Below are 54,637 nucleotides of genomic sequence, written 5' to 3' on the forward strand. Positions count from 1 at the left end.
CTCTTCATCGTCGCAGCCATCGTGGCTAAGTTCGATCCACATCTCAAAGCGTTCGCTCAAAGGTTGCAACTGGCGGGAAAGCCCAAAATGCTCATCCGCATCGCGCTTGCCAGAAAACTTCTCGTCATCCTCAATGCAAAAGCACGCGACGCGAGAAGTGAGTTCGCAAATGCAACTTGACCCCCCAGATAGTCGCTCTCCCCCACTTTGTGGGGGCGAGGAACCCAAGCATTCGGAGGGCGCGACCTCCGCCATTAGCGTTTCCTCGCCCCCATGAAATGGAGGACAGGTGGCTCGACGAAGTCGAGACGGTGAGGGGGAGCGCCCTGTCCGATTGCCCTGCGTCTTGGGCGAGCAAGGCTTCGCCCAATGCAGCGCTGGCATCAGCCCCTACCTCTCCTCCACAATCCGCAAATACGCCGCCGTGACAAACAGCACGATCAGCCCGAACAGGATCCGCCTTGCCCCCTCCGGCATCTGCAGGATCGTCAGCAGCGTCGTCAGCACGGTCAGGATCAGTGCGCCGATGATGGTGCCGGTGTAGCCGCCGCGGCCGCCGAAGATGGAGGTGCCGCCGATCACGGCGGCGGCGACCGAGGGCAGCACCAGCGGTTCGGCGAGCGACAGCGATGGGGCCTTGATCAGGCCGATATAGAGCAGGCCGGTGATGCCGGCGAGCACGCTGGAGGTGACGTAGAGCGCGGTGATCACCTGCCAGTATTGCACGCCCGACAGGCGGGTCGCGCGTTCATTGTCGCCGACGGCGTAGAGCAGGCGGCCGAAGCCGGTGCGGACGAGCGTGAAGACGATGAGTGCCGCCAGCGGCACGAACAGCAAGAGCGCGTTGGGGAAGCCCCATGTGACGCCGGTGCCGAGCCAGGCGAGGAAGTCGGGGATCTTGGCGCCCGACGCGATCACCGTGCGCTGGTAGACCTGCAGGCAGCCGGTGCCGATCAGGCTGGTGCCCAGCGTCATGATCAGCGGGTGGACGCGGAAGACGCCGACGCCGATGCCGTTGACGAGGCCGATCAGCACCGCCGGCATCATCGCCAAAAGGAATGCCACCGCCGGGTCCTGGTTGACCACTTGCGTGGCCATGATGAAGGCGCTCATCGTCGCCACCGTGCCGACCGAAAGGTCGATGCCGCCGGTCAGCATGGTCATGGTCTGGCATCCCGCCAGGATCGCCAGCGGAATGGCGAATTTGATGGTGTTGGCGATCCAGCGCTCGCTGACGATGCCGGGTCGCAGGATCTGCAGGATCACCACCAGGATGATGAGCAGGATGACCAGTGGGATGAGAGGGCGGTCGGCCATGAAGCGTTTCAGGCGGCGGCCGAAGGGGACGGGCGGAGGTGTGATCGCGGTGGTGCTCATGACGCTGCCCTTGCTCGCGATGAAGTTTGCCAGGTGCGGTAGGCGGGCGAGGATGGTGCTCTACGGCGCCCCCCTCTGGCCTGCCGGCCATCTCCCCCACAAGGGGGGAGATCAGACGGCACGACGGCCTTCGCCAATCTCCAATGTTGCAAGAAAGAGCGGGGCGCCAAAACCGCTGATCTCCCCCCTTGTGGGGGAGATGTCCGGCAGGACAGAGGGGGGCGCGAAGGAACGCCGACATCTCTCTGTGACAGCACCACGATCACTGCCGCCCCCGCATGGTGATAAACGCGCCGAACATCACCACCGCCACCATGATTGCGCCCTCGATGATGGCGGTGACGTTCGGGTCTATGGCGAGCAGCGTCAAATCCGTGCGAACCAGCCTCAGCACGAAGACGGCGACGATGGGGCCGAGCAGGCCGCCCTTGCCGCCGCCGAGCGCGACGCCGCCCAGCACAACCGCCGCGACGCTGGCGAGCAGATAGGGGCCGGGGATGGGGGCGCCGATGCCGGTGCTCATGGTCAGCGCCAGGCCGCCAAAGGCGGCGAGCAGGCCCGACAGCGCATAGGCGATGATGCGGGTGCGCTTCACCGGCACGCCTGAGCGGAACGCCGCCAGCTCGCTCGAGCCGATGGCGTAGATGGAAAGGCCGAGGCGCGAGCGCCTGAGCGGTATCCAGATGATGCAGAGGCAGACGATCAGCACCAGCAGCGCCTTCGGGACCCAGGCGTCGATGGCGTCGGGCAGGCCGGGGATCGGTACGGTGCCGGAGATCAGCGCCTTCAGCCATTCGGCGATGCCGCCGCCCGGCGCGTCGAGCACCAATAGCGCCGCGCCCTGCAGCACGAACAGCATGGCGAGCGTGACGACAATATCGGGCACGCGGGTCACGACGATGAGCAGGCCGTTGAGCGCGCCGAGCGCAAAACCCATGGCGAGCACGAAGGGCACGACGAACAGCGCGTATTCTTCCGACGCGCCATTCATCATCGAAGCGGCGGTGACGCTGGTCAGCGCCATCATGGCGGCGACCGAGAGGTCAATACCGCCGGCGATGACGACCACCGTCTGCGCGGCGACGGCAAAGGCGTAGGGCAGGACGGCACGGGCGAGCGAGCCGAAATCGTTGCTGCCATAGGCCGGCTGGATGATCCGGGTGGCGATGAACAGCACGATGAGCAGGGCGAAGAGGCCGACGACCCAGCCCTGGCGGCGCAGGAAGTGGCTCATGGCGACGCCTCCGGGGCATCGGAGGCATGGGCGGTGGGATCGGCCAGGATACCGATATCGGCCTTGGCGCCGCGCGGCAGGCCGTAGGCGGCGCGCATCAGCGCCGGCTCGTCGGCCTCCTCGACCGGGAAGATGTCGACGAGGCGGCCGCCGAAGATGACGATGACGCGGTCGCAGACGCGCTGCACCTCTTCCAGTTCCGAGGTGTAGAACAGCACCGACTTGCCGTTGCCGGCGAGCTCGCGCAGCAGCTTGTAGATCTCCTGCTTGGTGCCGACATCGATGCCGCGCGTCGGGTCGAAGCACAGGATGGTGCGGGCGTCGGCCGCGATCCAGCGGGCGATGGTCACCTTCTGCTGGTTGCCGCCGGACAGGCGCTGCACCTCGCCTTGCGCGCGGGTGTCGATCTGCAGCCGCTCGATGGCACTGAGCACGGTCGCGCGCTCGCGGCGCATGTTGATCGGCCCCCAGTTGCGGAGCGCCGCGCTGAAGGGCAGCGCGATGTTTTCACGCACCGATCGTTGCATGGCGAGCGCCTCGGACCGGTCGCCCGGCACATAGGCGATCCCTGCACGGATGGCGTCGATCGGGTGCGAAAATTTCACGGGGGAGCCGTCGACCTCGATGGTGCCGCCGGATGGCCGGATCGAGCCGGCGAGGGCGGCGAACAACTCGTCCTGGCCCTGGCCTTCGAGCGCGACGACGCCGGCGACCTCGCCATCGGCGAGATCGAAGGAGACGTCGCTGAGCTTGGTGCCGACGCGCAGGTTGTGCACCGAAATGCGCGGCTGGATTGCGGTCGGCGCTGCCTTCTCGGCGGCGCTGCGGGCGGCGACATGGGTCTTGACGATGCGGGTGCCGAGCATCAGCTCGACGATCTTTTCCTCGACGCCGGGCACGATGCCGACGACACCGACAGTCTCGCCGTCGCGCAGCACGGTGGCGCGGTCGCACAGCGCCGAGATCTCGACGAAGCGGTGCGAGATGAAGATCACGGCCCGGCCCGAGTCACCCTGGCGGCGCACCACTTCCAGGACTTTTTCGGCGAGGTTGGCGGGAAGTGCTGCCGTCATCTCATCGAGCAGCAGCACGTCGGGTTCAACGGCGAGCGCCCGGGCAAGGTCGAGCACGCGCAGCACGGCCAGCGGAATGTCGCGCGCGGTGTCGCGCAAATCGAGGTCGGCAATGCCGAGTTCGCGCACCCAGGCGCGGAACGGCTCGACCGGCGTGCCGGTGAGCCTGAGATTGGATAAGACGTCGAGATCGGGGATCAGCGACGGTTCCTGGTAGACCGGCAGCAGCCCGGCGCGGCGCGCGGCGGCGGGCGAGCGTATGTCGCGCGCCTCGCCGCGGATCAGGATGCGCCCGGCATTCGCAGGAATGGCGCCGGTCAGGATCTTCACCAGCGTCGACTTGCCAGCACCGTTGGCGCCCATCAGAGCGTGGACCTCGCCCGGCAGGACGGAGAGCGACGCGTTGCGCAGCGCTGCAACCGCGCCGTAGTTCTTGGCGACACCGGTGGCGTCGAGGAGGGGGCTGGTGGTCAAATGGTTTGGGTCTCGGTTTTTTGGTCTGTTTAAAACAACAGTACGCCAGGCTTGTGCGCGGCGTACTGCTGAAAGGCTCCCCCTTCTCCCCTTGTGGGAGAAGGTGTCGCCGAAGGCGACGGATGAGGGGTGTTCCAGCGGAGTGAGGCGTTGGTGTTCCCTGAAACACCCCTCATCCGTCTCGGCGCTAACGCGCCGATCCACCTTCTCCCACAAGGGGAGAAGGCAGAGGCGCAGTGCTCACTCCCCCGGCCCCTTGCACGCGATGATCTGCTCCTTGGTGTACGTCGTCCACTCCGGGATCGAGATCGAGACCGGCCATTCCGGGCTCAGCGACGGGTCGGCAGCGGCTTTCAGCTTGGCCTTGCCTTCGTCGGTGGCGTTGTCCCACAGCTGCGGGTCGACCAGCACGGTCTGCTGTGCCGGCTTCTTGCCGTCGAGGATCTGCAGCGCCAGCGTCACGCCGGCACCGCCGATCGAGCCGGGGTTGGTGACGGCAGCGCCAACCAGACCCTTGACCGAGCTCAGCTGGCCGACGAAACCGGCATTGTCGGCGCCGACCACCGGCACCAGCGGCGCCTGCGATTCGACCAGCGCGTCGACGATGACGTTGTCGATGCCCGAGGTCCAGATGCCGTTGATCGGCGTGCCCGTGGCGAGGAACGACAGCATCTGCTGCTTGGCCTGGTCCTGCTGCCAGCCGGTGAAGACCTCCTGCGCGACCTTCACGTCGGGGTTTTCGGCCAGCGCCTTCTTGAAGCCTTTGTCGCGATCGGAGTCCGCCGAAGCGCCGGCGGCGCCGCGCATGTAGAACACCTCGCCCTTGCCGCCCATCTGCTGGAACAGCCATTTGGCGCCGAGATAGGCGTACTGTTCCTGGTTGTTGGAGATGATGTAGGCCGACGGCTCGGTGACCGCCTGGTCGACAGCGACGACGACGATGCCGGCCTTGGTGGCTTCCTCGAGGCCCGCCTTGATGCCGGCGGGATCAGCGGGGTTGACGACGATGGCGTCGACCTTGGCGCTGATCAGGTTGCGGATGTCTTCGAGCTGGCCGGCGGCATCGGTGTTGCGGTGGGCGATGTTGAGTTTCGTCACTTCGCCCGAAGCCAGCGCCTGCGCCTTCATGGCGCAGACCATCTCCTCGCGCCAGCCATTGCCCTGCACGGTGTTGGAAATGCCGATCGTGTATTTGCCTTCGGCCGACGAGACGCCCATCGACGCCAGCAAGGCAGCACCCGCAAGCAGCGGGACCATGGTCGGTATTTTCTTCATGTCAGTACTCCTCCACATTGTTTTTCAGTTTCTGGGTTTTGCTCCCGATCGGATCAAAACCAAGCTATTCACCTCGTCATTTGACGAAGGGGCGCAGCACGTCGCGGGCAAGCAGGAAACCGCGCTTGACCTGGTCGTCGCTACCTTCAAATCGCCTGTCCTCATGTTCGATGATGACCGAGCCGTCATAGCCGGCACGGTAGAGGCCGGAGAAGAAGCCGCTCCAGTCGACATCGCCCAAGCCCGGCATGCGCGGCACCTGCCAGCCTATCCCGGCCGAAAGAATCCCGCGCTCATAAAGTCCATCATGATCAATCATCAGGTCCTTGGCGTGGACATGCAGCATGTAGGGGCCGAACTCCCTGATGAAGCGGGCCTGGTCGATCATCTGCCAGACCAGATGCGAGGGATCGAAATTCATGCCGACCTCGCCGCCCCACGCCTCCAGGATGCGGCGCCAGATCTGCGGCGAATAGGCGATGTTGTGCCCGCCCGGCCACTCGTCATAGCTGAAGATCATCGGGCAATTCTCGAAGGCAAGCTTGACGCCATGGTCGCGCGCATAGGCGACGATCTCGGGCCAGACTTTCAGCGCGTCCTGCCAGTTGACGTCGACGGTCTTCGAGGCATCGCCGCCGCAGAACGTGTTGACCACCGGCACGCCCATATTGGCCGCCAGCGCGATGACCTTCTTCAGATGACTGATGACGGCCTCGCGATGCGCGGCGTCGGGATGCAGCGGGTTGGGATAGTAGCCGAGGCCGGAGACCGTCAGCTTCTTCTCCGTCAGCGACGCAACGATCTCCTTGGCCTGCGCAGGCGAGGTGGAAGCGGCGTCAATATGGCTGGTGCCGGCATAACGTCGCGTCGCGTCGGACGTTTTCGGCCAGCAGGCAATCTCCAGCGCCTCGAAGTCGGCCGCGTTTGCCCAATCGGCGACTTCGGCAAGTGGCGTCGCCGCGAACGGTGCCGTCAGCAGTCCAAGTTTCATAGTGCCTCCCCTGGTCGTGGCTTCACGACCGGTACCTATAATGCCGATTGTTTGGATCGCTTCAACCTCGCGGCCTCATCTTGTTCAAGACTGTGCTGGACGGCCGCCATCGGAACGTCCGAAAGCAGGTCGCCAAGTGCTGACGTGACGGCCGCACGGAACGTCTCGTCAGCGGCGAGGCTGTGGTCGAATATCCCGTCGATGGCGAGGATGGCGGACGCCAGCGCCTGCGCATCATGGCCGGTCGTGTCGGCGATCTCGGCGACCTTGCCGGCATAGGGATCCGACACCGGCCAGCGTTTGCCGAAGCGTGCGGAAGCCTGGATGAGATAGGCCATCCAGCCGGCAACCGGCACCGATAAAAGGCCGATGCTGGCGCCCTGGCTCAGCCGGTCGCGGATCGGGTTGAGCAGGCGCTGGACGATCTTCTGCGAACCGTCGGTGGCGACCTGGTGGTTGCGGTGGCGGATCGCGGTGTTCTTCAACCGGGCAAGGCTCTGCTCGACATAGGCGAGCGGCAGGATGCCGGGCACCGGTATCAGCGTCGGCACAGTCTCTTCGACCAGCATGCGTCGGATGAAGTCCGCCAGCAGCGGGTCGGCGACGGCATCCGATGTGTGTTCGAGCCCGGCCAGCACGCCAAGTGTGGCGAGCGTCGTCTGGGCGCCGTTCAGCACCCGCATTTTCAGATGCTCGAACGGCGTCACATCGTCGACAAAGGTGGCGCCGACCAGATCCCAGCGCGGCATGCGGCCGGCGAATTTTTCCTCGATCACCCATTGCCGGAACGGCTCGCCGACGGCGACAGCGCCGTCGCGATAACCGAACCATTGCTCGACACTGTCGAGGTCGGCCTGCGTCACCGCCGGCGCGATGCGGTCGACCATGGCTGAGGGGAAAGCGACATTGGCCGCGATCCAATCGGCCAGGCCATTGCCGAGCCCTTCGGCAAAGCTGCGCACGACATTGCCGAGGATGACGCCATTGGTCGGAATGTTGTCGCAGGAGAGCAGCGTCAGCGGCCGCCCATGCGTGGCCATGCGCAGCTCCAGCGCCTGCACCAGCAGGCCGGGCACGCTGCGCGGCGTCTCGGGGTTGGCGAGATCGTGGACGATGTCGGGATGGCCAAGGTCGAGCTCGCCGCTCGACGGGATGTGGCAATAGCCTTTTTCGGTCACCGTCATCGTCACCAATTCGACGTCGGGCGAGACCAGCACGCCGAGCGCCGGTGCCGCACTCTCCTGGCTGTCGACCACCCGGACGATGCTGCCGATGACGCGTGCCTCGATATGGCTGTTTTCGCGGATCAGCCTTGTATAGAGCCCGCTCTGCCGTCCCAACGTGTCGGCGAGGCTTGGCGGGCGGATGTTGATGCCGACAATGCCCCAGCGGTCGAAGCGCAGCGAGATGAGATCGTCGGTGTATTCGGCCTGGTGGCAGCGGTGGAAAGCGCCGACGCCGAGATGCGCCATGCCGGGCGCCAGCATCGTGCGGTCGTAGGACGGTGTCTGTACCGATGCCGGCAAACGGTCGAGCAGCGCCGGCCCGAGTGTCTCGGTGGAAGCGCTCACCGGTTCGCCCCGATCACCGCTTGCTCCTGGTCGATCACGGCGCCGGTCATCGGGCCGGCCGCGTCGGAGAGCAGGAAGACGGCGAGGCTGGCGATATCGTTCGGCGTCAGCAGCCGGCCGAAGGGCTGCGCGGCATTGGCCTTGTCGAGCCAGCCGGGGCCGTTGCCCAAAGTCTCGGCCTGCATGATGCGTTCGGCCGGCGTGTCGGTCCAGCCGACATTGATGCCGTTGACGCGGATGCGGTCGAAACGGTGGGCGTTGGCGGCGTTCTTGGTCAGTGTCGCCAGCGCACCCTTGGTGGCGGAATAGACGGCAAGCTCCGGCGAGCCGCAATGGGCGTTGATCGACAGGATGTTGAGAATAGCGCCGCCCTGGCGCCGCTCCTTCATGTCGGCAATGGCCGCCTGCATCAGGAAGAACGGCGCGCGCGCGTTGACGGCAAACAGCGCCGCCCAGTCGTCGAGGCTGGCGTCGAGGAAAGAGGCGCGGTCGGTCAAGCCGGCAGCGTTGACGAGGGCATCGATGCGGCCGAAGCGCTCGATGCAGGTCTGCGCCAGAAGGGCAGGGGTTGCCGGGTCGGCAAGATCGGCGGCGACGAAGATGGTCGGCGGGCCCAATTGCGAAAGCTCGGCCGCCACCGCGTCGCCGCGCGTCTTCTCACGCCCGGTGACCACAAGCCCGGCGGCGCCGGAACGCGCCAGCGTCTCGGCAATGGCGCGGCCAATGCCTTGCGTCGACCCGGTGACCAAGGCCACCTTGCCGTCCAGCCGGATCTCCATTCCTCCTCCCGGAACAAAGTTTCTATTTTTCTAGATATGGAATGGTAATTCCCGATAGTCAATTGTGCCAGTTGTGCTCCGTGAGAAGCCAACGCCTGAAGTCAGCGCTGCCCCTCATTGCCCTGCCGGGCATTTCTCCCCGTATAGTGACGGGGAGAAATGGCTGGCCGCAACCTTGGCGCTTTTCTACCTTGGAAATTGGCGAAACCGGCGGTGACAGCGCCCCTCTCCCCGTCACTATACGGGGAGAGGATGCCGGCAGGCAGGTGAGGGGCGGCGCCGGCGCGATTGCCCCACAGCACTCATTCGCCGCGTCGCGCCGCCACCCCGTGGACCAGCGCCATCCCCACAGCGAGCGATGCCGCCAGCGAGCGGAAGCCGGCAAAGTCGGATTCCACTACTTCGAGCCAGCTGTCCGACAGCGGGATCAGCGGGCTGAAGGTGCTGTCGGTGACGGTGACGATGCGCGCCTTGCGCTCATGCGCCACCGCGACGAGGTCGGGTGTGATCGAATTGTAGGGGCTGAAGGAGACGGCCAGCACCGCATCCTTTGTGCCGATGCAGCCGATCTGGTCGAGCGCCGAGGAGCCGACATTGTCGACCAGCACGTTGCGCACGCCTTGCTGCGACAGGGTCAGCGACAGATAGGCGGTGACCGGGAAGGCGCGCTTTGAGCCGATGACATAGATCAGCTCGGCGTCCGCCAGCAGCGCCACCATCTTGTCGAAACTCGCGACGTCGAAGCCCGCCTCGATGCGGCCGAGCGAGGCCTGCGACGCGCCAACCATGCCGTGCAGGAAATGCAGGTTGGGCTCGGTCTCGGTGCGCGGCTCGCCACGCCCTTCCGGCCATGATCCCTTGATGTGTTCCTTGAACAGGCCCTGGAAATCGGAAAAGCCGGAATAGCCGAAGATCTGCGCAAAGCGCACCAGCGTCGAGGGCTGCACGCCGGCCTGTGCCGCCACCTGCGCGATGGTGCCGAGCGCGACGTCGCTCGGATGCTGCCACAGGAAGATCGCCACCTGGCGCAGCCGCTTGGGGAAATGCACCGTGCCCGACGACAGCACGGCGCGCAGCTCCTCATAAGTTTGCGGCTGGATATAACCCAGTGCTGCCAGAGAGCGTCCCCGCTTGCGTGTCGCCGCCTCGTCGGCGATCGATCGTCCTGACTTCCTTGCCCCACTCATGATTTCAGGCTAGCGCGATACGATCGTTTTACAATATGAAAATTGGAAATCGTGTTCGAAAGCGAGAACGGATGCGATCGGTCAAAAGTGGCGCTCTACGGCGCCCCCCTCTGTCCTGCCAGACATCTCCCCCACGGGTGGGGAGATCAGCAGTTTCGCCTTCGGCGCCCTTCCTGCAACGCTCGAAGTTGGCGAAGGCCGGCGTGGCCGCTGATCTCCCCCCTTGTGGGGGAGATGTCCGGTAGGACAGAGGGGGGCGCGACAGAACTCGACGGCAACAACAGTCTTCCCAGGAGGAAACATGGTCTACGCAACATCGGACGGATCGGCCGGCAAGCGGCTGAGGGTCGGCATGGTCGGCGGCGGCCGCAATGCCTTCATCGGCGCCGTGCATCGGCTCGCCATGCGTCTCGACGACCAGATCGTTCTGGTCGCCGGCGCGCTGTCGTCCGACCCGGAAAACGCCGCCGCTTCGGCGGCCGAGATCGGCATCGCGCCGGAACGCAGCTATGCCGATTATCGCGCCATGGCGCAAGCCGAAGCCGCGCGGCCGGATGGTATCGAGGCGGTCGTCATCGTCACGCCAAATTATCTGCACGCCCCGATCGCCACGGCCTTTCTCGAAGCCGGCATCGACGTGATCTGCGACAAGCCGCTGTCGACGACGCTCAGCGACGCCGAGGCATTGGTAGCGCTCGCCAAGGCGAAAAAGCGCCGTTTCGTCGTTACGCTCAACAACACCGGCTACGCCATGGTGCGCCAGGCGCGCGAGATGGTGGCGGCGGGCGAACTTGGCCGCATCGTCTCCGTGCACGGCGCCTATATCCAGGACTGGCTGACGAAGCCGATCGATGCTGAGGGCCAGAAGCAGGCGGAGTGGCGCACCGACCCGGCCCGCGCCGGGCAATCGGCGGTGCTGGCCGATATCGGCGTGCATGCGTTCAACCTGGCAAGCTATATCTCCGGCTGCGAGGCCGAGGCGGTGTCGGCCGATCTGTTCACCGCCGTGCCGGGGCGCCGGCTCGACGACAATGCGCACGTGCTGATGCGCTGGACCGGCGGGGCGCGCGGCACGATCCTGGCCAGCCAGACCTCGCCCGGCCATTACAATGATCTCTCCGTGCGCATCTATGGCGACAGAGCCGGGCTCGAATGGTCGGGCGGCCGGCCGGAGGAATTGCGCTTCTCCGTTTATGGTGAGGAAACCCGCACGCTGGTGCGCGGCGGTCATGGTTCGACGGCGGAAGCCCAGCGTGTGTCGCGCATGCCGGCGGCGCACCCGGAAGGCTATATCGAGGCCTTCGCCAATTTCTACCGCGACGCCGCTGACATTATTCGCGCGCATCGCTCCGGTGGGGTGGTGGATGCGGCGCGTGCGGCTCAGGTGCCTGATGTGGTCGATGGAGCGCGCGGCGTGAAGTTTGTCGCGGCGGCGGTGGAGTCAAATGCGGCCGGTGGGGCTTGGACGGCGGCACGGTTTGGGTGAGGGCCAGGGGCGGTGGCTGCTGTGGTTTAGCGGCAGTGGCAATCACCTACGGCAGTCCCCCACTCCGTCTCGGCTTCGCCGAGCCACCTCTACCCCCACATTGGTGGGGAGAGGAAACGCTAATCGCCGTGGTGGCGGCCTAAAAAAGAAGTTTCCTCGGCTTCCTGAATTCTCTTCTGGGATGCTTTAGCCGCTCAACGCCGCTTTAGGCGACCGCCCGGCGATTTGTTCCCGCGCGGGCCGCTCTGAACCGGCGTGTTGCCCTGGTTTTCCTCGGATAGTTTGCGCCAGCGGGCCAGGCGCTCGGGATCGAGCGTACCGGCCTTCAAGGCAGCCTGCACCGCGCAGCCCGGTTCGTGGACATGGGTGCAGTCGCGAAACTTGCACAGTGGGGCGAGCTCGGTGATTTCGGCAAACAGTGTGTCGATGCCGTAGGCGACGTCGCTGACATGCAGCGTGCGCATGCCCGGCGTGTCGATCACCCAGCCGCCGCCGGCAATGGCGTGCAGCGATCTGGCTGTGGTGGTGTGGCGGCCCTTGGCATCGTGCTCCCGGATGCCGGCGGTCTGTTGCGGCGCTTGCTGCGCCGATCCGGCCAGCGTGTTGACCAGCGTCGATTTGCCGACGCCGGAGGAGCCGACCAGCGCCACCGTCTGGCCCGCGCCGCACCAGGCGGCGAGCGCGGTTGCGGCATCCGCTATGCGTGGGTTCAGCATCACCACGGCCAGCCCGCGCTGCAGGGCGGCAGCCTGGCGTCGGTATGCCTCGGCGTCGTCGGCGGTATCGCCCTTGGTCAGCAGGATCACCGGCGTCGTTCCGGCCTCGTTGGCCAGCGCCAGATAGCGCTCGAGCCGGGCGATGTTGAAATCGGCATTGCAGGAGGTGACGATGAACAGCGTATCGACATTAGCCGCGGCCAGCTGTGGCACCCTGGCACCCTGTGTGCGGCGCTCCAGCACCGTCTTGCGGGTCAGGCGGCGCCGCAGCAGATGCGTATGGGGCTCGACAAGCACCCAGTCGCCGACGGCGTAGTCGCCGGTGTTCGCATTCGCCGGCAGCGTCAGATCGGTTTGCCCATACTGGGACAGGCCGGCCAGGCGGTCGCGGTGCACCGAGGCAATGCGTGTCGGAACGAGGCTGGCCTCATCACGCTCAAGCTGATCGCCGAAGAAATCCGTCCATCCGAGGCTGGCGAGGGATTCTGTCAAAGCCTTGACCAAGGGGACGGTGTCGCAGGCATCGAGGGTATCCTTGGCAAATGGGCGCGGACAACAGCCTTTCGGAGCAGGGCGGTAATCCGAGCCGTTCTATGGGCGGCGCGGCGATGTTTGGCAAGCCGGGTCCCGCGCGGGCGAGCAGAGCAAATGGCTGGAGCTCGACACAACCGGCGCGTGGATCGGACCGAATTTCAAGAAGAACAATCGCCGGCAGCTGTTCTTCCCCGAGGCAGATGTCGGGACGTGGAGCGATCAGGCGGCCGCCGATCCCGATCCGTTTGCGGACGAAAAGGAACGCGCCGCGGCCAAGAAAAAAAACAAACCGCCGCAGGCGTGAACGAAGTTCGCGATCGCCTGGGCGCGCTGTCTTTTCTTGCGAGGGGGAGGGGATGGCCGGCGCCACAGGGGGCGGGGGGTTGGGATGGGGTTGCCTGAAGCACCGGCCAAAGCGGGACAAGTCCCACGCCCAACAAGCTAGCAGAGGTTGGATCGGTTCATATGGTGTGATCGCGGAACTGGCGCAAAAGCGCTTTCGCATCGTCGCTTCGGTGCCGCCAAAGACCACGCAACCGGGGGTTTTCCGGTGGGTTGCATGGGTTGCGCAAGCGCCGGTTGAAGCCCGGTGAGCAGCTGTCGTTTTGAGTGTTGGTTCCGGCGTCGCGCAACGGATTGTATGATCGGTCACTAATCCTCAGCGCAGCTTGTTATTGTGCAGTGCAGCAACGATATTGCTGCGAGTGCGTTGTGCACGACTGCCATTCCGGCGCGCAAGGATAACGATTTGCGAAATATATCCGATACGATCGCTCGGCTGAGCGCGATGCGCGGCCGGCCGGTTGGCTCCGGGCAGAGCAAGGACGATCATCTCTCAGACATGACAGGCTTCGGGTCCAATCCCGGCGCCTTGCGGGCGCGGCTCTATCTTCCGGAGAATCTTCCAAAACAGGCGCCGCTGGTCGTCGTGCTGCATGGCTGCACCCAGACTGCCGCCGGCTACGATCACGGTTCCGGCTGGACCGAGCTCGCAGCGGAGCAGGGTTTTGCCGTGCTGCTCCCGGAGCAGCAGCGCGCCAACAACGCCAATCTTTGCTTCAACTGGTTTGTGCCCGGCGATATCAGCCGCGACAGCGGCGAGGCGCTGTCCATCCGCCAAATGATCGAGGCGGCTGTCGTCACGCATGGCCTTGACCGCAAGCGGATCTTCGTCACCGGCCTGTCCGCCGGCGGCGCCATGGCGGCGGCGATGCTGGCGGCATATCCCGAAGTGTTTGCCGGCGGCGCGATCATCGCCGGGCTTGCCTATGGCAGCGCCTCGACCATCCCCGAAGCCTTCGACCGCATGCGCGGCCATGGCGGCCCGTCCAGGACCGAGCTGCAGCGTCTGTTGCGGCAAGCCTCGCCGCACAAGGGGCCGTGGCCGCTGATTTCGGTGTGGCAAGGCTCGGCCGACACCACCGTCGTGCCGGCCAATGCGGACGCGGTGCTGGCGCAATGGCAGGGTGTGCACGGCGTTGGCGAGAGGCCGACACGCACGGAAAAGGTCGACGGTCAGACGCGGAAGGTCTGGTCGGACGGCGATGGACGCGACGTCTTGGAGACATACACCGTTGCCGGCATGGGCCATGGCACGCCGTTGAAGACGACTGGCGAGGATGGCCTGGGCAAAGCAGGGCCGTTCATGCTGGATGTCGGGATTTCCTCGACGCGCCACATCGCCCGCTTCTGGGATCTGGCAAAGCCGGACGTTCGACATAAGGCGAAAGCCGCGACCGCTTCAGGCGCGGCGTTGCAGCCCTTTGCGCCGAAGGAAAAACCGCGCGCGGTCCGTGTCGAACCCACGCCGGAGCCTGCCAACGCGCGCGGCACGGCAGCCGGGATCACCAAGGTCATCGAGGATGCGCTGCGCGCAGCGGGGCTGATGCGCTAGCGTTGACGGCGGACGAGCTTACGGGCTCGCCCGTCGTGCTCACTCCTTGCGAGCAGGGACCGGCGACGGGACGGGCTCTTCCCCCTCAGATTAAGCGGCTTCGGCTGCGACGTTGACCGCCGACTCGGCGAGTTGGGTCAGCGCGGCATCGGTCTCCTTTTCCTCGCTCAGCGTCAGCTCGAGCAGGTTGACCGCCTCGTTGTAGCCGAGTTCCGCGGCCCAGGTGCGCAAGGTGCCGTAGCGCGAAATCTCGTAATGCTCGACAGCCTGTGCTGCCGCCAGCAGGCCGGCATCGAGAGCTGCCGCGCCTTTGTATTCGTCAATGATCTCAGCGCCTTCCTCGGTGATGCCCATGATCGCCGCGCAGGTCTTGCCGACCGGCTTCTTGCCGATGATCGCGAACACCTTCTCCAGCCGGGCGACGTGCTCTTCGGTCTGGCCGCGGTGCTTTTCGAAAGCTGCCTTCAGCTCGCGGCTCTGCGCTGCCTTGGCCATTTTGGGCAGTGTCGCCAGGATCTTCTTCTCGGCGAAATAGATGTCCTTCAGGGTATCGTGAAACAGGTTGCTGAGGTCTTTGGAGGATGCCTTGGTCGTTGCCATTGTTGCTTGTCCTTTCTTTGGGGGTGGAGTTCAGGTCAACTCCGGCATCCGAGACAGGTTCCGCCGAGATATCGATAAAACAGCGGGTTGGTTCGGCGGCTCTTGCGCGGCCCTTTGCGTCGCGTCTATTTGTCCTCCTGGCGTTTTTCGATCTCATAGGTGAGCCATCGGCAGAACATGCCGACGATCGATGCCGCGGCGCCGCCGAGCAGGCAGGCAACCAGCAGCGGATCTTGTGAAGCGCTCGACCAGCTCACGATGGCCAGCAGGACGACACTGGCGGTCGAAATCAGATAGCCGACGCCCTTGAGCAGATGCAGAGCAGCTCTTGTCATCCTGAAATCTCCTTAGCCGGGATCTCCGTGGCGGCCTGTCCTCCGGAACATTCTTCTGGTCTTGAAGTTCCATTCGAAGCGAACCCGCGACAGAGTCACGCCGATGCCCGACTATCTGAAACTGCCGACCACGACCAAAGGCCTAGTCAGGGTGGTGATCGAAACCCCGCGCGGCGCCGCCGCCAAAATGGCCTATGACCCCGCCATCCAGGCCTTCGCCTATGTCCGACCATTGCCGGTCGGGATGACCTATCCCTACGACTGGGGCTTTATCCCTTCGACACTCGGCGAGGATGGCGATCCCCTCGATGGGCTGGTCATCCATCAGACGGCGACCGCCCCTGGCATCGTCATCAAATGCGACCTGCTGGGCGCCTTGCGGGTCAAGCAGAAGGACAAGGGTGGCGCGGCCCTGCGCAATGACCGCTACATCTTTTGCCCACGCAAGGAGGATGCAGAAGACGAGCCGGTCGCCGCGGACCACGTGCCCGAGCATCTGAGGCGCGAGATCGAACAGTTCTTTCGCTCGTCGGTGTCGGAAACGGGCAAGGAGATCAGGTTCAAAGGCTGGCAGGACGCCAAGGCGGCCCGCAAGTCCATCAAAAAGGGAATGAAAACCTTCGCGGCCCGCAAATGAACACCGCTTGCAGTGACATGCGGAGGTTCAGCGATCGTTGCGTTCGAGGCTGCGCGCAACCTCTGTCTGGGCGACCTGCAGCAGCGTGTCTATTTCGAACATCGCCACCGCGTGACCGCCATCGCGAATGACAAGGCGGGCGCGGTGAAGCAGGTCGGACACCGTCCGCAGCGTTTCAACATGGCTTGATGGATTCGACAAATGCGTGCCCTCCATCAGGCACAACCGTTGGATCGGGAGACTGTTCCCAAAAAGCATGTCGCTGTCGTATTGCAGGGACTCGGCTGTCAATGGCGGGGCTGCCGTCTTCGAGTCGGTCAAGCACTTGCAGCGAATGCTAAATCCGCGCGATCTTTTCCAACCCCAGCCGCATTCGCTGGCCCTCGGCGAAGGTCAGGGCGAACGCCTCGAGTTCGAACGACGTTGTGGTTGCCTTGCCGTCTTCGACCACGCGGACGAACCATTCGCCGCAGGCTTCGACCACTTCGATGGCAGGTGGATCAACTTTGTTGCTCGGGACGTTATCCATCGCAATTCTCCTCAAGAGCAATGGGAAACGTCTATTTTTATAAGCCTCGCGCGAAGCGCGTTTCAATATCAAAAGTTAGCGGCCGGCCAGGCGAATGGCGGTGAGCGCGGGCAGCGGAACCATCCTTGTCTGTTCGCCGTTCCCTTTACCTCAACGAAAGGAACAGCCCATGGCCGACAACGAAACCCCGAAGATTTCCACCCGAGAAGCCCAGGAGGCCCTGGAGAAGCAAGTTGCGTCGCTGAAGCGCGAAATCAACAAGATCAACAGGACGCTTGCCGACCGCGCCGAAGATGCCGTCGAGGAGGCAGGCGGCTGGTATGGCAGCGCCACCGAGCGTGCGGCACGGACAGCGCAGCAGCTGAGATCACAAGCGCACACGGTGTCGGAAACCGTCCAGCAGAATCCCGGCACAATCAGCAGCGCTTTTGTGCTTGGCGGCATTGTCGGGCTGTTGATCGGCCTGCTCCTCGGGCAAACCCAGGAACGTGACCGCCGCTGGTTTTAGCGGGCGGCAAAGGCGTATTGCGGCTTGTCCCGTTCTTGCGGAATGGCCGTAGGGTTTCCTGCCCTATCTCGCCCGCTGGCTCGGCCGGCGGGCTTTTCATTTCCGCGTGATTGCCAGTCTCTGGCCTTGGCGCCTCGCCCAGAAATCCAGGGTTGACAACAACCCTACTAGTAGGTAGGTAGTCACCATGAGCAATCTTGTGATGACCTCCGATCAGATTCTGGCGTCGGCGCGAAACTTCATCGTGGCGGGCGGCTACAACGGATTCAGCTACGCCGATATCGCCGGCGAAGTGGGAATCCGCAAGGCGAGCATCCACCATCATTTCCCCAGCAAGGTCGACCTCGTTCGCACGCTTGTGGCCCGCCATCGCGAGCGTACCGAGGCCGGCATGGCAGATCTGGAAAGCAAATTCCCTGACCCGCTCGCGCTGCTTCAAACCTATGCCGGCTACTGGGCAAAATGCATTGAAGATGCGAGCGTCCCGTTTTGCGTCTGCGCGCTGCTTGCCAGCGAACTCCCGGCACTGCCGCCTGAAATTGCCGTCGAGGTGCGGGCCTACTTCAGGTTCCTGTCCTCCTGGTTGACCAAGGTCATGCAGCGGGGCGCCGAACAGGGGGTGCTCAAATTCGTCGGCTCTGCCGAGCTGGAGGCTGAGACGTTCATGGCGACTGTCCATGGCGCGATGCTGTCGGCGCGTGCCTATGGCACCCCTGCCATATTTGACACCATCCTGACGCCAACCGTGCAACGTCTATCGGCGAAGGTTCATTAACAGGAAATCTGGCGATAGGGCGCGAGCCCTCCACCGATTCCCGCAACGTGCCCGCGCTGCCTACCTTCTAGTAGGTATACCAAATCAACCACGAGAAAGGAAAATCAGAATGCTTGCCAACACGAATGAAACCAACCAATCCACCTGGCTCAAGAGCTACTATTTCACACGCTTTGCCGTGGCGGCCGCCTGGGTCCTGCTCGCGTTCACGGTCGCCAGGACAATGCCTTCCCTGGCAGCCATCATGCTGGTCGCCTATCCCGCCTGGGATGCGCTGGCCAATTTCGTCGACGCCCGGCGCAGCGGCGGCCTGAACCGCAACAAGACGCAGCTGCTTAACTTCATCATCAGCATCGTCACCATGGTCGCGGTCGCCATTGCGCTTGGCAAGTCCATGAATGCGGTGCTCGCGGTGTTCGGCGTCTGGGCGGTCCTGTCGGGCCTTTTCCAGCTCGCCACCGCCATCCGGCGCTGGAAGTCCGGCGCGCAGTGGGCAATGGTGCTGAGCGGCGCCCAGTCGGCGCTGGCCGGGATTTTCTTTGTGAAGATGGCGGGCGGTGCGGCGACGATCGACATTACCAACGTCGCACCCTATGCCGCCTTCGGCGCCTTCTACTTCCTGGTCTCCGCTGTGTGGCTGACGGTGAGCGACGCGGCGCAGGTCGGCGCAGGCCGCGGGATGAAGGTACCGCACGGCTGGCGAGAATGGGATGGAAGTCTTGCCGATTGCGCCGCTCAGCGACCGGAGTGACATGGCCTGGCTAGCGTTCATCAAGGCGGTCTGTTGGGCGTGGCGAGACTTCCCATTGGAGCTGCCGCGCTGGCCAATGTCGCTGAGTTGCTCGTCTGTCAGCTCGCGCAGCATGCGCGAGCTTGGCGCCTCTGCATTTGCAGCCAAAACCGGCGAAGCATCATCTGCCATGCTCGCTCCAAGCGAGGCGTATTGTGTGGCCGCGCTGTCACGTCAGAGGATTTCAAAGACCTCATATTCGACACCGCTTGCCGTCCGGCCACCGCTGGCGACCGATACAATGCGGTTGAGCCAGGCATGGGCCGGCGCAGCGGTCTCGAAATATGGCGTTGTGCGTAGATAGTATTCGGATGCATCGACCAACTCTCCGCGTGCCAGGCGTTCGTCGATGGCCTGAGACGCGCGCCTGACACCGCGATAGGTCATGATGATCAAGCCGCCATCGTCGGCGACGAGGAGCAGCCTGACATCCTGTTGGAATGTGCCGTCCGCTCGGCCGAGAAGCAGATCGGACCCGATGAGCGGCGAGACTGTGCCGCTAATGCGCTCGCCCTCGAAGTTTCCGCCCGAGACCGCGAAAATACGTCGGCCGCCCGCCGGCGTGTGCCCAAGATCCATGACGGGGTGAAGCGTCATGGAGAGGGTAAACAAGTGTCTTGATTGCAGCGACATCAAATGCCTCCTAGTTTCGAGGCCGGCATCTACACCAGTGCGCGTTGCTCAAAAAACGCGCTCTTCTTGTCGCTGTCACAAGGAAAACTAATCATGCGGCCCTCGCTCGAATCCTTGCGCATTCTCGAAGTATGCGTTGCGACCGCCAGCTTTGCGCGGGCGGCCGAACGCCTTTTCCTGACGCCGGCGGCCGTTAGCCTGCGTATCCGCTCGCTGGAGGCCGAGCTTGGGCAGCCGCTTTTTGTACGCGTTCATGGGCGCGTCGTGCCGACACCTGCCGCCGCCGCGCTGGCAAGCCAGGTTCGGGAATCACTCGCCGGGATAGCGGAGGCGGTCGACCGATTTCAGGCGGCGACGCCTCCTCTAAAGGTCACCGCACCACCCACGTTCGCATCACGCTGGCTCGCACCGCGTCTACCGCACTATCCTGAGTCAGGATCGGCCGGTATCGAGCTAGATGTCTCGACGGATATACGCGATGCCAACGCGTTTGACGTCATCATCAGAACGGGTCGCGGTGGGTGGACCGGCCTTGAGGAACACCGGCTCATCCCGGTGGACGTGACGCCAATGCTGGCGCCGTCCCTGCTCGGAGCGCATTCGCTCGCCGTTCCGGCGGAACTGGTCGATTTCGAGCTCTTGCCGCATCCCGACTGGGAACAATGGTTCATCATGGCGCACGGCGAAATCCCGTCGGCCATACGGTTCGCCGCAGTCGATTTCCCGACCCATGAACTCAACGCAAATGCCGCATTGGCAGGTGCTGGTGTGGCGCTGCTGTCGCCCACCTTGTTCGGTTCTCTGTTGGCCCAGGGCCTTCTGGTCGCCCCCTTCCGTCACGTGCTGAGCGGTCCCGCCTGGCACTTTGCGCTGATGCGCGCCGACGACCGCCGCATGGCTCCGAGGCATTTCTGCGCCTGGCTGCGGGAGCGGGCCGGCAATCCGCCATGAAGATGGCGAGCAAGGGACAGGCCGCTGGGTGAGAGCTTCGCACGTCCGAAACGGCATTTGCGCGCCTGGGCGGCGCCCTCAACAGTGGAGTTGAGTTTCCTGGCCACGGTCGTATGTTCGTTGACCGCGGTGGAGGATAACAATTGCCCATTCGACACAAAGCCACGGAGGCTGGCATTCTGCAGCCATCCGAACTCGAGCTGTTGGGGCGTGTATTCCAGCAGCTCAAGCTCGACGGTCAATCGCCAGAAGCACGCGAGGCTCTCGCATCCCGGATTATTGCGAACTATATGGCCGGCGTGGTCGACGAAGCCGAGCTCGTCAGTCTTTCGAGGCAGCCGCTGGGCCGGTAGTTTCCTTCCATCCCGCGTTCCGGGACGAAAGATTTCGGTTCGTCAAATCAGAGGAATAAGGCAGTGCCGACTGACCCACCAATAGAGCGACGGTCGCATATCCGTGACCTTGTTCTGAAGGAAGCGACAATCGACTCCGGCGACGTCAGCATCAATTGTCTGGTTTGTAACCAGCACGCTCACGGTGCGGAGTTGCGGGTGAAGGCCGACATCGCAATTCCCGACCGTTTCGTGCTTCACGTTCCTGTAGATCGCACCAGTTATCGCGCCGTGGTGCGCTGGAGAAGGAAAGAGCGACTTGGGGTGCAACTCGATTCGGGAAGGCAGACATAGGTGGCGGTGGCCCCCCATTCCTGGATACCTCGGATTGGCCAGCCGTAATCGTAACCGGCTACGCCGATGCGGACGCTATTTCCGATCGACCGTCGAATGTCCCGTTGTCTGGCAGGCCGTTCCGCCAAAAAGGGTCTCATCGAGAGCATCGCGATCGCCCACGCCGGCCCCCAGCCAATCAATTAGGCCGGGGTTAGCTCAATCGGCCGACTCGGCACCGGCAAATGCCCGCCACTCCGGAAAGCGGCGGGCTAGGACGAACTTGGATCACTGAATAATCTTCACGATCTTGCGTGTGCCAGGATCAACCACCACGGTCTGGTTGTCGACCACGACGTAGCGGTATTTGACGTTGGGAACTTCGTGAAGTTCGACGGTATCGGGCAGAGCCGTACCGACATTGAGTTCCACGCCGGGAATCTTAATGGAAGCCAGCGGCTGTTTGTGCACATACTCTTTGATTACCGTTTCCTGCTCAGGCTGGATGATCACATCCTGAGCGGCTGCAGCGCCAACGCCGGCAAGTAGCAAAAGTCCTGCCGCGGCGGTGGTAAGATGCATTCTCATGATCGTCTCCTTTCCACTGTGAGCGAGCCCTTGCGCTGCGCGTTTCGCAGCCGGGTCTCCTGGTCGTAAACGCCATCGAATGGGGCTTGTTCCTTCAAATTTCTGCTTGTCGGTTTTGCCAATTCTCCTTGGAACAAAGCTTTTCGGTTGAGATTTACCCAATGAAGGGACTGACACCGTTCGAGGAGACTTCCTTATGAAACATATTCTGATCACCAGCATGCTGGCGCTCGGCGTTGGCTGTGGGGCAGCGGCAGCGCAGACACAACCAGCCGAGACCAAACCCGGCGCCGACGCCAATTGCGCGGCCGGCACGGCCGACTGTCAAAAAGGCTCGAAAATGAAGATGGGCGAGCAGGCCCAGGGTAAGCCCAAGGTCCAGGCGGACGAGCAGACCCAGGGCAAGACCAAGCTCAAGACCGACGAGCAGGCCCAGGGCAAGGCTGGTGCGGCCACCGATCAGCAGGCCCAGGGTAAGCCCAAGGTCCAGACGGACGAGCAGGCCCAGGGCAAGACCAAGCTCAAGACCGACGAGCAGGCCCAGGGCAAGGCTGGTGCGGCCACCGATCAGCAGGCTCAGGGCAAGCCAAAGGTCCAGACCGACGAGCAGGCTCAAGGCAAGACCCCGACACAGACGGATCAGGGGTCGACTGCTTCGATCACCAACGTGACGGTCGAACAGAAAACCCAGATCACCCAAGTCATCAAGCAGACGAGGATCGAGCCGGTGTCCAATGTCGATTTCGACATTTCGGTCGGCATCGAGATTCCCCGGCACAAGATTCGGCTGCATCGTCTGCCGGCGCGCATCGTCAAGATTGTACCCGCCTACGAAACCTACGAGTATTTCGTCTTGGCCGACGGTCGGATCGTCATCGTCGATCCCGACACCCTGAAGATCGTGCTTATCCTCACGTGACCAGTGCCCGTCGCACTGAAAAGGCTCGCCACATCGACGTGGCGAGCCTTTCCATAAGATCTGCCGATGAATCAGCTGTCGGCGAACGGAACCACAAAGGCCGTTCCGCGTCATAAGGGAGGTCCTGTGCAACTCCGGAGTTGACTCGATGTCTAGGCTCCTCCTTTTCGCCGTGGCGCTCGTCCTCGCTTGCGGCGGGGCAGAGGCGGCCAAGCTGGACCAAACCGCCGTCAATCAGGCCCAATTCGTCGTCAGCCCACCCAAAGGCGTCAATCCAGCTGTACTGAAAACCCAGATTCTTCTGGATCGCGCCCGATTCTCGCCGGGCATGATCGACGGCCGCCTTTCAGAGAACCTCGCCAAGGCGGTTGGGGCCTTTCAGGCCGCGAACGGATTCCCATCAGATGGCAAGCTCACTCGGGAAACCTGGGACAAACTGATGGCAACCTCCGCCAGTCCCGTTCTGGTGGCCTACGAACTGACACCCAAGGATGTGCGCGGACCTTTCACCAAGCGCATTCCGGCTCGCCTGGAGAGGATGGCCCGTCTGTCGAGGCTTGGCTATCACAACGCGGCGGAGAAGATTGCGGAGCGCTTCCATATCAGCGAGCAATTGCTCAGAAAGCTCAATCCTGGCATCGGCTTCAGGAAGGCCGGCACGATGTTGGTGGTCCCAGATGTTGGCCGAGGCGATTCTCCCGCCGTTGTTGCTGGTGTCGAGGTCGACAAGGGCACTCGCCAGGTGCGCGTGCTTGACGCCTCTGGCAAATGGCTCGCAGTCTACCCGGCCTCGATCGGGAGCAACGAGAAGCCGGCGCCAAGCGGTCAGGCAGAGATCAAACGTGTCGTACGCAATCCCACATACCACTATGATCCGGACTTCGCCTTCAAGGGAGTAAAGACCAAGCGGCCCTTCACCATTGCTGCGGGGCCGAACAACCCCGTTGGATCGGTCTGGATCGACCTCTCTATCGAAAGCTACGGCATTCACGGCACGCCCGAACCCGGCAAGATCGGCACGACCTTCTCGCATGGCTGCATCAGGCTGACCAACTGGGATGCCGAAGACCTCGCCTCGATGGTGCAGAAGGGCACGAAAGTTAGCTTCAAGGACGAGATGGCGAACGCAGACATCAAGCTCGCCGATTAGACCACGCGCACTTGGGCTGCCTAAGGGCCGAGCATGCAAAGGCTACTAGGGTCTACAATCGCTTGAAGTCCGCAAGCCCCAACCGTATTCGCTGACCTTCCGCATAGGCCAGTGCGAACGATTCCAGATCGAATGATCGGGTCAGCTCCTGGTCATCCTCGACCACGCGGACGAACCATTCGCCGCAGGCCTCGATCACTTCAACACAGGGGCAAACCCAGGCGTTGAATGTTACATCATCCATTTCGCACCGCCTCCCGCGCAATGTGGCCAATCACGAATTTATGGGACCGCCGAAATCAGTTCTTCAAGTAACAAAAGGGTCTCGACCAAACTCAAACCGCGAACCCGCGCCTTCTCCCTACAAGGAAGAAGCGCGCAGGCCGCCGGCTACCCCACCCCCGCCAAGCAATGGGATTATCTGGCGAGGGACCGTTGCCAGCAATAAAGTTTGACATAGTGGGACGAAAATTCTGCGACGAGGCAATCGCGCGATAACCACCGACCTTGCGATCAGCGCGATTCAGCGCCTGCGGGACGACTGCGGACGAACATCACAACATCGCACGCGGCAGGAGCATGGCGGGTCAAAGCAATCGCTTGTCGAAGTTGCGTTGTCGGTTTGGTGGTTAAGCTGGCCTTGGTTTGATCACGGTGGCAAGTACGATGCCGGCGACGATGAAGGCCGCACCGACCAGGTCGTAATCGTGCAACTTTTCGCCGAGCAGAAGATAGGCGAGCATAGCGACGAACACCGTCTGCAGGTAAAGCAGCATGCTCGCCCGGCTCGCGCCGAGCGTTTCCACGCTTTTGTTGTAGAGATAGTACATCAAGGCACCACCGGGGCCTGCCAGATAGGCGAGCGCGAGAATGCTGTCGACATTCATGGCGGAGCGTTCGTCGTTGAACAATTCCCACAAATGGAAAGGCAAGGCGACCAGCGCACCGGCGCCGAGCAGCAGCACGACCATCGGCAGGAGTTCGATGCCGAATTTGGCGCGGCGCAAAAGCACGGTGTACAGGCCCCAGCAGAACGCGCTGCCGACGATCCACAGCTCGCCGGCGTTGAACTTGAGTTGCAGCAGCGCCGTCAGGTTCCCGTGGGCAACGATGAAAATCATCCCGGCGAGCGCAACCAGCGCGCCAAGCGACTTCCACAGCCCGAGCGGCTCGCCGAGCACGAAACGGGCGAGCACCATCGTCATGACAGGCGACAGCGCCATGATGATGCCGGCCGTGGTGGCATCGGTGTGATTGAGGCCATGGTAGATCATACCCTGGCACAGGGTGAGGCCGATCGCCCCCACGGCGACGACCTCCACAGCGCGAGTGCGCAAAAGCCCGATCATCGCGTCGTGATGACGGTGCACAATCGGCAGCAGGATGGCGCAAGCAAGCGTCAGCCGCCAGAAGCAGAGGCCCCAGGGCGGCATCTCGGGCGCCACCCATTTGGCCGCGATATAGACACCAGCCGAAAGCAGCCAGCACAGGACTGCGGCCGGATAGCCGGTCAAGGAGGATATGGGCCTGACCTCGGGTTGCCCGGCTTGATGCGCTATCGGCATTGCCTGCATGTCATGCCCTCTCCTTCGATGACGTAGGCCCGGCGGGGCAACATAGCCTGCGTCGTTGGGTTGTGCATCCGTTTTGAAAGGACGAGGCGCCGCAAGGACACCGACCCAAACATCAGCAGCCAGGCCGAGGAACTGGCCCACATGACACCTCTTTGAGCATATTCGTGACCCGAAGCGGCGTGGGAACGCAGATCGACATACTCACAGTCTGGAGGTTCCCGAGCCCGGTTTCACGGTTGAGACAGCGTGGAGGCGGAAAATCCGGAGCCTGCAAGCCGCAAAACGCATGTATTCGACCCTGCTAACATTGCCCGGCAGTCGAATGGGTCTAATTATCGTGAGGCAACGGGGGGAATCAGGTGGCTGCCAATCGTCGAAACGACATCCCATCGTCCGAGCGAGGGCTAGGACGGATTCTTGCGGCCGGGGCTGCCCATCCGCGCACAGCTCTGCCCACCGTCGCAACTGTCGTCACGACGGTTGCTGCGCTGTATTTCGGTCGCGAAGTTTTTCTCCCGATTGCCATCGCGCTGCTTTTGACCTTTGCGCTCGCGCCGGTTGTCTCCGCACTGAAGCGCGTCGGATTGCCTCGGCTTCCTGCAGTCCTTCTCAGCGTGATTGGTGCATTTGCGGCTCTGGGCCTGTTCAGCTTCATTGTTGCGACGCAGGTGAGCGAGCTCGCCCAGAACATTTCGGCCTACCAGACAAACATTCTGACCAAGGTGCGTTCCCTCAAGGAGACGGGCGTTGGTGGCGGCATCATTGCCAGGCTAAGCGGGGTGATCGAGCGTGTCGGTCAGGAGATCGACAAGCAGGAGGTGACGCCGCCTACGGCGGACAAGCCCCGCCGCGAGCCTGTTCCCGTCGAGATCGTCGCCCGAGAGCGACCGCTCGAGGTCCTGCAAAACATCATCGGACCGTTGATCAGCCCGTTGGCATCGGCTGGCCTGATCATCATCGTGGTCATCTTCATGTTGCTCGAGCGCGAGGATCTGCGCGACCGGTTTATCCGCCTGGTCGGCTACGGGGATCTCCACCGCACGACAGAAGCATTGCAGGACGCCGGCAAGCGGGTGGGCCGCTATCTGCTCATGCAATTGGTGGTCAACATTGTCTACGCAATACCCATTGCGATCGGGCTTTGGGTGCTCGGCATTCCCAACGCGCTGCTGTGGGGTTTGCTGGCACTGGCGCTTCGCTTCGTTCCCTATATCGGCCCCGTGATAGGCGCGCTGCTGCCATTGTTCCTCGCCTTGGCCGTGGCACCGGGCTGGTCGCTGGTGCTGTGGACCGCTGCACTGTTCATCGTGATGGAACTGGTAACCGGCAATGTCGTCGAACCGTGGCTCTACGGCTCGCGCACGGGACTTTCCCCTTTGGCAATCATCGTTGCGGCGATCTTCTGGACATGGCTGTGGGGGCCGCTCGGCCTGGTCCTTTCGACGCCGCTGACAGTTTGTCTCGTCGTCCTCGGGCGACACGTTCCGCAGTTCGAGTTTCTCGACGTCCTGTTTGGCAACGAGCCCGTCCTCGAACCTCACGCCCGGCTGTATCAGCGGCTCCTGGCCGGCGATCCCGACGAGGCCACTGACCATGCCGAGGAGATCCTCGAGGAGAAGTATCTGATCGATTTCTACGACAAGGTCGCCATTCCTGCTCTCCTTTTGGGCGAGCAGGACCGCATGCGTGGCGTGATGGGCGATCAGCAGCAAAGGCAGGTGGCGGCGAGCGCCCAAATTCTTGTGGCAAATCTTGCCGACGATGCACAGGAAGAAGCAAGCGAGGAAGATGAGCCGACAGCCGTCGCGGAAGGGAGCGCGAGCAACGAACCAGATGGCGTCGAGGAGGAAGAGATCGAGCTGCCCGATGGCAAGGACATGTCGGTGCTTTGTGCCGGCGGTCGGGGGGAACTTGACGACGCCGCTGCCGCCATGCTCGCTCAGGTGCTGGAGGTGCAAGGCGCAACGGTGGCGAAGGCAAGTTTTGTCGATATGGAGCCGGCAGGTATTCGTCGTCTCGACCTAGAGACGATCGACACCGTCGTGGTCGGGTTCCTCAATCGGGACTCCCTCAAGCATGCTCGCTTTCTGGTCCGCCGACTGAAACGCGCCAAGGCAGGTTTGAGAATCGGAATTGTGTTCTGGTCGGACGCGGAGGAAGGAGATGCCTGGAAAGAAGGGCAAGCCCTGGCCGCCGACATCAGCGCCGATTTCGTAGCCAACGGTATGGTCAACGCCGTGCTTGGCGCGCTGTCTCCAGCGCCAGCCGTTCCCCTCAAAGTCGTTTCGAAACGCCGCGATCGACGCCGTCCCGCTCCTCGAAAACGGGCCCCGACGCAGGCGACGGCCGCAACAGCCTAGCCACGACGCTATGTCTCAGATTGCTGCGAAGGCCGAATGGGGTCGAGAGCCGTAGTGACGCCAATCCTCGGATAGGCGTTCATAATTATTTACAAAATCAATATGTTAGGCAAGAAAACTGGCGGAGAGAGCGGGATTCGAACCCGCGTTACGGTCTCCCGTAAACACACTTTCCAGGCGTGCGCCTTCAACCACTCGGCCACCTCTCCGTCCTTGCATTCGCGCCGGCCGGTTTTGCCGCGCGGGTTGGGGAGATGCATCCCTTTGGGAAGTGCGGGGGAGACCCGCGTCACGGGCGCCGCCAACCAGCGGATGCCCTTCCCGGCGCCCGTCAATCAAACAAGGCGCGGGGCTCATCTAGTCGATCCGGCGCCGAATGCCAAGCCATAACGGCAGTCTATTCGCTTTGCCGGCCATGCATCGTTTCGCGGGATCGTCGGCGCCTCCGTTCCAGAAGCGCTGGGGCGCCGAATGGTGTGCACAGGCAACGCCGTGGGGACGGCCGCGCTTGACTTCGCCCCCGGCCACCTGTCGAGTGAGGCAGAGGCTTTGCGGGGGGCATTGTCCGACATGACATCGATTGGCGAAAATCCCGGCAGCGGAACGCCAGCCGGAGGCATCCCAGGCGGGTTGCCGCCCGGGCGTTCGGACCTGTCCTTCATCCCGGTGGTCTGGCTGGCCTTCGTCATGGCGTGGTCGGCCTATGGCCTGGTTTCGGCCTGGTGGCTGGTCGGTAATTCCGGCCTGCCGGACACGGTCTTCTATTTCGTCCTTGGCGCGCTGGCCTTCGATATCATCACCATCCTGTGGGGGCTCTATCTGCTCGGCCTCGCCTTCGGCCGTTCGGCGCACTTCCCGCGCCATTTCACCTTCTGGCAGATCGCCATCATCGTCTTTCTGCTGGCAAGGCAGGCCTATGTGCTGGCTGTGCCGGATTTCGTCTTTTCCCCCAGGAGCATGGCGATCACTGCAGCCGAAATCGGCATCGGCCTGTTCTGCATCTACCTGCTGCGCCGCGATGCCGGACCTGCGGCCGGCTATACCGCGCGGCAAGCGCAAGCGCCGTCAGTCTTCGCCTCGATCGTCGCCGCGCTGCTCGGCACCATTCTCGGCGCGGTCGTCGGCGCCGTCGCCGGCTTCGCGCTGGGTGCTGCCATCGCCGAAGTCACCGACATCAGCTGTTTCGAGGGCGGTTGCGGCTACTTCGCGGTGTTCATCGGCCTTGCCGGGCTGGTGGTCGGCGCCATCGGCGGCGGTATCCTCGGCGTCTGGCTCGTGCATCGGCGCAGCCGAAAGGCGACCATATAGGCGGACGGGGGGCTTCAAATTCGCGTAAGCCGATTGCGCGCCGGGCCTACGCATTCTATCCCTCGTCTTGACCGGATGGTCCTCGGGAGGAGCTTGAGGACCGGAGGAAAGATCTCGATGTTGCGTTTTCTGTTTCGCCTCGCGGCCATGGTCGCACTTTCGGTCGCCGTCATCATGGCGGTGCTTGACGCGACGCGCTCGGTGGCGGCCTCCGCGCTGGTCATGACGCCGCTCAATTCGAGCTGGCTGGCGGTGTCGCCCGACACCCGCGCGGCTTTCGAGACCTTCGTGCGCGCCAAGGCTAGCCCGATAGTATGGGATAGCGGCATCGCCTGGGTGCTTGCCCAGCCCGGCTTTGCCGTGTTCGCGGTCGCTGCCTTGCTGCTCCACGCGATCGGCTACCGGCGCCGGCGGCGAGGCGGAGAATTCGCCCCGGGCTGACGGGATTGTTCCGGCGGACTTGCGACGACAAGGCGGCTCCCGTCCACGGCTGTCACCGCCTTGGGCATGCTTTTCCAAAAGGTCAAAATTCCGCGTGAATTTTGTTTCGGGCCGTGCCAGATTGCCTGGAGCGGGAGGGGAGTACGCTCCTGGCTGATGTCGTATGCCTGCCGGAGAACCGGGCAGGCGGGCGGCGCGTAACGGAAAAAAATAACCGACAGGGTGTGGATCACATGAAACGTATCGTTCTCGGCCTCCTGGCCGCAACCGCAATGGTTCTTCCGGCTTTCGCCGCGGATGTCCAGCCGGCCATCCTCTACGATCTCGGCGGCAAATTCGACAAATCCTTCAACGAGGCTGCCTATCACGGCGCCGAAAAGTTCAAGACCGAGACCGGCACCGCCTATGTCGAGTTCGAAGTGTCCAACGCCTCGCAGCGCGAGCAGGCGCTGCGCCGCTTCGCCGAAGACGGCCGCAATCCGATCGTCATGGCCGGCTTTGCCTGGGAAGATGCGCTGAAGGTTGTCGCGAAGGAATATCCCGACCTTAACTTCGCCATCATCGACGATGCCGTCGACCTGCCCAATGTCCGCTCGCTTGTCTTCAAGGAAAACGAAGGCTCCTATCTCGTCGGCATCATGGCGGCGATGGCCTCGAAGACGAAGAAGGTCTCCTTCATCGGCGGCATGGACATTCCGCTGATCCGCAAGTTCGAATGCGGCTATGTCGGCGGCGCCAAGTCTGCAGGTGCTACCGACGTCATCCAGAACATGACCGGTGACACGCCGGCGGCGTGGAACGATCCGGCCAAGGGCGGCGAGATCGCCAAGACGCAGATCGACCAGGGCTCCGACGTGGTCTATGCCGCGGCCGGCGGCACCGGCGTCGGCGTGCTGCAAGCGGCGGCGGATGCCGGCAAGCTCGGCATCGGCGTCGATTCCAACCAGAACGGCCTGCAGCCCGGCAAGGTGCTGACCTCGATGCTGAAGCGCGTCGACGTGGCCGTCTACACCGCCTTCATGGACGGCAAGAACGGCACCTTCAAAGGCGGCCTGCAAAATCTCGGCCTCAAGGAAGGCGGCGTCGACTATGCCATGGACGACAACAACAAGGCGCTGGTCACCGACGAGATGAAGGCGGCGGTCGAAAAGGCCAAGGCCGACATCATCGCCGGCAAGATCGAGGTGCATGACTACACCGCCGACAACGCCTGCCCGTATTGATAGGCAAGGACTAAGGTTTGGAACCGCCGGGTGAAAGCCCGGCGGTTTTGTTTTGGGGGGTCGTTGAAGATTGGCGAAGGTCTCGGCGACATCCGATCTCCCCCTTGCGGGGAGATGCCTGGCAAGGCAGAGGGGGGTGCTGTCCCTCGGCCTATCAGCCAATTCACGGGTTCATTCCCGGCGGAAGCAATTCAGGCTGGCGATCCTTCACACCCCCCTCTGGCCTGCCGGCCATCTCCCCCGCAAAGGGGGAGATCGGCAGTTCCGGCGTCGCGGGCTCGGCGAAGGCGAGACGGAGTGGGGGAGCACCCTACGCGATTGGCTCGCAGGTCAGGGCAGGAGCGCACTTCCCGCCGACAACAAGCCCAAGAGATAACCCAGCGCAAACACCACGATCAGCGCGATGGCGATGACGGCGCCGCGCCGGCCGCCGAGCGAATGCACACCCACGCCATACGGGCGGCGCTCCAGCTTGCTGATCACCGGCGCCGGCTTAACCTCGTCGTGGCCGACCATACGCATTTGCGGCATTTCGGCGATGCGTTGCGAGATCAGCCGCCAGCGGTCGCTGCCACCCGACGGCGGCCCCGTGCGGTCGAAGACATGCATGCGCTCGGCCAGCCGCATCACCGTGTCGCGGAAGGCGGGATCGGTCTCCAGGTCGCGCTCGGCGCGTTCCCGGTCGCGGTCGTTCATCAGGCCAAGCACATAGTCGCCGGCACGCGCAACGGGATCGCTCTCACTGGCCATCGGCTTCTCCTTGCTACCAGTGCGGTGGTTTGGTTATCGGCACATCCGGCGCCGACTGTTCCTCAAGCGCCATGAAGCGCTCGGTCAGGGCATCGAGCTTGCGCTGCATGCGCTCGATCACCTGCCACTGCTCGGCGATCTGGCCGGACAGTTCTTCAATGGTCTTTTCCTGCTCGGTGGTGCGGATTTCCAGCGTCGTCAGCCGGTCGGCAGGCATGATCATTCGAAATTCCCCAGGTCTCGGTGCACGCAGTTACAAAGTGATGCGACTATTGAGCCTTGTATATTAGTGAATGTGAAGGTCTCCGGCCACGTTCGAAATTGACAATCGCATCGGGATTTGTCGAGAGTGGTCGCTGCGCCGCCAATTGGCACAGACGGGGCATCATGCTAGGCGTTTTGACCAAGCGATAAAAAAATAAGAGTGGGACAGGCTGCATGGCGCAAGCCGCAATCGAACTGATCGGCATCAACAAGAGTTTTGGCGCCGTTCGCGCCAATCGCGACATCAATCTGGAGATCGCGCGCGGCACCATCCACGGCATTGTCGGCGAGAACGGCGCCGGCAAGTCGACGCTGATGTCGATCCTCTACGGCTTCTACCAGGCTGACAGTGGCGAAATCCGCGTCGGCGGCAAGCCGGCGTCGATCAAGACCTCCAATGACGCCATCGCGCTCGGCATCGGCATGGTGCACCAGCACTTCATGCTGGTCGACAATTTCACCGTGCTGGAAAACATCATCCTCGGCGCCGAAAGCGATGCGCTGTTGAAAAAGAGCATCGCCAAGGCGCGCTCCGAACTGGAGCGCCTCGAGCGCGAATACGGGCTGGAAGTCGATCCCGATGCCATCATCGAGGAACTGCCGGTCGGCCTGCAGCAGCGCGTCGAAATCCTCAAGGCGCTTTATCGAGGCGCCGAAATCCTGATCCTCGACGAGCCGACGGGCGTCTTGACGCCGGCCGAGGCCGACCACCTCTTTCGCATCCTCAAGCAATTGAAGGAACAGGGAAAGACGGTGGTGCTGATCACCCACAAGCTGCGCGAGATCATGGCCATCACCGACAATGTCTCGGTCATGCGCCAGGGCACGATGGTGGCGACGCGCGAAACAGCCAAGACGACGGTGGGCGAACTCGCCGAACTGATGGTCGGGCGGCGCGTGCTGCTGCGGGTCGAAAAGGGCGAAGCGGAAGCCGGCGCCGTCAAGCTCGCGGTCAAGAACCTGACGGTGAAGGATTCCCGCGGCGTCACCATGGTCGACGACATCTCCTTCGATATCAAAGCCGGCGAGATTGTCGGCATTGCTGGCGTGGCCGGCAACGGCCAGTCCGAACTGCTGGAGGCGATTTCCGGCATCAGGCACGCCGTGTCAGGCTCGGTCATGCTCGACGGCAAACCGATCGACTTGACCGGCAAGGCCGATCCCGGCGAATTGCGCGATCGGGGCTTGGCGCATGTGCCGGAGGATCGCCACCATGTCGGGCTGGTGCTGGCCTTCGAGGAGAACGAGAATTCGATCCTCGGCTATCATGACGACCCGCGCTATCTCAAAGGGCCGTTCCTCAACATCGATGCGATCATGGCCGACGCCAAGGACAAGATCGAGAAATACGACATTCGTCCCGGCAACCCACGCCTGAAGACGGCGAATTTCTCCGGCGGCAACCAGCAGAAGATCGTGCTGGCGCGAGAAATGGAACAAGACCCGGGTGTTCTCATCGTCGGCCAGCCGACGCGCGGGGTCGATGTCGGCGCCATCGAATTCATCCACAAGCGGCTGATCGCCATGCGCGACCAGGGCAAGGCAGTGCTGGTGGTGTCGGTGGAACTCGACGAGATCCGTTCGCTGTCCGACCGCATCCTGGTGATGTTTGCCGGCCGCATCGTCGGCGAACGCGGCCCGGAGGCGACCGAAGGCGAGCTTGGCCTCTTGATGGCGGGTGTCGAGCGCCAGGAGGCTGCAGAATGAGCACGCCTTACGCCAAATTGCCCGCCTGGGCCGATTATGGGCTGATCCCGCTGATCAATCTGTCGGTGGCCTTCATCGTTGCCGGTTTCGTCGTCATGCTGGTCGGCGAGAACCCGTTCCGCGCCGCTGTCATCCTGGTCGAGGGCGCCTTCGGCAAGGGAACCGGCATCGCCTTCACGCTGTTTTACGCCACCACCTTCATCTTCACCGGCCTGTCGGTGGCGGTGGCCGCGCATTGCGGCCTGTTCAACATCGGCACCGAGGGCCAGGCCTATATTGCCGGCCTCGGCGTGGGCGTGGTCTGTCTCGCCTTCGACAGTGTGTTGCCATGGTGGCTGACCTTCCCGCTGGCGATCGCCGCCGGGGCCGCAGTCGGCGCGCTGTGGGCGCTGATCCCGGCCTATCTGCAGGCCAAGCGCGGTTCGCATATCGTCATCACCACCATCATGTTCAATTTCATCGCTGCCTCGATCATGGTCTATCTCCTGGTCGGGCCGTTGAAGCCGGCTGCCTCGCAGGCGCCGCAGACCCGCAACTTCCTCGCCGGCGCCGAACTGCCCAAGCTCAACTGGATCATCGAACTGTTCGGCGCCAAGATCCGCTCGGCGCCGTTCAACATCTGCTTCCTGCTGGCGCTGGTGATGACCTTCCTGGTCTGGCTGCTGATCTGGCGCACCAAGCTCGGTTATGAGATGCGCACCTATGGCCACAGCCCGAAGGCGGCGCGCTATGCCGGCATTTCGGAGACGCGCATCATCCTCATCGCGATGATGATCTCGGGCGCGTTGGCCGGCATGATGACGCTGAACCCGGTGATGGGCGACCAGCACAATGTGGCGATCGATTTCGTCTCCGGCGCCGGTTTCGTCGGCATCGCCGTGGCGCTGATGGGCCGCCTGCATCCGGTCGGCATCGTGCTGGCGGCGATCCTGTTCGGCATGCTCTATCAAGGTGGCGCCGAACTCGCCTTCGAGATGCCTGCAATTTCTCGCGACATGATCGTCATCATCCAGGGTCTCGTCATCCTGTTTGCCGGTGCGCTGGAGCACATGTTCCGGCCCTACGTCCAGGCGCTGTTCGCTTCGTTCAGTCCAAGGTCGGTCGGCATTGAAGCGGTCAAAGGGAAGGGCGCCTGAGATGGATGTGTTCATCGCCATCGTGCAGATACTCGACTCGACCATACGCTTGTCGGTGCCGCTGCTGCTCGCCTGCCTCGCCGGCCTCTATTCGGAACGCGCAGGTGTTTTCGACATCGGGCTGGAAGGCAAGATGCTGGTCGGCGCCTTTGCCGGTGCGGCCGCAGCTTCGGTCTTCCATTCGGCCTTCCTCGGTCTCGGCATGGCGATCGTGATGTCGGTCGCCTTTGCCCTGGTGCACGGCTTCGCCTCGATCACCCACCGCGGCAATCAGATCGTCTCCGGTGTGGCTATCAACTTCGTCGCCGCCGGGTCGACCATCATTCTGGGCCAGGCCTGGTTCCAGCAAGGTGGGCGAACGCCGGCGCTGCAGCCGGGCGAGCGCTTCGAGGCCATCACTCTGCCTGGCGCGGCCGCCATCCACGACGTGCCGATCATCGGACCGATCTATTCCGAGCTTCTGTCCGGGCACTCGATCCTGGTCTATCTCGCTTTCGCTATGGTGCCGTTCACCTGGTGGGTGCTGTTTCGTACCCGCTTCGGCCTCAGGCTGCGCGCGGTCGGCGAGAACCCGGCCGCCGTCGACACCGCCGGTATCTCGGTCGCCTGGCTGCGCTACCGGGCGCTGATCTGCACGGGTATCCTCACTGGAATCGCCGGCGCCTATCTGTCGATGGTGCAGAATGGCGGCTTCGTGAAGGACATGACAGCAGGCAAGGGCTACATCGCGCTGGCGGCGCTGATCTTCGCCAAATGGCGGCCGGTCAACGCCATGTTCGCCTGCCTTCTGTTCGGCTTCCTCGACGCGGCTGCGATCCGCCTGCAGGGCTCACCGCTGCCGCTCATCGGCAAGGTGCCGGTGCAGTTCATGCAGGCGCTGCCCTATGTGCTGACCGTGATCCTGCTGGCCGGCTTCATCGGCAAGGCGATCCCGCCACGCGCCGGCGGCGTGCCCTATGTCAAGGAACGTTGATCCGGGCAGGCTAGTCTGGGACCGCTGAGCCGAACACGCGGCTCGGTGCTTGAAAGGCGCGAGGAAAACGCAAAGCGCCGGGTTTTGACCATGATCGTCGGAGAGAACACCTGAATGTCGCATGATCTGTTCGAAGCCGCGCAAGAGGCCATGGCCAAGGCCTACGCGCCCTATTCGAAGTTTCCGGTGGGTGCGGCGTTGCGCACCGAGGACGGCCGTGTCTTCACCGGCGCCAACATCGAGGTGGCATCCTATCCGGAAGGCTGGTGCGCCGAGACCACGGCGCTCGGCCACTACATCATGGGCGGCGGCGGCAAGATCGTGGAGATCGCAGTCATTGCCTCGCGCATGGCGAAGTGCTCGCCCTGCGGCGGCTGCCGGCAGAGGCTGGCGGAGTTCTGCCGGCCGGACACGAAACTCTACCTCTGCGACAATGGCGGCGTGGTCGAGACCGTGACCATGGGCGACATGCTGCCCTACGGATTCCGCGGCGACATTTTGAAATGAAGATTGGCTGACATGAAAGAAGCTTTGGACCATCTCGTTGAACGACTGGACGGGTTGGCGCCGACCACCGCCATGGTGCTGGGGTCGGGCCTTGGCGGGCTTGTCGACCAGGTCGAAAATGCCGTGCGCGTTTCCTATGCCGACCTGCCTGGTTTCCCCCGCAGCGGCGTTACCGGCCATGCCGGCGAGGTGGTGGCGGGGCTGTTTGCCGGCACGCCGGTGCTGATGCTGTCGGGCCGCGCCCACTATTACGAGCACGGCGTTGCCGCGGCGATGCGGCCGGCGCTGGAGGTGCTCGCCGGCATCGGCATCACCAAGCTGATCCTGACCAACGCCGCCGGTTCGGTCGATCCCGATATGCCGCCGGGATCGGTGATGCTGATCACCGATCATATCAATTTCTCCGGTTCCAACCCGCTGATCGGCGAGCCGAGCGATCGCCGCTTCGTCGGCCTGACCGAGGCCTATGACGTCGGCCTGCGTGCGGCGATCGAACGCGCCGCCAAGGCCACCGGGACCCGGCTGCATCAAGGCGTCTATATGTGGTTTTCCGGCCCCTGCTTCGAGACGCCGGCCGAAATCCGCATGGCCCGTATCATGGGCGCCAATGCGGTGGGCATGTCGACCGTGCCGGAGGTCATCCTCGCCCGCTTCCTTGGCCTGCGCGTTGCCGCCTGTTCGGTGATTACCAACCTCGCCGCCGGAATGACCGGGGCGGAGCTGTCGCATCAGGAGACCAAGGACATGGCGCCGATCGGCGGCGCGCGGCTGGCGACGATCCTCGCGCATGTGTTCCAGGACGGGTTGCCGGAGCCGAAGGGCGACGACGCCTGATGCTTCCGCAGGAAATCATCCGCCGCAAGCGCGACGGCCAGAAACTGTCGGCGCAGGAGATAGCGGCCTTCGTCGCCGGCGTGACCTCAGGCAGCGTTTCGGACGGCCAGGTTGGCGCCTTCGCCATGGCGGTGTTCTTCAACGGCATGAGCCGTGACGAAGCGGTGGCGCTGACGCTGGCGATGCGCGATTCCGGCGATGTGCTCGACTGGTCCGACCTGCCGGGTCCGGTCACCGACAAGCATTCGACCGGCGGCGTCGGTGACAATGTCTCGCTGATGCTGGCGCCGATCGTCGCCGCCTGCGGCGCCTATGTGCCGATGATCTCAGGCCGCGGCCTCGGCCACACCGGCGGCACGCTAGACAAGATGGACGCCATTCCAGGCTATATCAGCCAGCCGGATGTTGCGCGTTTCCGCAAGACGGTGCTGGAGACCGGCTGCGCCATCATCGGCCAGACCGCCGACCTCGCGCCCGCCGATCGCCGCCTCTATGCAATCCGTGACGTCACCGGAACGGTGGAATCCGTGCCGCTGATCACCGCCTCGATCCTGTCGAAGAAGCTGGCGGCCGGCCTGCAGTCGCTGGTGCTCGACGTCAAGGTCGGCAATGGCGCCTTCATGGAGAAGTCGCGCGATGCGACCGCACTGGCCAACAGCCTGGTCGAGGTCGCCAATGGCGCCGGCCTGAAGGCCTCGGCACTGGTCACCGGCATGAACGAGCCGCTGGCGTCGGCAGCCGGCAATGCGGTCGAGGTGCGCAACGCCGTCGACTTCCTGACCGGGCGGTTCCGCGACAAGCGGCTAGAGGATGTGACGCTGGCGCTTGCCGCAGAGATGCTGCAGTCGACGGGACTGGTGTCATCCCAGCAAGATGGTCTCAGGCGCGCCGCCGAAACGCTGGCCGGTGGCCGCGCGGCGGCCATTTTCGCGCGCATGGTGGCGGCGCTTGGCGGTCCCGCCGATTTCGTCGAGAAGCCGGAGAAATACCTGCCCAAAGCGGCGGTGGAGTTTACGGTCAAGGCAACCGAAAACGGCTTTGTCACGGGGATTGCCACCCGCGACATCGGCCTTGCCGTGGTCGGGCTCGGCGGCGGGCGGACGCGGCCGGACGACAGGATCGATCATGCGGTCGGTATCACCAGGCTGCTGCCGAGCGGCGCCGAGGTGCGATCCGGCGATGCGCTGGCGCTGGTCCATGCCCGCACGGATGCGGAAGCCGCGGCCGCCGCGGCCGCTGTGCTTTCGGCCTACACGATCGGGGCTTCGAAGCCGGCCGCCGACAAGACCGTCATCCGCCGGGTGCTGGCGCGCGGTTAGTGGAAGGTGCTACTGCACGAGCAGCAAGGTGCCGTTTTCGACCTGGTATTTTGCCAGCCGCTGCAAAAAGCTCATGCCGATCAGGTTGGTGTGCAGCGCCCTGTCGTCGAGCACCACCGCCTGGATGTTGTCGACGCTGATCTTGCCGATCTGCAGGCGGTCGATGTTGACCACGGCTGCCCTGATCGCGCCGTTGGCGGTGTTGACCTGATGGCTGAAATCCGACGGGCTGAGCGAGATGCCGATGCGGCGCGCCGTCGAAGTGTTGATGGCGACCAGCGTGGCGCCGGTGTCGATCATGCCGTCGACCTGGCGGCCGTTGAGCTTGAAGGCGGAGGTGAAATGGCCGCGCTCGTCAGCCGCCACAGTGACCTTGCGGCCGGTGGGCAGCGGTGCCGCCGGTTTGTCGGGAACCGAGGCGAGGTTCAGCTCGGGCTGCGGTTGCGCGGCCGGCTTGCTGGCGACGGTCGACTTCAGCAGGCCGTCGAGCATTTGCGGGTTCGACTGGTAGACGATCGGAATCGACGCCGATGTTCCGGCAAACACGCCCAGAATGAGAAGCTTGCGCAGCATGGATGGACCTTCGTGAAGGGCCATTCTTGTCTGCACATGGTGTTTGCCGCTTTAACGCCGGCCCGAAACCGACGCTTTGCGTAAACGGGCGGTAAACGAGACTTTGTCAGCCGGCTTTGCCAGCCGCCGTCATTTGGTCCCGTACATGCGGTCGCCGGCATCGCCGAGGCCGGGCATAATGTAGCCCTTCTCGTTGAGCTGGCGGTCGATTGAGGCGGTGAACACCGGAACATCCGGATGCGCCTTGGTGAAGCGCTCGATGCCCTCTGGTGCCGCCAGCAGGCAGAGGAAGCGAATGTTGGTGGCGCCGCGCCCCTTCAGCTTGTCGATGGCCGCGATCGCCGAATTGGCGGTCGCCAGCATCGGGTCGACGACAATCACCAGCCGGTCGGCGAGATCGCTCGGGGCCTTGAAGAAATATTCCACCGCCTCCAGCGTCTCGTGGTCGCGGTAGAGCCCGATATGGGCGACGCGCGCCGCCGGCACCAGGTCGAGCAGGCCTTCGAGCAAGCCGTTGCCGGCACGCAGCACCGAGGCGAAGACCAGCTTCTTGCCCTCCAGCGTCGGCGCCTCCATGGTCTCGATCGGCGTCACGATGGTGGTCGTCGTCAGTTCGAGGTTGCGGGTGACCTCGTAGCCGAGCAGCAGCGAGATCTCGCGCAGCAGCCGCCTGAAGCCGGCTGTCGACGTCTCCTTCTTGCGCATAATGGTCAGCTTGTGCTGGACAAGCGGGTGGTCGACGACGGTGACGCCCTGCATGGGTTGCTCCTGAAATTTTCGCTGCTTGCAACAACCCTAGCGACAATGCGCCGGCCAAGGAACCGCCTGGCGGCGCCGGCCACAGCTTTGTCGCGGGAAATCAGCGCGCGACGGCGTTCAGCCGCGCAAGAAGCGCCGTCTTGGTCTTCCTATCGACGAAAGCGGCCTCGATCGCCGTCTTGGTGACGGCGGTCAGCGCCTTTTCGTTCATGCCGAAATGCTCGGCGGCAATGTCGTATTCTCGCTTCAGCGAGGTCCAGAAATAGGGCGGGTCGTCGGAGTTCAGCGTCACCTTGCAGCCGGCTGCCTGCAGGGCGGTGAAGGGATGGTCGGCGAAAGTCTCGTAGACCTTGAGCGCGATGTTGGAGCCGGGGCAGCATTCGAGCACGATGCCCTCATCGGCGATGCGCCTGACCAGGTCGGGGTTTTCGATGGCGCGCACGCCATGGCCAATGCGCGAGGGGCGGATGTGGTCGAGGGCTGCCTGCACCGTCTCCCAGCCGGTCAGTTCGCCGGCATGGATGGTGATGCCGAGGCCGGCTTCGCGGGCGATCTCGAAAGCCCTGACATAATCCTCCATCTCGCCGATACGCTCGTCGCCGGCGACGCCGAAGCCGGTGACTAGCGAATTGCCGCAACGCGCGGCGAAGCGTGCCGCCTGCTCGATCGATTCGACGCCGACATGACGCACGCCGGTGACGATCATGCGGCCCTCAATGCCGGTCTTGGCTTTGGCGCGCAGCATGCCTTCGCCGAGCGCGTCGGTATAGGCCTTGGGTGACAGGCCGGCCCTGACGGCATGATCGGGCGAGGTGAAGACTTCAGAATAGATGGCGCCGTCGCGGGCAAGGCTGGTCAAATAATGGTCGGCGAGGCGCGCATAATCCTCCTCGGTGCGGAACAAATCGGAGGAAAAATCGTAAGCCGCGAGGAAGGTGGTGAAGTCATGCCAGACGAACGAGCCGTTCTGGATATAGGGAGAAGTGTCCTTGCCATATTTCTGCGCCTGGCGAATGACGAGTTCGGGCGCCGCTGCCCCTTCAATATGGCAGTGCAATTCTGCTTTCAAAGGCATTCAAATATCCCGTCGGTCAGTCCAGGTCTTGAAAACCCGCCACCTGGAAGCGCGGCTGAACACCGCGCCTTAAACAATAGCGCCCGCACCATCGATCGGCTATGGTCCCGCCGGTTTTATGACGGATCAAAATAATGTCAGTTGAGAGAACCACGGCCGCGGGCGGCATGGAAACCTCCTATGGTTTCAAGAGCGTAGGACCAGGCGACAAGCAGCCTCTGGTCAACGAGGTTTTCCACAAGGTGGCGAACCGCTACGACCTGATGAACGACCTGATGTCGGCCGGACTGCACCGGCTGTGGAAGGACGCCATGGTGACATGGCTCAATCCGCCGAAACGTCCGGGCTGGAAAGTGCTCGACGTGGCCGGCGGCACCGGCGACATCGCCTTCCGCATCGTCGACGCCAGCCACGGCAATGCGCATGCCACGGTGCTCGACATCAATGGCTCAATGCTCAGCGTCGGCCGCGACCGAGCTGAGAAGAAGGGGCTCTCCGGCAACACCGATTTCGTCGAGGCCAATGCCGAAGAACTGCCTTTTGCAGACGCTACCTTCGACGCCTACACCATCGCTTTCGGCATCCGCAACGTGCCGCGCATCGATGTCGCGCTCAGCGAGGCATTCCGCGTGCTGAAGCCCGGCGGGCGGTTCCTGTGCCTGGAATTTTCCGAAGTCGAGATGCCGCTGCTCGACAAGGTCTACGAAGCCTGGTCGTTCAACGCCATTCCGCAGATCGGCAAGATGGTGACCGGCGACGGCGAGCCCTATTCCTACCTGGTCGAATCGATCCGCAAATTTCCCAACCAGCAGAACTTTGCTTCGATGATCACCCGGGCCGGCTTCGAGCGGGTATCGTTCCGCAACTATTCCGGCGGAATTGCCGCGCTGCATTCGGGCTGGAAGCTTTGAGGCAGGACAGTTTGCAGCGGGCCAATTTGCAGCAGGTCAATTTGCAGCAGGTTTGGGCATGAGCAGCGTCGGCGCCGCCTTTCGGCTCGCACGGGCCGGCTGGGTGCTGGTCCGCGAGGGCGTGATCGCAGCACTTCCGGGCGACGAGCTCAGCGGCCTGCCGAAATTCGGCTGGCGCATGGCGCGGCTGTTTACCCGCCGTCGCGCGCTTGCCTATGAGCGCAGCGACCGGCTGGCCAAGGCGGTGGTCCGGCTTGGGCCCTCTTACGTCAAGCTAGGTCAGTTCCTGGCGACGCGGCCCGATGTCGTCGGCAACGACATGGCGCTCGACCTCGCCATGCTGCAGGACAAGATGCACACCTTCCCGCAGGCGGACGCTGTGGCGGCTATCGAGGGCTCGCTCGGGCGTAAGATCGGCGAGCTCTATACCGAGTTCGGCGATCCCGTCGCGGCGGCCTCCATCGCCCAGGTTCATCCTGCGCAAGCCATTCACGATGGCGTTGATACCAAGGTGGCGGTGAAGGTGATCCGGCCGGGCGTGCGCCGCCGCTTCTTCCAGGATCTCGAAAGCTATTTCCTCGCCGCCCACCTGCAGGAGAAATACATCCCGTCATCGCGCCGGCTGCGGCCGGTCGAGGTGACCGAGACGCTGGCGCAGACCACCAAGGTCGAGATGGATCTTCGGCTCGAGGCGGCCGCGCTTTCCGAGCTCGGCGAAAACACCAAGGATGATCCCGGTTTTCGCGTGCCGTCGGTCGACTGGGAACGCACCGGCCGCGACGTGCTGACCATGGAATGGGTCGACGGCGTCAAAATGAACGACGTGGCTGGTCTCGTGGCTGTCGGTCACGATCTCAAGGCCATCGCCACCAATCTGATCCAGTCGTTCCTGCGCCACACGTTGCGCGACGGCTTCTTCCATGCCGACATGCATCCGGGCAATCTGTTCGTCGAGGCGAACGGCGATATCGTCGCCGTCGATCTCGGCATTGCCGGGCGACTCGGCAAGAAGGAGCGCCGCTTCCTCGCCGAAATCCTCTACGGCTTCATCACCCGCGACTATCTGCGCGTGGCCGAAGTCCATTTCGAGGCCGGCTATGTGCCGCGCCAGCACAATGTCGCGGCCTTCGCCCAGGCGATCCGCGCCATTGGCGAGCCGATCCATGGCCAGCCGGCCGAGACCATCTCGATGGCCAAGCTTCTGACGCTGCTGTTCGAGGTCACCGAACTGTTCGACATGGCGACGCGGCCGGAACTGATCCTGCTGCAGAAGACCATGGTGGTGGTCGAAGGTGTGGCGCGCACGCTCGATCCGGCCTTCAACATGTGGAAGACGTCCGAGCCGGTGGTCGGCCAGTGGATCGCCGGCAATCTTGGCCCGAGCGGACTTTTGATGGATGCGCGCGACAGCGCCAAGGCGCTGCTGGCGCTGGCGCGCCAAGCACCCGACCTCGCCGCCCGCACCGAGCGGCTGTCGCGGGAGATCGATTTGATGGCCGAGCACGGGCTGCGTTTCGACGAGGCGACATCGCGCGCCATCGGCAAGGCTGAAGCCCGCTACACACGCTCAGGCCGGCTGGCGCTATGGGTGATCGCGCTGACGCTGGTCTATATTGCCTGGAAGCTGCTTTAGCCGTCTGCCGGGAACGGCTTGTCTCAAAATGATAGCATTGCTATCGTTGCATTCGGCGATTTCGAGCAGAGTGCAATCATATGGCCAGCATCACCATTCGCAACCTTGACGACGAGGTCAAGGACCTGCTGCGCCGGCTTGCGGCGGAGAACGATCGCTCGATGGAAGAGCAGGCGCGGGTGATGATCCGCGCCGCGGTCGAGGGACAGCTTGGCCCCTCTGGCCGCATCGATCGGATCGAAGAGACGCTGCGCGAACTGGCTGTTGCACGCAGCCCGGCAGCACCGGTCGTTGCCGTGGCGAGCAAGACTCTGTCGAGGGGCAGCCTCTCCGGCAAGCGCATCCTGCTGATCATCGGCGGCGGTATCGCCGCCTACAAGGCGCTCGACCTGATCCGCCGGCTGCGCGAGCGCGGTGCAGCGGTGCGCGTGGTGATGACATCGGCCGCGCAGGAGTTCGTCACCACGCTGTCGGCCGGTGCGCTTTCAGCCGACCATGTCTTCACCGAACTGTTCGACCGCAATGACGAGCACGATGTCGGCCATATCAGGCTGTCGCGCGAGGCCGACCTTTTGGTGGTGGCGCCGGCCACCGCCGACCTGATGGCCAAGCTCGCCAATGGCCATGCCAACGACCTCGCCTCCACCGTGCTGCTCGCCACCGACAAGAAGGTTTTGCTGGCGCCGGCGATGAACCCGAAAATGTGGTCGCATGCCGCGACGCGCCGCAACCGGGCGACCCTCGCCAAGGACGGCATCGCCTTCGTCGGCCCGGCCAAGGGCGAGATGGCGGAAAGCAACGAGGCCGGCGAGGGCCGCATGGCCGAGCCGCTGGAGATCGTGGCAGTGATCGAAGCGATGCTCGACAGCAAGCCGAAGCCGCTCGCCGGCCGCCGGATCATTGTTACTTCGGGACCGACGCATGAGCCGATCGACCCGGTGCGATACATCGCCAACCGCTCGTCGGGCAAGCAGGGTCATGCGATCGCGGCAGCGCTGGCGACGCTCGGCGCCGATGTCCAACTGGTCTCCGGTCCTGTGAGCATTGCCGATCCGGCCGGCGTTGCGACGACGCATGTCGAGACCGCAAGCGAGATGAAGGCCGCCGTCGAGAGCCTACTGCCGGCGGACGCCGCTGTGTTCGTGGCGGCCGTCGCTGACTGGCGCACCGCCAACTTGGCCGGCGAGAAGATCAAGAAGGTGGCAGGTGAGGGGCCGCCGGCGCTGCAGATGGTCGAAAACCCCGACATTCTCGCCGGCGTCGGCCATCACCAGAAGCGGCCGGGCCTGGTCGTCGGCTTCGCCGCCGAGACGCAGGACCTGATTGCCAATGCCGAGGCCAAGTTGAAGAAGAAGGGCGCCGATTTCATCGTCGCCAATGACGTCTCGCATGAAAGCGGCGTCGGTCCCACCGGCGTCATGGGCGGCGATCGCAACAGAGTGCGCATCGTCTCCAAATCCGGCGTTGAGGAATGGCCGGAAATGGGCAAGGACGAAGTGGCGGCGCGGCTCGCTGCGCTCATCGCCGAAAGGCTGAAGACGATCGTGGTCTGAGCGGCCGCTCTGGCCGCCGATACTCACTCGGCGGCGATGCCGGGAGCGCTCGCTGCAAGCCCGGCTTCAATCGACTCCGCGATGATCCGCAGGCCGAGATCCAGTTCCTGTTCGGAGATGGTCAGCGGCGGGGCGATGCGGAAGACGCCGCCCATGCCGGGAAGCTTGACGATGTTCATGCTGAGACCGCGCCGGAACGCCTCCGCCGCGATCGTGGCGCCGAGCTGATGATCGGGCTGCTTGCCGTCCTTGACGATCTCGACGCCGAGCAGAAGGCCACGCCCGCGCACGTCGCCGACGCATTCATAGCGCTGCTTGAGCCGCGACAGCCCGTCGAACAATCGTCCGCCCATGTGCCGGGCGCGGTCGACCAGCCGCTCCTCCTCCACCACATCGAGCACGGCGAGGCCGACGGCCGCCGGCAGCGGGTCGGAGACATGCGTGGTGTAGAACAGGAAGCCTTTCTCGTGCGCGGCGTCTTCTATGTCGGCTGTCGTCATCACGGCCGACAGCGGCAGGCCGGCGCCGATGGTCTTGGACAGGGTAAGAATATCGGGCGTGACGCCGTCCCTCTGGAAGGCGAACATGTCGCCGGTGCGGCCAATGCCGGTCTGTGCCTCGTCGAGGATAAGCAGCATGCCGCGCTCGCCGCATTTCTGTTTGAGTGCCGCCAGATAGCCGCGCGGCAGTTCCAATATGCCGCCGCTCGACAGGATCGGCTCGGCGACGAAGGCCGCCAGGCTCCCCGTCGACTGGCTGTCGACGAGGTCGAAGGCATCGTCGAGTTCGGTGCGCCAGTCGAGCGAGCCGTCCGCGTGCCTGAAACGCGGCCGGAAACTGTTGGGGGCGGGGATGGCCAGCGATCCGACCGTGGCCGGTCCGTAGCCCTTGCGGCCGGCGCTGTAGGTCGCCGATGCCGCGGCCCCGGTCATGCCGTGCCAGCTCTTGGAGAAGGCGACGACCTCGTGCTTGCCGGTCACCAGCTTGGCCATGCGGATCGCGGCTTCATTCGATTCAGCACCGGTCGAAAGCAGCATGACCCGGTCGAGTCCTGGCGCCAGTGCCGCAAGGCGTTCGGCAAGCTCGACCACCGGTCGCGACAGCATGCCGCTGAAAAGATGCGCGACCTCCGCGACTTGGCGGGTCACCGTCGAAACGATCCTGGGGTGGGAATGGCCGAGCAGCGCGCTCATCTGACCGGAGGTGAAGTCGAGGATCGGCCTGTCGTCGGCATCGTAGACGAAGGAGCCAACAGCGCGCTCGATGATGGCGGGCTCGAAGCTGCCGCCATAGCGTATCAAATGCTTCTGCGCCGCCGCCCAGAATTCGCGATCCGCGTTTTTCGACATGCCGCTGCTCCATCAAACCGACCAGAGGAAAAAATAGCCGATGGCGCGGATACAGTAAAATTGATAGTAATCGGATTCCGATATCAATGGAATTGATATGCAGGCTCCACTCGACCTCAAGCTGCTGACGACCTTCGTGCGTGCGGCACATTCGGGAACACTGAGCGCGGTGGCCATACAGGTCGGGCGCACCCAGTCGGCCGTGACCATGCAGATACAACGGCTCGAGGAGGCACTGGGCCAAAACCTGTTTCATCGCAGCGGCAGCGGCGTGCGGCTGACCGGCAGCGGCGAGCGGTTCCTCGCCTATGCCGAGCGCCTGCTCAAAATCCATGATGAAGCGATCTCGGCGCTGTCCGAGAAGGGCCTGCACGGCTCGATCATTTTCGGTAGCCCCGAGGATTATCTGAGCGCCTTCTTTCCCGCCCTCCTGAAGAGTTTCGGCACGATGTATCCCGATGTCGAGATCAAGGTTGTCTCGGCGCCGACGGTCGAATTGCGGACGCTGCTCAACGCACGCCAGATCGACCTGGCACTGGTTTCGAATGCGCATGATGCACAAGGCGTGGTGCGCACGGAAAGTCTCGTCTGGGTCGGTAGCAAACCGGCGCTCGACCTCTACGATTTTGGCGACACCGTGCCGTTGGCGCTGTCGGCGTCGAACGCTGTCGACCACAGAGCGGCGTGCGAGGCCATGGTCCGCGCCGGGCTGCGCTACAAAATCGCCTACGCCAGCAACAGCCTTGCCGGGTTGATCGCGGTGGCGCGGTCGGGTCTCGCCGTCAGCGTGATGGCACAGGAGGCGGTGCCATCCGACCTGCATATTCTGCCGCTGCCGCCACTGCCGCGCCTTGGCATTCTGATTGCCTTTGCCGACACCGAGCGGTCGCCTGCGGTGGAGGCGTTTGCCAATCACATCCGCAGCGTTCTTCCGTCGCTTTGAGCGCTGGCCGGCCGGAGGCGACCGGCCAGTTTTCCGGCTGTGGCCTCAGCCTGCCGCCAATTGCGGCCGGCTTGCCGTCAAAGCCATCCTCAGCGCCGCCAGGCAGCCGACAATGCCGAGCGGCACGAAGGCGAGGAACAGCCAGCCGGCGACGCTGGCCGCCGCATCGCGGTTCAGCCCTGCGGAGAAGCCGCTGGCATTGGCGATGATGCCGGCGACGGCAGCGCCGACGGCGTAGCCGATGCGCTGCATGGTCGGCACGGCGGCCGAGGCAATCGTCTGCTCGCCATCGCGAGCCGAGGCGACGATGATCCGCGTCAGGAACGGCCAGGTGACGCCGAAGCCACCGCCTTGCAGCAGGGCGCAGACCAGGATCAGCGGGATCGACCCCGACGGGATCGAGTAAGCGAAACCGGCGAGGCCGGATGCAATCATCAGCGCGCCGATGACGATGATCTGCCGTTCGCGCTCCAGCGGCGCATTGGCGACGGCAATCGACAGGATCGACCAGGCGATCGATTCGGCGGCGATGATGTAGCCGGTGGTCAGGATCGGGATGCCGTGCAGCGTGGTCAGCAGCAGTGGCCCGTAGATCGAGAAGGAGACCGTCGCCACCGAAAAGGCGGCGACCACGGTCATGCCGCTGCCGACCGGCGACCGCCACGAAAACAGCTGTGAGGGGAACAGCCGCGAGCGCGGCTTCATGGCGTCGACGAATACGAACAGCGCCAGGCCGGCGAGGCCGAGGATGAGCAGCAGCGAGGAGCGCAGCAGGGCGACGTCGACGCCGGCGGTGGCGATCAGCACGACAGCGATGGCGAGACAGCCAAGTGCGGCATAGGGGAAGGGTGGCGAGGTGCCGGCGGCGGCTTGCGGCTTTGTCGCTTCCGGCGTGTTCAGCACGATGAAGCTCGCCAGCGCCATGGCGATGCCGCCGAGCACGAAGACGCCGAAGGCCCAGCGCCAGGACAGCAGCTCGACCATGATGGCGCCGAGCATCGGGCCGCTGAAGGCGGCGACGCCCCAGATCGCCGACATGATGCCGAACAGCTGCGGCCAAATCCTACGGTCGAACAGCCGCTCGACCGAGACGAAGGCCAGCGACACCAGCGCGCCGCCGCCGAGACCCTCGACCAGGCGGCCGGCGAGAAACACCGGCATGGATGGCGCGGTGGCGCAGATCAGCGCGCCGGCGGCATAGAGCAGAGCGGCGACCGTGACGTTGGAGCGCAGCGCGACATAGCTGACCATGCGCCCCGCGGCAGCACCGGCGACGATGGCGCCCAGTTCGTAGACCGCCAGCGACCAGCCGACGAACTGAACGCCGGCGAGGTCGCCTACCATGGCCGGCATGACGGTTGCCACCATCGTCTCGTTGGTGGCGTGCAGCAGGATGCCGAGGCTGATGAAGCAGAAGCGCGCGAGGTCGCCGCTTTCCCACAATGCCCGCCAGTCGACTTTGTTGCTGGTGATGTCAGTCATCATTCCTACCCTGCCTTGCATATCTCGATGTCGGCGCATGGCACCAGAAGCCAGCAAGGGTTTCCGGCGGGGCCATGCGCGCTGTTTCAGTCAGGGCAGGCTTGTAAAACCTCAACCATGGTTGAGTTCAAGCGGCTTTTTTCGCCCTCACTTCGTCATCCCAGGGCGGAGCGTCGCGAAGCGGCGCGCAGACCCTGGGATCCATGCCGCGACCGCCGTGAAGGGCACAGCGGTGCAGAATTCTGCACCGTGGCGGTGCTCGAGAGTCCCGGCATGGATCCTCGGGTCTGCGCCGCGTCGCTACGCTCCTTGCTTCGCCCGTGGATGACGAAGCGATGGGCGCCCTCATCACTGCAATCAGTTCTCGGTGCTGCGCAGCTGGAACTGGCTGACGCCGATGGCGATGTTGATGCCGGTCTGGGTCTGCAGGCTGAGCGGCTGCAAGGTGAAGGCCTGCGAGGAACCGCCGACCAGCAGATTGGCGCCGGCGCCGACCGCCGCCGTCACTTCGGCGCTGGCGCCGACATAGTCGCCAGCCAGCGCCCCCGGGGCATAAATGTTCTTCAGCGGCGTCAGCACCAGCCACTGCATGACGGTCTGCTTGGTGGTGCCGATGTCGAGCCCGTATTTGTTGACGGCGCCGAAATAGGCTTCCGGCGAAAAGCTCTTGTCGGCCGGGGTGAAGGTGCAGCTCAGATCCTTGCTGGAGCCGAAGATGAAGCCGGTGCCGCCGCCTATGGCGCAATCGAGCACGCCGAGTTCTATGCCCTGGTCCTGCGCTTGAGCCTGTTCTGCCCAGGCAATGGCGATGATGGCGGCGGCGATGGTCTTCAGCACGGCGGTTCCCCCCAAAAAGCATACGGCGCGAAACAGTATCCTGTTCCGCGCCGCACGTAGAGGGATCAGTCGATCCTTATTTGCCGATACTTACTTGAACGAGTGGATCAGCTCCAGCGAGGTCACCGCCACCGCCACATTGACGCCGGTCTGCGCCTGGACGCTGAGCGGCTCCAGCACAAAGGCGCCGTCCAGCCCGCCGACCAGCAGATTGGCACCGCCGCCGGTCACGACGCTCGCCTCGGCGTTGACGCCGTAATAATGGCCGGCAAGGTCGCCCCCGTCATGGCTGCGGGTGGCGGCCAGAACAGCCCACACCAACTGGCCCTGATGCGTCTGGCCGAGATCGACGCCGAGCTTGGAGATCATCCCCGTGTATTTCTCGGACGGCCCATGGTGGTAGGGGCGGAAGGTGCAGTCGACGCCCTTGTTCGACGTGACGACGTAACCGACGCCACCGTCGATGGTGCAATCGAGCGTGCCGAGTTGAAGCTTGCCGGCGCTGGCGGGAACGGCAAACAGCGTCGTGGCGAGCGCTGCGGCGCAGCCGAGTTTCTTGATCATGGGTCAGTCCTTTCGAAAAATTGCCTTCAACAACGGTTGAACGGCCCGGAGCGTTCCGCTGAAAACTTGGCGCGATCAAGGCAAGGGTTAACGCTTTGCCCCTCGGTGGTTAAGATTGAGTGATGGCGTGTCGGCCAGAGCTCAGTGGCGCCACAGGCGCCCGAGCGCCGACCAGGCCTTGTCCAGCGGGCCTGGGTCCGGCAAATCGACCAGCACCGTGCCGTGGAAATCCTCGGGATAGCGCCGGTAGAAGTCGATGTCGTTGACGGGCCGCCGTCCGCGAAGGCCGCGGCGCATGTCGGGATGCGGCTTCAGCGGGGAGTGGGCCAGCTGCCCCGCCTTCTCAGCCAGCTCTTCAAAATCCTGCTCTATGAAATCATCCACGTCGAAGGCGATTTTCGACCTGATATAGCCATTGGTGTTGATGCGATGCGCGATGAACTTCAGCATCTTCCACACCGGGGCGTCGCTGTTGTCCGTTCCGTCATTCTCCACGGCCAGGATGAGGTAGTAGGCCGGCTGGCCCAGCCAGAACATGGTCAACGCCGTGGCCTTGTCGCATTGCGGCTGGCGCGCGATCCAGAACAGAGGGTCGATGTCGCAATCCCGGTTGAAGTCGAGGACGGCCCGGTGCCAATCGTCGGGAGAGGCAGTTTCAAGCCAGGCGATCTGTCGCTGGATCTGGAGTTCGTTGTCATCCATCGCGGTGCCGTTCCGATGTCGCGGTCGCTTCTCGGCTTCCATTCTGGCACGCAAAGATTGCGATTTTGCTGCGCGGGCCGCTTTGCGGCGACCTGCACAGGGAAGGGAACACTGTTGGATAAAACGTTGCGGGCGACGACTCGCGCGGCGAACCGGCTGGTTATCAGCCGGCGGTGGCGGTGGCGGTGCGCGACAGGCCGTCCTTGGCCGGCTGGTAGGTCGGGTCGAGGTGAACCGCTTCGCGGTAGGCCTTCGACGCCTTGACCTTGTCGCCGCGGCGCTCGTAGATCAGCGCCTGATTGGACCATGCCTCGGCGTTCTTGCCGTCGAGCTTGATGGCCATGTTGAAGTCGGAGAAAGCGTTGTCCTCGTCATTCATGGCGAGATAGGACAGGCCGCGGCCGTTATAAGGTTCGGCGGCATCGGGCGCCAGCGAGATGGCGGTCGAGAAATCCTCGATGGCAAATTTGTGCTGGCCTTGGCTCTGATAGATCAGGCCGCGATTGTGGTAGGCGCGGGCATCCGTCGTGTCGAGCTGGATCGCCTTCTGGAAATCGTTGAAGGCCTGCTGGGTCTGGCCAGCCTTGCGATAGAGATTGCCGCGGCCGATGTAGGCGGCGTCGTAATTGCCGTTGATCTGGATCGAGCGGTTGTAGTCGGCAAGGGCGGCGGCCTGGTTGCCGAGGAAGCGCTGGATCAGCGCCCGGTTCGAATAGGCCTGGTAGAAATTCGGATTGAGCTGGATGGCGGTGTCGAAGTCCTTCAGCGCCGCCTGGTACTGGCCGCCACGGCCATAGGCCGAGCCGCGCACATTGTAGCCTTCCGGATCCTGCGGATTGCGCTGGATGACCGCCGACAGCGAGGAAATGTTCTCAGTCGAGCCCTGCGCCTTGTCGATGTTGTTGAATTCACCGGTCGGGACGCTCTGGCAGCTGGCAAGCACCAGGCCGGAGAGCAAGGCTGCCGTCAGGGCGAAACCGCGCATTGTGGTTCTGCGCTCTACGCTGATTGCGTTCATGTTTGCCCTGTCCTCACTTCAGTCGCGTCGCTCAGTCCAGGTCCCCCTCCGGGCCGGGTCCACAGATTGTCGTAACAAAATCTAGAGCGTCGTTTGCGCGTTCAAGGGAACGCCCTCTAACAAAAAGGCGGCGCTCTAAACAAAAAGGTGGCGGCGATTCCGCATCGCGCCACCTCAAATTATCCTTCGAAAAGGACGAAAAATTGGCGTCAGAACCGCGGCGGGCGCGGAGCACCACCAGGACCACCGGCGGCGCCGGCAGCAACCGGGCGCGGCGTCATCGGCAGCAGGCCTTCGCGCTGAGCGCGCTTGCGGGCCAGCTTGCGGGCGCGGCGAACGGCTTCAGCCTTTTCACGGGCGCGCTTCTCGGAAGGCTTCTCGTAGTGGCCGCGCATCTTCATTTCGCGGAAAATGCCTTCGCGCTGCATCTTCTTCTTGAGAGCGCGAAGCGCCTGATCAACGTTATTGTCGCGGACGAGTACCTGCACGGGCAATCCTGTCTTTCGGGTTTGATATCAACAGGCAAGCGGCCATAGCCACATGCCTCCGCGGCGATTTACACCACGAATTGTGGCGGCTGATAGCAGAATCAGTCCGTGCTGTCCACACTCGAAATGAAGGACAACCGCCAATTTGCCACGGTCGCCCCAAGATAAGGCGCCAACTAGGCGCTGGCCAGATGAAGCCGGGCGAAATCCTCGAAGAATTCGCCGTAGTCGCAGGTAATTTCCTCGCCGGCTGATATATCGCGGGTGGCGGTGGCGCCGCCATATTGCGAAAAATCCGTGTTCGGCCGCTCGGCGTGGTTCATGAAGCGGCCATTGTCGACCTCATAGACCATGAAGCCGGGACGGTCCGGGCTCGGATAGCCGTAGCGGTCGAGCAATTCCCTGAGATGCGGCGGGGCCGCTTCGTATCTGTCCATCGGGATCAGTCGGTCGAAATCCGGATCGAGCCGCCAGATCTGGGCGCCCTTCCTGATCGGCTCGGCGGCGAACACGCCGACGCCTTCGATTGCACTCTGGGCGACATAGGTTCTGATCAGCATCATGGTTCCAGGACCTGTTTGGCAAGAAGACCCGTTTCGACAAAAACGGAATCGCCAAATCGGGTCGAAAAAGCAAGACCGGTTTGAGGCTCTATGGCTGATCAGCGCGGGGCGATGACCGCGAAATGCTTCACGTCCGGGTGATCGAGACGCCGCCATCGGCAAACAGCGCCGATCCGGTGGTGAAGCTTGAGGCGTCCGAAGCCAGGAAGAGCGCCGCGCGGGCGATTTCTTGCGGTTGCGCCATGCGCTTCAGCGCGTGCAGGCCTTCGACGAAAGCCAGCACTTCAGGGCCGGCACCCGGTGCGTTGGTGATGCTTGCCGGCGTGTCGGTGCCGCCCGGCACCAGCGCATTGACCCGCACTCCTTTGGCGCCGTATTCGGCGGCCAGGACCTGCGTCAGCCCGATCAGCCCGGCCTTGCTGGCGGCATAGCTGGTCATGCCGGGCATGCCGACCGTGTGGCCGACGAAAGTGGAGGTGAAGATCAGCGACCCGCCACCACGTTCGACCATGGCCGGCACCTGATATTTGGCGCCGAGAAAGGCGCTGGTCAGATTGGCATCGAGCGTCTCGCGCCAGCCCTTGAGCGACAGTTCCGAAATCGGACCCATTGGGCCGACGGCGCCGACATTGTTGAAGGCGATATCGAGCCCACCGAATTTTTCGGCAGCCAGATCGACAAGGGCTTTTGCATAGGCTTCGTCGGTGACGTCGCCGGCAAGCGCGATTGCCGTGCCGTCGGCCTCCTCGATCTCGCCGACCAGCGCCTCGAGCTCAGCCTGGCGGCGGGCAGCGACAACAACCCTGGCGCCTTCCTCGGCAAAGAGTTTTGCCGTAGCGCGGCCGATGCCGGAACTGGCGCCAGTGACAATGGCGATCTTATTGGCGAGTGCGAACATTTTCTGCATCCTTTTTCTTCGCCAGCAGCGCCGGCTATTGGGATGGTGATCGCAGGCTGGGGCGGCGCGAGCCACCCGATACGTGCGAAGCCTGCCGAGACCTCTTTTCCACCACGGCGCAAAACGGCAAGCGCCGTCGCAAACAGCGCAAGGGTGGAAGCGCTGTTTCGCTAGTGATACACCTCGCGCGCCGGGTCCGAGTGGATGCCCTGCCGCCATTTGCGAGGCTGGAACGTTGAAAAAATATTCGGTATTCGCCATCGCCCGCGAGGCCATGCGCGGCCACAAGGGCTGGGAGGAACAATGGTCCTCGCCGGAGCCGAAGAAGGAATACGACGTCATCATCGTCGGCGCCGGCGGCCATGGCCTTGCCACCGCCTACTACCTCGCCACCGTGCACGGCATCACCAATGTCGCGGTGCTGGAAAAGGGCTGGCTCGGCGGCGGCAACACCGGCCGCAACACCACCATCATCCGCTCCAACTATCTCTATGACGAGAGCGCGGGCATTTACGACCATGCGCTTAAGCTGTGGGATGGGCTCTCCCAGGAGCTCAACTACAACGTCATGTATTCGGCGCGCGGCGTCATGATGCTGGCGCACAATGTGCACGATATCCAGGTGCTCAAGCGCCATGTGCATGCCAACCGGCTCAACGGCATCGACAATGAATGGCTGACGCCGGAGCAGGCCAAGGAATTCTGCCCGCCGCTGAACATTTCCAAGCAGGCGCGGTATCCGGTGGTGGGTGCCGCCCTGCAGCGCCGCGGCGGCACGGCGCGCCACGATGCAGTCGCCTGGGGTTATGCGCGCGGCGCCTCGGCACGCGGTGTCCACATCATCCAGAACTGCGAGGTCACCGGGGTCAAGCGCGCCGCCAATGGCGCGGTCATGGGCGTCGACACCACGCGCGGCTTCATCGGCGCCAAGAAGGTCGGCGTGGTGGCTGCCGGCCATTCCTCCGTGATCATGAACATGGCCGGCGTGCGCATGCCGCTGGAAAGCTATCCGCTGCAGGCACTGGTGTCGGAGCCGGTCAAGCCGGTGGTGCCCTGCGTGGTGATGTCGAACACGGTGCACGCCTACATCTCGCAGTCCGACAAGGGCGAGCTGGTGATCGGCGCCGGCACCGACCAGTATGTCTCCTATTCGCAGACCGGCGGCCTGCACATCCTGCAGCATACGCTGGACGCCATCTGCGAGATGTTCCCGATCTTCACG

The 54,637-nt window shown here is 63.7% G+C and carries 57 protein-coding genes, 1 tRNA gene and 1 pseudogene (1 of these 59 cut by a window edge); 27 read left to right on the forward strand and 32 right to left on the reverse strand.

What is annotated here, in order from left to right:
* Positions 1-180: pseudogene (locus AC1D1L_RS23910) on the forward strand (IS110 family transposase); the annotation flags it as partial.
* A 210-nt stretch (positions 181-390) separates the two neighbouring features.
* On the opposite strand, the gene AC1D1L_RS23915 reads toward AC1D1L_RS23910, so the two are convergent.
* The 8 genes from AC1D1L_RS23915 to AC1D1L_RS23950 form a co-directional block, all read right to left on the reverse strand.
* Positions 391-1,377: an ABC transporter permease gene (locus AC1D1L_RS23915; RefSeq protein ID WP_477343905.1), complete on the reverse strand. Its 987-nt coding sequence runs from the start codon at positions 1,375-1,377 to the stop codon at positions 391-393.
* A gap of 262 nt (positions 1,378-1,639) precedes the next feature.
* On the reverse strand, positions 1,640-2,611 hold the full coding sequence (locus AC1D1L_RS23920; protein ID WP_477343906.1) for an ABC transporter permease: 972 nt from the start codon (positions 2,609-2,611) through the stop codon (positions 1,640-1,642).
* Positions 2,608-4,158: a sugar ABC transporter ATP-binding protein gene (locus AC1D1L_RS23925; RefSeq protein WP_477343907.1), complete on the reverse strand. Its 1,551-nt coding sequence runs from the start codon at positions 4,156-4,158 to the stop codon at positions 2,608-2,610. The genes AC1D1L_RS23920 and AC1D1L_RS23925 overlap by 4 nt, the downstream gene beginning before the upstream one ends.
* A gap of 240 nt (positions 4,159-4,398) precedes the next feature.
* On the reverse strand, positions 4,399-5,433 hold the full coding sequence (locus AC1D1L_RS23930; protein ID WP_477343908.1) for an ABC transporter substrate-binding protein: 1,035 nt from the start codon (positions 5,431-5,433) through the stop codon (positions 4,399-4,401).
* A 76-nt stretch (positions 5,434-5,509) separates the two neighbouring features.
* Positions 5,510-6,424 carry a sugar phosphate isomerase/epimerase family protein gene (locus AC1D1L_RS23935; protein WP_477343909.1) on the reverse strand — a complete coding sequence of 305 codons (915 nt, stop codon included), beginning with the start codon at positions 6,422-6,424 and terminating at the stop codon, positions 5,510-5,512.
* Between the two features lie 35 nt (positions 6,425-6,459).
* Positions 6,460-7,995, reverse strand: a complete 1,536-nt coding sequence (locus AC1D1L_RS23940; protein ID WP_477343910.1) for a mannitol dehydrogenase family protein — start codon at positions 7,993-7,995, stop codon at positions 6,460-6,462.
* Complete coding sequence (locus tag AC1D1L_RS23945) at positions 7,992-8,774, reverse strand: SDR family oxidoreductase (protein ID WP_477343911.1); 783 nt, start codon at positions 8,772-8,774, stop codon at positions 7,992-7,994. Before AC1D1L_RS23945 ends, AC1D1L_RS23940 begins: the two co-directional genes overlap by 4 nt.
* 302 nt (positions 8,775-9,076) lie before the next feature.
* Positions 9,077-9,961 (reverse strand): MurR/RpiR family transcriptional regulator, encoded by an 885-nt coding sequence (locus AC1D1L_RS23950; protein ID WP_477343912.1) that lies wholly within the window; start codon positions 9,959-9,961, stop codon positions 9,077-9,079.
* 301 nt (positions 9,962-10,262) lie between these two features.
* Between AC1D1L_RS23950 and AC1D1L_RS23955 the strand changes: the two genes are divergently transcribed.
* Positions 10,263-11,447 (forward strand): Gfo/Idh/MocA family protein, encoded by a 1,185-nt coding sequence (locus AC1D1L_RS23955; RefSeq protein ID WP_477343913.1) that lies wholly within the window; start codon positions 10,263-10,265, stop codon positions 11,445-11,447.
* A 194-nt stretch (positions 11,448-11,641) separates the two neighbouring features.
* Here AC1D1L_RS23955 and rsgA read toward each other — a convergent pair whose 3' ends face one another.
* The gene (gene rsgA / locus AC1D1L_RS23960) at positions 11,642-12,655 is read right to left on the reverse strand and encodes a ribosome small subunit-dependent GTPase A (RefSeq protein ID WP_477343914.1); all 1,014 of its coding nucleotides are present in this window, start codon (positions 12,653-12,655) and stop codon (positions 11,642-11,644) included.
* A gap of 790 nt (positions 12,656-13,445) precedes the next feature.
* On the opposite strand from rsgA, the gene AC1D1L_RS23965 reads away from it, so the two are divergent.
* A complete protein-coding gene (locus tag AC1D1L_RS23965) occupies positions 13,446-14,591 on the forward strand; it encodes an extracellular catalytic domain type 1 short-chain-length polyhydroxyalkanoate depolymerase (RefSeq protein WP_477343915.1) in 1,146 nt (381 codons plus the stop codon).
* A gap of 90 nt (positions 14,592-14,681) precedes the next feature.
* On the opposite strand, the gene AC1D1L_RS23970 is transcribed toward AC1D1L_RS23965, so the two are convergent.
* Both AC1D1L_RS23970 and AC1D1L_RS23975 read right to left on the reverse strand, forming a co-directional pair.
* Complete coding sequence (locus tag AC1D1L_RS23970; RefSeq protein ID WP_477343916.1) at positions 14,682-15,191, reverse strand: YciE/YciF ferroxidase family protein; 510 nt, start codon at positions 15,189-15,191, stop codon at positions 14,682-14,684.
* A gap of 125 nt (positions 15,192-15,316) precedes the next feature.
* Positions 15,317-15,526: a hypothetical protein gene (locus AC1D1L_RS23975; RefSeq protein ID WP_112559176.1), complete on the reverse strand. Its 210-nt coding sequence runs from the start codon at positions 15,524-15,526 to the stop codon at positions 15,317-15,319.
* A 103-nt stretch (positions 15,527-15,629) separates the two neighbouring features.
* Between AC1D1L_RS23975 and AC1D1L_RS23980 the strand changes: the two genes are divergently transcribed.
* Entirely contained in the window at positions 15,630-16,163 is a 534-nt protein-coding gene (locus tag AC1D1L_RS23980; RefSeq protein ID WP_477343917.1) for an inorganic diphosphatase, read from the forward strand.
* Between the two features lie 27 nt (positions 16,164-16,190).
* On the opposite strand, the gene AC1D1L_RS23985 is transcribed toward AC1D1L_RS23980, so the two are convergent.
* Both AC1D1L_RS23985 and AC1D1L_RS23990 read right to left on the reverse strand, forming a co-directional pair.
* Positions 16,191-16,484 carry a hypothetical protein gene (locus AC1D1L_RS23985; protein ID WP_477343918.1) on the reverse strand — a complete coding sequence of 98 codons (294 nt, stop codon included), beginning with the start codon at positions 16,482-16,484 and terminating at the stop codon, positions 16,191-16,193.
* Between the two features lie 16 nt (positions 16,485-16,500).
* Positions 16,501-16,692 (reverse strand): hypothetical protein, encoded by a 192-nt coding sequence (locus AC1D1L_RS23990; protein WP_352559592.1) that lies wholly within the window; start codon positions 16,690-16,692, stop codon positions 16,501-16,503.
* A 94-nt stretch (positions 16,693-16,786) separates the two neighbouring features.
* Here AC1D1L_RS23990 and AC1D1L_RS23995 point away from each other — a divergent pair, with 94 nt between their 5' ends.
* From AC1D1L_RS23995 to AC1D1L_RS24005, 3 genes are all read left to right on the forward strand, one after another.
* A complete protein-coding gene (locus AC1D1L_RS23995; protein ID WP_477343919.1) occupies positions 16,787-17,200 on the forward strand; it encodes a hypothetical protein in 414 nt (137 codons plus the stop codon).
* A 187-nt stretch (positions 17,201-17,387) separates the two neighbouring features.
* Positions 17,388-17,975 (forward strand): TetR/AcrR family transcriptional regulator, encoded by a 588-nt coding sequence (locus AC1D1L_RS24000; RefSeq protein WP_477343920.1) that lies wholly within the window; start codon positions 17,388-17,390, stop codon positions 17,973-17,975.
* A gap of 109 nt (positions 17,976-18,084) precedes the next feature.
* Positions 18,085-18,726, forward strand: coding sequence for a DUF308 domain-containing protein (locus tag AC1D1L_RS24005; protein WP_477343921.1), 642 nt, complete (start codon positions 18,085-18,087; stop codon positions 18,724-18,726).
* Positions 18,727-18,939: 213 nt separating this feature from the next.
* Here AC1D1L_RS24005 and AC1D1L_RS24010 read toward each other — a convergent pair whose 3' ends face one another.
* Positions 18,940-19,398, reverse strand: a complete 459-nt coding sequence (locus AC1D1L_RS24010) for a DUF3237 domain-containing protein (RefSeq protein ID WP_477343922.1) — start codon at positions 19,396-19,398, stop codon at positions 18,940-18,942.
* A gap of 93 nt (positions 19,399-19,491) precedes the next feature.
* Between AC1D1L_RS24010 and AC1D1L_RS24015 the strand changes: the two genes are divergently transcribed.
* The 3 genes from AC1D1L_RS24015 to AC1D1L_RS24025 all read left to right on the forward strand — a co-directional run bounded on the left by AC1D1L_RS24015 (position 19,492) and on the right by AC1D1L_RS24025 (position 21,035).
* The gene (locus AC1D1L_RS24015) at positions 19,492-20,349 is read left to right on the forward strand and encodes a LysR family transcriptional regulator (protein WP_477343923.1); all 858 of its coding nucleotides are present in this window, start codon (positions 19,492-19,494) and stop codon (positions 20,347-20,349) included.
* Between the two features lie 143 nt (positions 20,350-20,492).
* The gene (locus AC1D1L_RS24020) at positions 20,493-20,702 is read left to right on the forward strand and encodes a hypothetical protein (RefSeq protein ID WP_112559186.1); all 210 of its coding nucleotides are present in this window, start codon (positions 20,493-20,495) and stop codon (positions 20,700-20,702) included.
* A 63-nt stretch (positions 20,703-20,765) separates the two neighbouring features.
* The gene (locus AC1D1L_RS24025) at positions 20,766-21,035 is read left to right on the forward strand and encodes a PilZ domain-containing protein (RefSeq protein ID WP_376740402.1); all 270 of its coding nucleotides are present in this window, start codon (positions 20,766-20,768) and stop codon (positions 21,033-21,035) included.
* A gap of 267 nt (positions 21,036-21,302) precedes the next feature.
* Here AC1D1L_RS24025 and AC1D1L_RS24030 read toward each other — a convergent pair whose 3' ends face one another.
* Positions 21,303-21,602 (reverse strand): DUF1236 domain-containing protein, encoded by a 300-nt coding sequence (locus tag AC1D1L_RS24030; RefSeq protein WP_112559188.1) that lies wholly within the window; start codon positions 21,600-21,602, stop codon positions 21,303-21,305.
* 196 nt (positions 21,603-21,798) lie between these two features.
* Here AC1D1L_RS24030 and AC1D1L_RS24035 point away from each other — a divergent pair, with 196 nt between their 5' ends.
* Positions 21,799-22,521, forward strand: a complete 723-nt coding sequence (locus AC1D1L_RS24035; protein WP_477343924.1) for a DUF1236 domain-containing protein — start codon at positions 21,799-21,801, stop codon at positions 22,519-22,521.
* Between the two features lie 148 nt (positions 22,522-22,669).
* Positions 22,670-23,671 carry a L,D-transpeptidase family protein gene (locus AC1D1L_RS24040; protein ID WP_477343925.1) on the forward strand — a complete coding sequence of 334 codons (1,002 nt, stop codon included), beginning with the start codon at positions 22,670-22,672 and terminating at the stop codon, positions 23,669-23,671.
* A 52-nt stretch (positions 23,672-23,723) separates the two neighbouring features.
* Here AC1D1L_RS24040 and AC1D1L_RS24045 read toward each other — a convergent pair whose 3' ends face one another.
* Both AC1D1L_RS24045 and AC1D1L_RS24050 read right to left on the reverse strand, forming a co-directional pair.
* On the reverse strand, positions 23,724-23,915 hold the full coding sequence (locus AC1D1L_RS24045; RefSeq protein ID WP_112559191.1) for a hypothetical protein: 192 nt from the start codon (positions 23,913-23,915) through the stop codon (positions 23,724-23,726).
* Between the two features lie 385 nt (positions 23,916-24,300).
* Positions 24,301-25,245, reverse strand: a complete 945-nt coding sequence (locus AC1D1L_RS24050) for a DMT family transporter (RefSeq protein WP_477344031.1) — start codon at positions 25,243-25,245, stop codon at positions 24,301-24,303.
* Positions 25,246-25,604: 359 nt separating this feature from the next.
* Here AC1D1L_RS24050 and AC1D1L_RS24055 point away from each other — a divergent pair, with 359 nt between their 5' ends.
* A complete protein-coding gene (locus AC1D1L_RS24055) occupies positions 25,605-27,605 on the forward strand; it encodes an AI-2E family transporter (RefSeq protein WP_477343926.1) in 2,001 nt (666 codons plus the stop codon).
* Positions 27,606-27,724: 119 nt separating this feature from the next.
* Here the strand turns inward: AC1D1L_RS24055 and AC1D1L_RS24060 are convergent.
* Positions 27,725-27,814, reverse strand: a tRNA-Ser gene (locus AC1D1L_RS24060).
* Between the two features lie 361 nt (positions 27,815-28,175).
* Between AC1D1L_RS24060 and AC1D1L_RS24065 the strand changes: the two genes are divergently transcribed.
* The 3 genes from AC1D1L_RS24065 (at position 28,176) to AC1D1L_RS24075 (ending at position 30,577) form a co-directional block, all read left to right on the forward strand.
* Positions 28,176-28,913, forward strand: a complete 738-nt coding sequence (locus AC1D1L_RS24065; protein ID WP_477343927.1) for a hypothetical protein — start codon at positions 28,176-28,178, stop codon at positions 28,911-28,913.
* Positions 28,914-29,030: 117 nt separating this feature from the next.
* Positions 29,031-29,354, forward strand: a complete 324-nt coding sequence (locus tag AC1D1L_RS24070; RefSeq protein ID WP_477343929.1) for a hypothetical protein — start codon at positions 29,031-29,033, stop codon at positions 29,352-29,354.
* A 233-nt stretch (positions 29,355-29,587) separates the two neighbouring features.
* Positions 29,588-30,577: a BMP family lipoprotein gene (locus AC1D1L_RS24075; RefSeq protein ID WP_477343930.1), complete on the forward strand. Its 990-nt coding sequence runs from the start codon at positions 29,588-29,590 to the stop codon at positions 30,575-30,577.
* Between the two features lie 330 nt (positions 30,578-30,907).
* Here AC1D1L_RS24075 and AC1D1L_RS24080 read toward each other — a convergent pair whose 3' ends face one another.
* Positions 30,908-31,327 (reverse strand): hypothetical protein, encoded by a 420-nt coding sequence (locus AC1D1L_RS24080; RefSeq protein WP_477343931.1) that lies wholly within the window; start codon positions 31,325-31,327, stop codon positions 30,908-30,910.
* 13 nt (positions 31,328-31,340) lie between these two features.
* A complete protein-coding gene (locus AC1D1L_RS24085; protein WP_142866097.1) occupies positions 31,341-31,550 on the reverse strand; it encodes a SlyX family protein in 210 nt (69 codons plus the stop codon).
* Positions 31,551-31,765: 215 nt separating this feature from the next.
* Here AC1D1L_RS24085 and AC1D1L_RS24090 point away from each other — a divergent pair, with 215 nt between their 5' ends.
* The 6 genes from AC1D1L_RS24090 to deoA all read left to right on the forward strand — a co-directional run bounded on the left by AC1D1L_RS24090 (position 31,766) and on the right by deoA (position 38,067).
* Positions 31,766-33,298, forward strand: coding sequence for an ABC transporter ATP-binding protein (locus tag AC1D1L_RS24090; RefSeq protein WP_477343932.1), 1,533 nt, complete (start codon positions 31,766-31,768; stop codon positions 33,296-33,298).
* Positions 33,295-34,434: an ABC transporter permease gene (locus tag AC1D1L_RS24095; RefSeq protein WP_477343933.1), complete on the forward strand. Its 1,140-nt coding sequence runs from the start codon at positions 33,295-33,297 to the stop codon at positions 34,432-34,434. The genes AC1D1L_RS24090 and AC1D1L_RS24095 overlap by 4 nt, the downstream gene beginning before the upstream one ends.
* 1 nt (position 34,435) lies before the next feature.
* On the forward strand, positions 34,436-35,407 hold the full coding sequence (locus tag AC1D1L_RS24100; protein ID WP_023671125.1) for an ABC transporter permease: 972 nt from the start codon (positions 34,436-34,438) through the stop codon (positions 35,405-35,407).
* Between the two features lie 114 nt (positions 35,408-35,521).
* A complete protein-coding gene (gene cdd, locus AC1D1L_RS24105; RefSeq protein ID WP_181057375.1) occupies positions 35,522-35,914 on the forward strand; it encodes a cytidine deaminase in 393 nt (130 codons plus the stop codon).
* Positions 35,915-35,926: 12 nt separating this feature from the next.
* Complete coding sequence (locus tag AC1D1L_RS24110) at positions 35,927-36,748, forward strand: purine-nucleoside phosphorylase (RefSeq protein WP_192259062.1); 822 nt, start codon at positions 35,927-35,929, stop codon at positions 36,746-36,748.
* The gene (gene deoA, locus AC1D1L_RS24115; protein WP_477343934.1) at positions 36,748-38,067 is read left to right on the forward strand and encodes a thymidine phosphorylase; all 1,320 of its coding nucleotides are present in this window, start codon (positions 36,748-36,750) and stop codon (positions 38,065-38,067) included. The genes AC1D1L_RS24110 and deoA overlap by 1 nt, the downstream gene beginning before the upstream one ends.
* A 9-nt stretch (positions 38,068-38,076) precedes the next feature.
* Here the strand turns inward: deoA and AC1D1L_RS24120 are convergent, their stop codons facing one another.
* The 3 genes from AC1D1L_RS24120 to AC1D1L_RS24130 form a co-directional block, all read right to left on the reverse strand.
* The gene (locus tag AC1D1L_RS24120) at positions 38,077-38,640 is read right to left on the reverse strand and encodes a TIGR02281 family clan AA aspartic protease (RefSeq protein WP_352586206.1); all 564 of its coding nucleotides are present in this window, start codon (positions 38,638-38,640) and stop codon (positions 38,077-38,079) included.
* Between the two features lie 129 nt (positions 38,641-38,769).
* Complete coding sequence (upp, locus tag AC1D1L_RS24125; RefSeq protein ID WP_477343935.1) at positions 38,770-39,399, reverse strand: uracil phosphoribosyltransferase; 630 nt, start codon at positions 39,397-39,399, stop codon at positions 38,770-38,772.
* A 100-nt stretch (positions 39,400-39,499) separates the two neighbouring features.
* Complete coding sequence (locus tag AC1D1L_RS24130; RefSeq protein WP_477343936.1) at positions 39,500-40,474, reverse strand: adenosine deaminase; 975 nt, start codon at positions 40,472-40,474, stop codon at positions 39,500-39,502.
* 134 nt (positions 40,475-40,608) lie between these two features.
* On the opposite strand from AC1D1L_RS24130, the gene ubiE reads away from it, so the two are divergent.
* From ubiE to coaBC, 3 genes are all read left to right on the forward strand, one after another.
* On the forward strand, positions 40,609-41,385 hold the full coding sequence (ubiE, locus tag AC1D1L_RS24135; RefSeq protein ID WP_477343937.1) for a bifunctional demethylmenaquinone methyltransferase/2-methoxy-6-polyprenyl-1,4-benzoquinol methylase UbiE: 777 nt from the start codon (positions 40,609-40,611) through the stop codon (positions 41,383-41,385).
* Between the two features lie 58 nt (positions 41,386-41,443).
* Positions 41,444-43,018 carry a 2-polyprenylphenol 6-hydroxylase gene (ubiB, locus tag AC1D1L_RS24140; RefSeq protein WP_477343938.1) on the forward strand — a complete coding sequence of 525 codons (1,575 nt, stop codon included), beginning with the start codon at positions 41,444-41,446 and terminating at the stop codon, positions 43,016-43,018.
* Between the two features lie 80 nt (positions 43,019-43,098).
* Entirely contained in the window at positions 43,099-44,571 is a 1,473-nt protein-coding gene (coaBC, locus tag AC1D1L_RS24145) for a bifunctional phosphopantothenoylcysteine decarboxylase/phosphopantothenate--cysteine ligase CoaBC (RefSeq protein ID WP_477343939.1), read from the forward strand.
* 23 nt (positions 44,572-44,594) lie between these two features.
* Here the strand turns inward: coaBC and AC1D1L_RS24150 are convergent, their stop codons facing one another.
* Positions 44,595-45,920, reverse strand: coding sequence for an aspartate aminotransferase family protein (locus tag AC1D1L_RS24150; protein WP_477343941.1), 1,326 nt, complete (start codon positions 45,918-45,920; stop codon positions 44,595-44,597).
* 97 nt (positions 45,921-46,017) lie between these two features.
* Here AC1D1L_RS24150 and AC1D1L_RS24155 point away from each other — a divergent pair, with 97 nt between their 5' ends.
* Positions 46,018-46,863 carry a LysR family transcriptional regulator gene (locus AC1D1L_RS24155; protein ID WP_477343943.1) on the forward strand — a complete coding sequence of 282 codons (846 nt, stop codon included), beginning with the start codon at positions 46,018-46,020 and terminating at the stop codon, positions 46,861-46,863.
* A gap of 45 nt (positions 46,864-46,908) precedes the next feature.
* On the opposite strand, the gene AC1D1L_RS24160 is transcribed toward AC1D1L_RS24155, so the two are convergent.
* From AC1D1L_RS24160 to AC1D1L_RS24195, 8 genes are all read right to left on the reverse strand, one after another.
* Positions 46,909-48,345 (reverse strand): MFS transporter, encoded by a 1,437-nt coding sequence (locus tag AC1D1L_RS24160; protein WP_477343944.1) that lies wholly within the window; start codon positions 48,343-48,345, stop codon positions 46,909-46,911.
* Positions 48,346-48,702: 357 nt separating this feature from the next.
* The gene (locus AC1D1L_RS24165; protein ID WP_436261302.1) at positions 48,703-49,182 is read right to left on the reverse strand and encodes a DUF992 domain-containing protein; all 480 of its coding nucleotides are present in this window, start codon (positions 49,180-49,182) and stop codon (positions 48,703-48,705) included.
* A gap of 90 nt (positions 49,183-49,272) precedes the next feature.
* A complete protein-coding gene (locus AC1D1L_RS24170) occupies positions 49,273-49,746 on the reverse strand; it encodes a DUF992 domain-containing protein (RefSeq protein WP_112559213.1) in 474 nt (157 codons plus the stop codon).
* 141 nt (positions 49,747-49,887) lie between these two features.
* On the reverse strand, positions 49,888-50,448 hold the full coding sequence (locus AC1D1L_RS24175; protein WP_477343945.1) for a DUF4274 domain-containing protein: 561 nt from the start codon (positions 50,446-50,448) through the stop codon (positions 49,888-49,890).
* 163 nt (positions 50,449-50,611) lie between these two features.
* Positions 50,612-51,466: a tetratricopeptide repeat protein gene (locus AC1D1L_RS24180; protein ID WP_477343946.1), complete on the reverse strand. Its 855-nt coding sequence runs from the start codon at positions 51,464-51,466 to the stop codon at positions 50,612-50,614.
* 209 nt (positions 51,467-51,675) lie between these two features.
* Positions 51,676-51,954 (reverse strand): 30S ribosomal protein S21, encoded by a 279-nt coding sequence (gene rpsU / locus AC1D1L_RS24185; RefSeq protein ID WP_023671138.1) that lies wholly within the window; start codon positions 51,952-51,954, stop codon positions 51,676-51,678.
* A 176-nt stretch (positions 51,955-52,130) separates the two neighbouring features.
* Positions 52,131-52,517, reverse strand: coding sequence for an SET domain-containing protein (locus AC1D1L_RS24190; RefSeq protein WP_477343947.1), 387 nt, complete (start codon positions 52,515-52,517; stop codon positions 52,131-52,133).
* 127 nt (positions 52,518-52,644) lie between these two features.
* Entirely contained in the window at positions 52,645-53,415 is a 771-nt protein-coding gene (locus tag AC1D1L_RS24195) for an SDR family oxidoreductase (RefSeq protein WP_477343948.1), read from the reverse strand.
* A 235-nt stretch (positions 53,416-53,650) separates the two neighbouring features.
* On the opposite strand from AC1D1L_RS24195, the gene AC1D1L_RS24200 reads away from it, so the two are divergent.
* Positions 53,651-54,637, forward strand: the 5' portion of a protein-coding gene (locus tag AC1D1L_RS24200; RefSeq protein WP_436173424.1) for a sarcosine oxidase subunit beta. Its footprint extends 267 nt past the window's final position; the window shows 987 of its 1,254 coding nt (coding positions 1-987); its start codon is at positions 53,651-53,653; its stop codon lies beyond the right edge, outside the window.

The sequence above is a fragment of the Mesorhizobium sp. P2_D6 genome, assembly GCF_056404315.1.

Excerpts from the sequence above, each read along its gene's own strand:
- AC1D1L_RS23945 (WP_477343911.1), bottom strand. The coding sequence starts at position 8,774 with ATGGAGATCCGGCTGGACGGCAAGGTGGCCTTGGTCACCGGGTCGACG.
- AC1D1L_RS24120 (WP_352586206.1), bottom strand. The coding sequence starts at position 38,640 with ATGCTGCGCAAGCTTCTCATTCTGGGCGTGTTTGCCGGAACATCGGCG.
- AC1D1L_RS24080 (WP_477343931.1), bottom strand. The coding sequence starts at position 31,327 with ATGGCCAGTGAGAGCGATCCCGTTGCGCGTGCCGGCGACTATGTGCTT.
- AC1D1L_RS24100 (WP_023671125.1), top strand. The coding sequence starts at position 34,436 with ATGGATGTGTTCATCGCCATCGTGCAGATACTCGACTCGACCATACGC.
- AC1D1L_RS23920 (WP_477343906.1), bottom strand. The coding sequence starts at position 2,611 with ATGAGCCACTTCCTGCGCCGCCAGGGCTGGGTCGTCGGCCTCTTCGCC.
- AC1D1L_RS24130 (WP_477343936.1), bottom strand. The coding sequence starts at position 40,474 with ATGCCTTTGAAAGCAGAATTGCACTGCCATATTGAAGGGGCAGCGGCG.
- AC1D1L_RS24065 (WP_477343927.1), top strand. The coding sequence starts at position 28,176 with ATGACATCGATTGGCGAAAATCCCGGCAGCGGAACGCCAGCCGGAGGC.
- AC1D1L_RS24035 (WP_477343924.1), top strand. The coding sequence starts at position 21,799 with ATGAAACATATTCTGATCACCAGCATGCTGGCGCTCGGCGTTGGCTGT.
- AC1D1L_RS24075 (WP_477343930.1), top strand. The coding sequence starts at position 29,588 with ATGAAACGTATCGTTCTCGGCCTCCTGGCCGCAACCGCAATGGTTCTT.
- AC1D1L_RS24175 (WP_477343945.1), bottom strand. The coding sequence starts at position 50,448 with ATGGATGACAACGAACTCCAGATCCAGCGACAGATCGCCTGGCTTGAA.
- AC1D1L_RS23915 (WP_477343905.1), bottom strand. The coding sequence starts at position 1,377 with ATGAGCACCACCGCGATCACACCTCCGCCCGTCCCCTTCGGCCGCCGC.
- AC1D1L_RS24195 (WP_477343948.1), bottom strand. The coding sequence starts at position 53,415 with ATGTTCGCACTCGCCAATAAGATCGCCATTGTCACTGGCGCCAGTTCC.
- AC1D1L_RS23950 (WP_477343912.1), bottom strand. The coding sequence starts at position 9,961 with ATGAGTGGGGCAAGGAAGTCAGGACGATCGATCGCCGACGAGGCGGCG.
- AC1D1L_RS24160 (WP_477343944.1), bottom strand. The coding sequence starts at position 48,345 with ATGACTGACATCACCAGCAACAAAGTCGACTGGCGGGCATTGTGGGAA.
- AC1D1L_RS23995 (WP_477343919.1), top strand. The coding sequence starts at position 16,787 with ATGGCGGTGAGCGCGGGCAGCGGAACCATCCTTGTCTGTTCGCCGTTC.
- AC1D1L_RS23970 (WP_477343916.1), bottom strand. The coding sequence starts at position 15,191 with ATGGCAACGACCAAGGCATCCTCCAAAGACCTCAGCAACCTGTTTCAC.
- AC1D1L_RS24190 (WP_477343947.1), bottom strand. The coding sequence starts at position 52,517 with ATGATGCTGATCAGAACCTATGTCGCCCAGAGTGCAATCGAAGGCGTC.
- AC1D1L_RS24050 (WP_477344031.1), bottom strand. The coding sequence starts at position 25,245 with ATGCAGGCAATGCCGATAGCGCATCAAGCCGGGCAACCCGAGGTCAGG.
- AC1D1L_RS24040 (WP_477343925.1), top strand. The coding sequence starts at position 22,670 with ATGTCTAGGCTCCTCCTTTTCGCCGTGGCGCTCGTCCTCGCTTGCGGC.
- AC1D1L_RS24170 (WP_112559213.1), bottom strand. The coding sequence starts at position 49,746 with ATGATCAAGAAACTCGGCTGCGCCGCAGCGCTCGCCACGACGCTGTTT.
- AC1D1L_RS23930 (WP_477343908.1), bottom strand. The coding sequence starts at position 5,433 with ATGAAGAAAATACCGACCATGGTCCCGCTGCTTGCGGGTGCTGCCTTG.
- AC1D1L_RS24085 (WP_142866097.1), bottom strand. The coding sequence starts at position 31,550 with ATGATCATGCCTGCCGACCGGCTGACGACGCTGGAAATCCGCACCACC.
- AC1D1L_RS24070 (WP_477343929.1), top strand. The coding sequence starts at position 29,031 with ATGTTGCGTTTTCTGTTTCGCCTCGCGGCCATGGTCGCACTTTCGGTC.
- AC1D1L_RS24045 (WP_112559191.1), bottom strand. The coding sequence starts at position 23,915 with ATGGATGATGTAACATTCAACGCCTGGGTTTGCCCCTGTGTTGAAGTG.
- cdd (WP_181057375.1), top strand. The coding sequence starts at position 35,522 with ATGTCGCATGATCTGTTCGAAGCCGCGCAAGAGGCCATGGCCAAGGCC.
- AC1D1L_RS24150 (WP_477343941.1), bottom strand. The coding sequence starts at position 45,920 with ATGTCGAAAAACGCGGATCGCGAATTCTGGGCGGCGGCGCAGAAGCAT.
- AC1D1L_RS24155 (WP_477343943.1), top strand. The coding sequence starts at position 46,018 with ATGCAGGCTCCACTCGACCTCAAGCTGCTGACGACCTTCGTGCGTGCG.
- AC1D1L_RS24010 (WP_477343922.1), bottom strand. The coding sequence starts at position 19,398 with ATGTCGCTGCAATCAAGACACTTGTTTACCCTCTCCATGACGCTTCAC.
- AC1D1L_RS24090 (WP_477343932.1), top strand. The coding sequence starts at position 31,766 with ATGGCGCAAGCCGCAATCGAACTGATCGGCATCAACAAGAGTTTTGGC.
- AC1D1L_RS23990 (WP_352559592.1), bottom strand. The coding sequence starts at position 16,692 with ATGGATAACGTCCCGAGCAACAAAGTTGATCCACCTGCCATCGAAGTG.
- AC1D1L_RS24110 (WP_192259062.1), top strand. The coding sequence starts at position 35,927 with ATGAAAGAAGCTTTGGACCATCTCGTTGAACGACTGGACGGGTTGGCG.
- AC1D1L_RS23935 (WP_477343909.1), bottom strand. The coding sequence starts at position 6,424 with ATGAAACTTGGACTGCTGACGGCACCGTTCGCGGCGACGCCACTTGCC.
- ubiB (WP_477343938.1), top strand. The coding sequence starts at position 41,444 with ATGAGCAGCGTCGGCGCCGCCTTTCGGCTCGCACGGGCCGGCTGGGTG.
- AC1D1L_RS24030 (WP_112559188.1), bottom strand. The coding sequence starts at position 21,602 with ATGAGAATGCATCTTACCACCGCCGCGGCAGGACTTTTGCTACTTGCC.
- AC1D1L_RS24180 (WP_477343946.1), bottom strand. The coding sequence starts at position 51,466 with ATGAACGCAATCAGCGTAGAGCGCAGAACCACAATGCGCGGTTTCGCC.
- AC1D1L_RS23955 (WP_477343913.1), top strand. The coding sequence starts at position 10,263 with ATGGTCTACGCAACATCGGACGGATCGGCCGGCAAGCGGCTGAGGGTC.
- coaBC (WP_477343939.1), top strand. The coding sequence starts at position 43,099 with ATGGCCAGCATCACCATTCGCAACCTTGACGACGAGGTCAAGGACCTG.
- upp (WP_477343935.1), bottom strand. The coding sequence starts at position 39,399 with ATGCAGGGCGTCACCGTCGTCGACCACCCGCTTGTCCAGCACAAGCTG.
- AC1D1L_RS24000 (WP_477343920.1), top strand. The coding sequence starts at position 17,388 with ATGAGCAATCTTGTGATGACCTCCGATCAGATTCTGGCGTCGGCGCGA.
- AC1D1L_RS24095 (WP_477343933.1), top strand. The coding sequence starts at position 33,295 with ATGAGCACGCCTTACGCCAAATTGCCCGCCTGGGCCGATTATGGGCTG.
- AC1D1L_RS23980 (WP_477343917.1), top strand. The coding sequence starts at position 15,630 with ATGCCCGACTATCTGAAACTGCCGACCACGACCAAAGGCCTAGTCAGG.
- deoA (WP_477343934.1), top strand. The coding sequence starts at position 36,748 with ATGCTTCCGCAGGAAATCATCCGCCGCAAGCGCGACGGCCAGAAACTG.
- AC1D1L_RS24005 (WP_477343921.1), top strand. The coding sequence starts at position 18,085 with ATGCTTGCCAACACGAATGAAACCAACCAATCCACCTGGCTCAAGAGC.
- AC1D1L_RS23975 (WP_112559176.1), bottom strand. The coding sequence starts at position 15,526 with ATGACAAGAGCTGCTCTGCATCTGCTCAAGGGCGTCGGCTATCTGATT.
- AC1D1L_RS24015 (WP_477343923.1), top strand. The coding sequence starts at position 19,492 with ATGCGGCCCTCGCTCGAATCCTTGCGCATTCTCGAAGTATGCGTTGCG.
- ubiE (WP_477343937.1), top strand. The coding sequence starts at position 40,609 with ATGTCAGTTGAGAGAACCACGGCCGCGGGCGGCATGGAAACCTCCTAT.